Origin of the sequence: Lysinibacillus sp. VIII_CA (genome assembly GCF_049943995.1) — a bacterium.
GTDB classification, from domain to species: Bacteria; Bacillota; Bacilli; order Bacillales_A; family Planococcaceae; genus Lysinibacillus; species Lysinibacillus pinottii.
This window is the reverse complement of record NZ_JBNFXM010000012.1, coordinates 57,672-109,212: the sequence shown is the minus strand read 5'-3', so window position 1 is coordinate 109,212 and position 51,541 is coordinate 57,672. Positions and strand designations below refer to the sequence as shown.

Sequence of the window (51,541 nt, the reverse complement as noted above, 5' to 3'; positions counted from 1 at the left end):
GGAATTAAAACAAAGTGTGCTAAAAAACTAACTGATAAGAATAACAAACAATATACATGGATTGGCTGTAAAACTTTGTTCATTTTATCATTAACCCCCTCCTAACAATACTCCCCAAGTCCGAGGTTATCTAATCGAATGGGGTGTATTTTTATTATAGACACACGTAAACACCTTTATAGCTCTCGAATAAAATATTCACTCTCTTCTGAGGATTTATAATAAGTAAACTATGCTGCATTTCAGCTTTTACCCACAACCATTATTGTTATTATGTACAGCCAAACTACCGTACCTAATAAACCTCCAATTACTCTACTAATTTTCAAAGCATGTTAAAAAGCAATCAAAAGTAGATTTTGTTTTATTTTATATAACTGCTAATATTTAACTATATTGAAGCAGTGTGAAACAGTGAAAATGCTAATAAATTTTTAAGAAAAATTGCACCAAATTTAATAAAAGGGGGCTTTTTCAATTTGCTTAAGAAGAATATTATCATTTTAGAAAACAATCTTTATTTAAAAATGGGCTTAGTGAAAATTCTGGAGAATGACTATAATATTTATTCAGACATTAACTTATCAAAAAATCTTTATGCTTTAATGAGTCAATACAAACCAGATATTATCGTCATTAATAAGCTTAGTAAAAATAACTTAGAAGATGTCAAACGAATTCGATCCGAATATCCTACTACATATGTTGCTATTCTTACTTCAATTATTTTAGAGGAAGAAATGCACGAGGCTTTGTTAGCTGGTGTCTCAGGGTTTATTTTATATAATATAAAATTAATAGAATTAACAAAAGCAATAGACTTAATTTCTAAAGGTGAATACTATTTTGATAGCTCGTCAATGACAACTTTTATAAAAAGCTATTTAAAACTATTCGATTCGAAGAAAATAATAGCGCATCTTTTTACAAAGCGGGAATATGTCATTTTGCTAATGCTTGCAGAAGGTAAAGACGTACAAGAGATTAGTCAAAACCTTAATATTTCCAAAAAATCAATCAAAATGAACATTAATAAGATTTATAACAAATTATCAGTAAAGACTCGCCTACAAGCGATAGAAAAAGCTATTAAAAACAGGTGGATTCCTTATAATTTAGCTATATCTAATTTATATGTGATAAATTATAATCAAAAACAGACAATACTACATTGATAAAAATCCGAATATTTCTTATATTCGGATAATTTTGCGTTCATTGAAAACCCCTACCACGTAAGAGTTTCACGTATTTTCTCCCACTTTAACTGATTGTATCTACTTGGTGCTCCTGACAACAAAATGATTGACTGCCATAACAAAAGTGCTTCAATTACAAATAATTCTTTTTTCTTATATCTAATTATCAATTTGTGTATCATTTGAAACAAATATTGATTTTGAAGACATGTGAATAGATGTTATGGTAATGGTTAATTAATATAGGTATATTTAATTATTCCGAAAGAATTTAATAGCAATCTTTGCTCGCTTGGTTTTAAAAAAAGTGTAATAAACCATAATATTGTTACCGGTGTATCTATATTGGTAGAGAAATTCGTAAGAAATAGAGGTGAGAGTATGTATAATTTTTTAGATCGTTTCACTTTACAAAAGGTGCAACTGTTATATCATATCCATAATGAAAAACGATTCTTTTCTAGTCAGGAGCTAGCTAAAAAAATGGATTTATCTGAAAGAACCATCTTAAAAATAGTGACAGAACTCTCAAGTGATTTAGAAAAATTTGATGAAGCTATTTTTTTAAACGAACTGAAACAAAAGCAATTTAAATTGGACTATAAAGATTATTTTTCGATTAAAACAATCGAAAGATTTTACCTGCAAAATTCGTTAGCATATAAAATTTTCAATGATATTTTTTATAATAAATTAGTCGATTTTAATATGTTTATTATAGAAAATTTTACAAGTCAAGCTTCTATATATCGTCAAATAAATAAAATTAAACCTTTATTAAATGAATTTCAATTAAAATATACGTCTCAAGATTTCATTACACTTGAAGGATCTGAAAAACAATTTCGTTACTTTTACTATTTGTTCTATTGGAATTCATGTTGGGGAGAAACTTGGCCTTTTTTAGGAATATCTAGAGAGGAAATAGTAGAAATTATTAAGGACTATAATCGAGAATTTCAAATTTCCGTATTATACTTGCTAGCGATTTGCTTAATACGGGCTAAAATGGGTTTTGTCATAGAAGATGACGTGGCATATACAAGATATACTGAACATCATTATCAATTTGAAAAATTTTCACAAACATTTAGTGTTTTATTTAAAAAATTCACAAACCTGAATGATGAAGCAATAGAGAAAGAGATAAAGTTTTCATTTTCATTTCTAGAATCTCAGCATCGTTATGAGAAAAGTGAAAGTTCCATAAGTTTAATGATGAATTTTGGTCAATACCATAATCAAGAATTATTTGTACAAGCTACTTTGTATTGGATGGAGAAATTTAGGAAGTTCTTTTCAATTACTTTAGATATAGAGGAATATGGAGTACTGTTTGTAAACTTACTGAACCTTCATTATCATACATTGAATTTTTCTGGTCCTGCATTTTTATTTAAAGAGGACCTTTATAAAAAGAGATTTGATTGTCATGCTACTATACAAATTGAAATTATGAATCAATTTTACGACTATCTTTTAGAGAATGAAGAATTTTATAAGGTTTTTGAACGAAGAGAGCTTTTAATTGGTAGATATCATAGATTACTAAAGCAATCAATCGATGTTCTTAAAAGAAGCACCATAAAAATAAAAATATACTCCTTGATCCATGATGTTCATTATTTATTCGATAAGGTCAAACGCGTCTTTACGCATGTTGATTATTGTACAAAAGATGAAGAAGCCGAATTGATCATTACTGATCGCCTATACTTAAATATTGCTAAAGACAAAGAAGATATTTTTGTATGGGATTCTATACCTGGGAGAGAGGATTTTTTCAGGCTAGGTACAAGACTTCAAAAAATTTACTTTACTAAAGAACAACAGCCAGACCAATTACTTTTAAAAACATTATTAAGTCAAGTATAAAGTGTGGGGATTTCATTGATTTTGAGACAAGAAAACTGAAACGAGAATTATTTGATTATTTTGAATACTATTCTTAAAAATAGTAGAAAAACATAATGGTTATACATCTGACTGCTTCATTTTTATGAGTGCATACCATCTTGCTTTAGACAAAGAATCATCATTGTACTACCTTTAACCATTTTCAAATGAAGGGGTTAAAATACATAGTCTTTTTGGTTACCTTTCTGTATAAAGTAGTTTGGGTACTTGGGAAACGAATCGGTGATAAAGTAAGACCAAACGTTTTTGTTATTAAGTGAATAACCGTTAATTCATACAAATTTTCGTTTGCTATATTTCCAATCGAAGGGGGTAATTATGATGTTACGCAATCTTTCTACAATGAAAAAATTATTAGTTTTAATGTTAATATCCATTTTTACAGTTGGTATTATTCAAGTCGTTGGATACAATACGATGAAATCTTTAAAAAATAATATAGAGGATATATTTAAGGACCGCTTAGAACCAGGTATAGTTTTGACTGATTATAGGCTAAATAACCGTATTATTTTAACATACATGTATCGTTCCTTCCATTACACTGATGAAAAAACGATTAATGAAATTCATGCTGGGGTAAAGAAGGCTTTTGAGGAAAATGAAATGAATCTTCAATTACTTAATGACACCAGCTTAAAGTCAGATGAAGCAGAAATAATAAATGAACTGATTGATGAATATCCAAGTTTTAAAGAAACTATGGAAAAAGTATTCGAATTAAGTCTTGCCAATAAGAATGAGGAAGCATTAAATCTCTATTATTCTATTGCTGAGCCTGAGTATAATAGGATTTTATCAAAAGGTCGAGAGTTAACACAATTAAATAGAGACTATGCAAGCTCTTTGTATAAGGAAAGTGTAGAAGAAGTAAATAAAAATACTAGGTATACATTGATCATTTCAACGGTATTAAGCATACTGTATGTTGTGTTCGGTTTTATTGGTGTCCGTACATATATAACAGCTCCAATAGATAAAATAAAAACTGCTGTCCAACGGGCAGAAGCGGGAGAATTAAATTTTAGTGTAGACTATGATTCTAAGGATGAAATTGGCGTATTATCTGCATCACTTAATCGTATGATTACTAAATTAAGAGATTTAATAGGTCAGGTGAAGCAATCGTCTGAACATATGGCAGCGTTTTCTAATGAACTCACGGCAAGTACGGAACAAACAAGTAAAGCCAGTGAGCATATTGCAACTGTTACGTTAGATATTGCAAGTGGAACAGAGCATCAAGTTCGAACACTAATAGAAACAGAAGATATTGTTACGCAAATGGCCCAAGATGTCCAAACAATCGAAAGTAATTCAACTAGCGTATCAGAGGCAGCTATTCATGCAGAACAAATTTCGGTGGATGGAAATGAAATTATTAAAAACGCTGTTCAGCAAATGAACAAAATCCAAACGTCTATTGATAGTCTAAATAATGTGATTTTTGGTTTAGGAGATCGCTCATCAGAGATTGGGCAAATTGTAGAAGTTATTACAAGTATTGCTGAACAGACGAATTTATTAGCATTAAATGCAGCTATAGAAGCGGCAAGAGCAGGGGAAAATGGTAAAGGATTTGCTGTGGTTTCAGAAGAAGTTCGAAAATTAGCTGAAGAATCCTCTTTGTCTGCACGGAGAATTTCTGTATTAATTGATGGGATTCAAACGGAAACGAATAGAGCGGTAGATTCAATGCAATTCACAACAAATGAAGTGGTTATAGGTATAAACTGTGTAAACACGGCAGGAGAATCCTTTAAGAAAATTCAACATGCTACCAAGGAAGTTTCGGCTCAAGTTCAGGGGATTTCTACTTCAGTAGAGCATATGGCGATAGAAATGAGACATATGACTGATTCTATGAAGCAGATCAACGGAATCGCTCAAAGTTCTGCGGAGGGAACACAAAATATTTCGGCAGCTACTGAGGAACAGCTAGCTTCCATGGAAGAAATTACTGCATCTACTTTTACACTTTCTAAAATGGCAGAAGAATTACAAAATAAAACAAATACGTTTAAAGTTTGACGTGGCAGATTTTTTAAGAAGTACATAAGAGGAATTGAAGTTATTCTACAATTATTTCAGTTAAAGGATAATCGAAGTTCTTAGGCAAGGATAAAAGGATTTGATAAACAGCTAAGTAAAAGGATACGCTTGATGTTACACTTACTCCCTATAACCAGCCAGGTACTCTAGACATTTGCACAAATGAATAACCAGAAGCTCCTATTATAGGTGAGCTTCTGGTTTTTTTGTGTGAAATTATAGGAGTTAGATAGATTCCTTAGACGTCATCAATCTGGGCTATTCATAAGTAGGTACTAGCCTGATGTCAATGCCTTTTCTATCGCTTAATAACATAGCTGGGATAACCTAATTTCGTTACTCCCTTCATTCTTTTTTGCTGAACGGTCAAATTCAGATTCTCAAGGACATGTTGCAATAGTTTTAGAAGGTATAGCATATATTGAACTTTAATTCTCAAAATAGGAGTGGGGCAAGTGAACGATATCGAGCTATTGTTAAAAAAATTAAAGTACTTTGATAAAAAATTTAAGTTCATGATCCAGCAAAACAAAGATCATCTTCTAATTGATTATGATGAGCTATGTGAATTAATGGATGATTATTCTTCTTTTATAATCAATCGTGATAATGAAAAACAATGGAAACATATCAAACAATCGATAGAGATACTATCATTAATCGACAATTTAAGAAATAATTCTGCTGTTTGTGTCCAAATCCTAGAGAAACATTGGGCGGTATTACTAAGTCATGAAGAGAAAGAGATGACCGATTACTTTCGTAATATAGGAGCTTGTATTGGCAAGGAATTTGGAGGTTTTCAAGTTACCAGTCAATCGAAGGTACTTTTGATAGGTTCTGGGTCTTTTCCCATAACATTATTAATGGTTGCAGAACAAACAGGAGCAGACGTTTTTGGAATAGATATTGATGATGAGGCGATTCAGCTGAGCAAACATCTAGTAAATAAATTAGGAAGTCATTTATCCATTCAAATTGATAAGAAGACATTAGAGGAGCTAACAGTTATGCAGCAAATTAGTCATGTTATATTTAGTTCCACCGTAAGTAATAAATATGACATTTTAGACCAATTATATGATGTGACAAATAAAGATGTGCTGATTGCTATGCGTTATGGAAATGGACTAAAGTCTCTTTTTAACTACCCTAGGCAAAATGTAGACGAAAATAAATGGCATATAATAGAAGAAGTTATGCAACCTCAACATGTCTTTGATGTTGTTTTATATCAAAAGGTACAATGAATTTAATAGGTGAGGAGAAAGCTATGACTTATTTTAATCATGTATTACTGTTAGGAACAGGGCCTACAGTCATTCAATTAGCTGTGAATTTCAAAAATTTTTTCAAGAGTAAAATTGCTATTGCAGGTCGAGAATCTGTACGTTCCAATATTTTCTTTGAAGCAGTTGTTCAGCATCAGCTTGTACTTAAGGTGTCTGTACAAAATACACAACATCAGGCTGTTTCAGGAGTATGTAAGATTGATGCATGTTTTAAGGGGTATCATAAAATATCTGGAAAGTGGGATACTGTTGTCCTTTGTGTGACGACAGATTCTTATCTAGCTGTATTAGCACAAATTGATACAAAAGTATTGAAGGAGGTTAGTAGCTATATATTAATCTCACCTACATTTGGTTCTAGTCTTTTAATGGCTAATTTTCTAAAGAATCTTTGCCCTCATGCAGAGATCATTAGTTTTTCCACATATTATGGAGATACTAGATGGATAGGTGGAATTCCATCAAATGAAGTTTTGACAACAGGAGTGAAGAATACAATTTATATTGGCTCAACCTACTCAACGTCTTCTAGACTAGTTAAAATTACTGAATTATTTAAGGATTTGGGAATTCATTTGAAAAAATTAGCTTGTCCCCTTGAGGCAGAAACAAGGAATATTTCTTTGTACGTCCATCCTCCCTTATTTATGAATGATTTTGCATTAAAAGCAGTATTTGAGGAGGATAACGTAACAAAATATGTGTATAAGCTTTATCCTGAGGGGCCTATTACTTATACTATGATTAGGCATTTACTAACCTATTGGGGAGAAATGATGAAAATTACAAACCACTTCAATATTCAACCTCTCAATTTATTAAAGTTTATGGTAGATGATAATTATCCATTGCAGCCAGCAAGTATAAATAGACAGGAAATCGAGAATTTTAATAAACTTGAATCTATACATCAAGAATATTTGCTCTATATTCGTTATGCTTCTTTATTAATTGATCCATTTTCTATACCAAACAAAGAAGGAAAATACTTTGATTTTTCGGCAATCCCTTTTAAAGGAATGTATAAAAATCTTGATGGAGAATGGGATATTCCTAGAATGCCAAAAGAGGACTATTTTCGTATGAAAATCATACAAGGGATTGCGAGTGCCCTGAAATTGGAAAGCCCAACGCTTGATCATTTTGTCCAAACCTACGAAAAAAAACTACAGCAAGTTGTGGCTACATCTAGGAATAAAATATTTTCTGATGCCTTCCAAATAAAATCCTATTCACAAGAAATCGAGATGATTTGTAAGGATTTAATTTTAAGTGAAAAACAAAAGACAGGGAAGAAAATATGTAACAGGATTAATTAGTTATTAAGTTTTCAATCAGTCGTATCATTAAGCTGGCTTTAGCGGTCGTATGAAAACTAAGAATTAGCGGACTCTTCAAAAGTCTGAAGTTATTGCTAAATAAATGCGTAGTGCAAGCCACCAATTAGTAGATGGGTGGTTCTATTTTAAATTGACAATGATAATCATTATCGATAAGGTGGAGGTAGACGAGCATCGTCATCTCCACCTTTTCGCATGTTAGGCTAAATACGTTTGAATAATATTGCAGAATGGACTTCTGTAAAAAGATAGAGGAACAGACCTAAAATGTCTGTGTCTTTTAGCTACATCAGTAGCTTATTGAAGGGTATACGCTGTTTATGGTCAAAAGTTATTCAAGATGTACAGCTAGAATTTTACGATTACTGGTAAACAATTTTTGAAATGAGGTATGCAATTTGAACATCGATGTAAATCAGTTAGCAGAATATTTAGCACATATTCCATTTCAAGTAGAAGGAATATATCGATATGCTAGTAATTCAGGTGTGCCATACGCTGACTATACAGATGCTTTTCCTGGATTTGTTTTTCCACTTAATGGAAAAATACAATTTCATTTCAATGGCACACCTTATATCTTTTCTCCAGGAAAAATTGTGCATGGCGGTGCAAAAATGAAACTGGATCAAAAGAATTTTGATAATACGAATTGGGAATATATCCTTGTTCTCTATCGCATATGTAACTCAGAACCGCAGGAGGCAGGCTTTTCTCATCAACATTTTGAATTATCAACTGGACAATCTCCTCGTCTTATCGAATTAGTTATGCGTCTTTGGCATGTGTATAATCAGCGCGGAGGCATTTCTAGGTTTCAGACTGAAATGCTATTTCGTGATGTATTGAATGAGGCTTTATTATGTGTGGTTAATCGGCAAAATAGCTGTCAATCACATATTTTATTTGAGCAGGTATCTTCCTATATTCATGAACACTATTATCAAAGCCTTACAATTCCCTTGCTTGCAGAACAATATAACGTGAATCGAAATCGGCTATCTTATGTATTTAGAAAACATGCAGGGATGGGACCAGCAGAATATTTATTGAAATACCGTATAAACATGGCTCAAGAAATGCTCTTTAAAAGTGATGCTCCTGTACAACAAATTGCGCAGGCTGTTGGAATGGATGACCCCTTTTATTTTAGTAGAGTGTTTAAGAAACAATTTGGTATACCTCCTAAAGAGTTTCGTGAGAAGTTCATTAATAATCCATGCTAGTTTCAACAAGCATCCATTCAAATCTATCAATGCCTTTACTATACTAATGGCATATCAAAGATCATATGTTGGAGGAATTTAGGATGCAAAAGATGAAAGGATTGTGTTTCTCAATACTTTTATTAGCTGGAATACTAGGAGGCTGTAATGAAACACCAACTGAAAATAAAGGAATATCTACAAAAGAGACATCTACTTCAGCGATTCAGCAGGATACTACTGATTGGCCAAGAACCATTAAGGATGCCTTAGGTAAAGAAATAGTTATCGAGAAGAAACCTGAAAAAATAGCGTCGCTTTGGTATTTTTACCCAGAAATATTAGTTGCACTGGGTGAGCCGCCTACAGCTTCTACAGATAAAGAGTATCTATCTTCTTTAGCCTATTTAAATGGAAAACTAGATTCAACCGAAGAATTAGGAGATAAATTGTCTCCTAGTATTGAAAAAACTCTATCGACCGAGCCTGATTTTATTTTAGCAACAGAACATCATGAAAAACTGTATGAATCACTTGAAAAAATAGCGCCAGTCATTACTTTAAAATACCAGGATATTTATGAAGATTGGCAATATGGTCTCCGTACAGTAGCCGAGATTATTGGCAAAGAGGACGAAGCTGAAAAAGTAATTGAAAAAATGATGCAAGCAATTACAACTGGGCGTGAAGATTTAAAATCGATTGAAGGAGAGTCAGTAGCACTTATAGTGTCATGGGATGGAAAAACTTTTAATGTTTTGGGTGAAGATAACCCTGTTTATACACTTGCGTTTGATAAAGAAAAGGGGTTGGGACTTACACCAGATATCACATTTAATGGTAAGAGCAATCAGTTTTCTGCGTTCGAAGGAATTTCAACTATTCAAGCAGACCATATTTTCCTTATAGGGGATATAACCAAAAAAGAAACATTACTGAGTGAGTTAAATGAAAATAATGTTTGGAATAATATGAACGCGGTAAAGAAAGGAAATATTCATTTGATGGATACATCTGCTATTACTGGTGGCCCACTAGCTATGGAATACGCTTTGCAAAATATAACAAAAGCTCTAAAAAATTAAGTAGAACAAATAAAGGGAGAGAAGTATATGTATTATCAAGCTATTAATCTGAATGAGAGTGCAGCTCAAATAAATGAACTATGGGCACCAAAAGTTATTGGTGAAATACACGATTTCCAATTCAAGCTGGTTAAGATTGATGGAGATTTTATATGGCATGAGCATCAAGGAGCGGATAAAGTATTTATTGTCCTCCAAGGAGAGTTATTTATCGCTTTTCGCGATGGCCAGGTGAAAATTTCACAAGGGGAGATGGTTATAATTCCAGGTGGCCCTGCGCATAAGCCTTTTGCCGAAAAAGAATGCCATATTATGCTAGTGGAGCCTAAAGGCATAGTAAATACTGATAGTAAATAAAATAACAAAAATTCTAGAGCTGCATAGTCAGCTCTTTTTTATTGAACGAACGAGGCAAGCTAGAGATGGAGATAAATGTGTTAATAACAATATATCGACCTTCAGAAGAACTATTTTATAGGAGTAAAGTATCAAAAAAATAGAATGAATTTCGAGGAAAAAAATGTTGAAAAATACTTAAATTGTAATATACTTATTTGGTAGGGTCTCATACTATAGTATTTATAAATTTATTGGAGGTATTTTATGTCAGACAGAAGTTTCGTAGCAACATTATTACTTTGTTTCTTTTTAGGAAGTCTAGGTGTTCACCGTTTTTATGCTGGTAAAATCGGTACAGGAATTTTAATGTTTTTAACATTAGGTGGATTGGGTATTTGGACAATTATTGATTTAATTATGATAATCGTTGGTAAATTTACTGATAAGGACGGCAACATTATTAAATCGTAATAGAACATAATTAGTAAATTATTGAAATATAAAAACGATGGGCTTGTACATAGATTATTTTCAGCTTGTTGATTTTATTTATAGTAATGCGATAAAAGAAGGGAGACTTTTCTAAATGTCTACCCTTCTTATTTATTTAGTGGTTAACTAATTGAGCGGATCTTATTGTTTAAGTACTTTAAGCTAACAGTATACTGCAGCTACATTAAAATAATCACTTTTTTAGTAATAATAGCTATCATTCATCACCTCTACTACAACGCCTATTACAAATGAAATAATCGTGATAATGATTGATATAGCTATACCAAACAAAGCATATATTAAAGCTGATTTTGCTGCTTTAGGTTGTGTATCTTTCCATACAAAATAGATAATAATTCCAAGTATAGGGAAACAGCATAAACTGAGTACATTAATCCAAATGTTTGGTGTATCATTTTTTGCCGCAGTTACTTGACCGCTAAATTTTAATATGTTAACGCCACAGTGTAGACAAATTTCGGCATTCTCGTTAACGCTAGAACCACAATTGGGACAATACATATTAAAGACCTCCTGCATCTTAGAAAATGCCCATTTACCAACTTTTTTCTGCTGTTCAGCTAATTAGTATAGTATCGATAACGGTTGAACGTACATCCCTTATAGAGCATATTTAGCTAAAAAAGATTATGTTCACTACAATAAATACCTTACATATGTAATCACTCGATTTAGGAACTAAATAATCCTATAAGGAGCATGGCAATATAGAATAATATGATAAGTCCTAAGTTAATAAAGAAGAAAGTTAAAGCAGATTTAGCCGCAATTGGTTTTTCGTCTTTCCAAACAAAGAACAACACTAATCCAACAAGTGGCACACAGCAAAGTGTAAGTATGTTAACGGCCCAGTTGGGTTTGTCTTCACCACTTGCATTTTTTACGCGGACTCCACAGTGGATACAAATTTCTGCGTGCTCCGAAATTTGTTCGCCGCAATTTTTACAATACATAATAGGTCCTCCAGTATTTTATAGATTTCTTCCAACATATTGGCCAAGTAAAAAAAATTGGTAACCAATAGTATAGAAAAGATAAATAATGCCGATTCCACCAGGTAATCCAGTGAGGAACCGCCTATTATTATTACTTGTCCATTTACCAAATAATTGTCCTATACCATCGATAGCCATTGGTAAAATTAATAAGGCTATAATCCATAAATCAAATCTTCCTAAAAGTATGACTAATAGTATGGATAAGAGATAGCCTACTGCCATACCAGTACACCTTGCACATAGTGGGAATTTTTTCCCATTATAATGAAATGACCGGTCTGGTCTTTGATGGCAAAAGAAAACAACCTTCAAAAGAAAATTAATACTATTTTCCAAAATTGTAACTCCTTTATTATTCTAGCGTATAGTATATAACATAAATAGAATTTATGGAATATACTACATAATTTAGTTTTAAATATATAATTTTTTAAATATTGATTGAATGATAAATTAGTTGTTCGGAAAGATAGTTCAAAAGAGCGTTTGACAGAGGATAATAAAGTTTTTTTTGAGCTATTAAGAAGTCGACAGCTTCGGCAAAGATATATAGGCCATCTTTATATTATGGGGGGGTCAATAGTAATAAATAAGTGCGGTTTCCAAAGCTGATTGAGTAGTTGAAACTCATCAGCTTTTTTCAGTTAAAGTGATTATCGCATTGTGAAAAAGGTTGAGGAGAAAGGGGCAAATGTTTCAATTTCTTTAAAAGTGATAGAGCGTTTACCTTGTCTCTGGCTTATATAAGCGGAAAAATTTAATGTAACGGCAGGGGAAAAAGACAAAGAGCTGATATTACTTCTCTTATTCATATTGTTAAAGTTTACTATAGATTATTTTACATAGTATTTAGAATATTAATAATAAATTAGAATGTTTTTATTATTTTTCTGTTAAAATTACTATGTTAACCAATATTTTGGTAGTGTTAATTTTGACAATTACCTTGAATTCATTCATTGGATTAAACAATACCCTTATTAAATAGGAAAATGGGGAGGTATTACTCTAAGTATGAGTAAATGGAGGAAATCGAAGTATTTAAAAGCAATAACAGCAATGGCATTAACGGCTTCAACAGTAGTGGTGGTAGCACCGATTGCATCAGAAGCAAGTAGCTTTAAGGATGTCCATCGAACGCATCCATTTTATGACGACATTAAGCATTTACATGATCGTGGCATGATTAATGGGTTCCAAGATGGCACATTTAAACCTGAACAAAACGTAACACGTGGACAAGCTGCTAAAATTATTGCAAGTGTTTTAGGACTAGACACATCCAATGTTAGCAATCCCAATTTTAAAGATATTTCTACTACTCAGCCATATTTTGGAGCTATTGCGGCTTTAAAGCAAGAGGGGATTATTGATGGGTATGAAGATGGAACATTTCGTCAGGGTGATTATATTCAACGTAACCATGTAGCAAAGATTTTAGCGAACGCGTTTCATTTAAAAGCTTCGAATACAAATTCATTACCATTCACGGATGTGCGTGCTGAGTACAAAGAAGCGATTGCTGCTTTATATGAAAACAACGTAACGAATGGCAAGACAGCTACATTATTTGATGGTTCTTCAAATGTAACACGAGGGCAAATGGCTGCATTTATTAATCGTTCAGAAGTGGTTGGTCCTTCGATTTCTCACCCCTCTCAAAGTGTAACGTTTAAAGTTGAAGACTATACAGCGAATGAAATGACTATTAATGGTAAGACCTATCTTTTTAATGATTCAGTAAAGTCAATTTTTACCACTGAAAACAGAACCGCACTATTGGAGGCTGAAATTACAGCAACAATTAAAAATGGTGTGATGACAAAAGTAAATAATGTTGTTTTAAATAATGCAGGTTCAGTAGAGAAGGGAGTTGTATTCAATACAAATGCAACGCTTGATTCCATAACAATTAACGCAGATGGTGTGACAGTTAAAAATATATCGGTTACAGGAAAAGCGACTATTACCCCAACTGTTAAAACAAAAGTGGAATTTGATGGAGCCACAGTTACTGACGGAATTTTAGTAGATACCATGGATGGAGCTAATGCTTCTTTAGAAAATAAAATTGCAAATCAAAGTACACCTGTATTGAAAATTAAAAATTCGCATACTGGAAAAGTACATGTCAAACGAAATAATATTTCGATTGTGTCGAACACAGTCATTCCTGAAATTATTATGACAGCTGCTATATCCGCTATCAATATTGATGGAGCAGCAAATAAGGTAACAATAGATTCTACGGCAAAACTGAATATGACTGGAAATGTAAAGTTTGAACGACTTTTGCTTTCCACGCCCGCGGAATTAGCGTTAAATGCTGCTGGTGTAGTTAATTATTTAACGATTCTAAACCCTGATGCAAGAGTTTCAATCGGTTCAGATTTACTAATAAATAACTTATCGATCCCAACAGGTTCATCTGTAACAAAGATTATTACGAATTATGCCTCGGTGGCTAGCAAAATTAAGGCAATTATTGGAGGTTCTTCGCCGAGTACTGGGGCACCAAACACAGGTGGAGGAAATGTGGCCCCTGATCCAGTTATTCCCCCAGAAAAAGTGAATGAATTTAATGTTAAGAATGCTGAGGAATTAAAACAAGCATTAAAAAAAGCTAAAGCAGGAGACGTAATTAAATTAATAGCTCCAGTGTCTTCAGATGTAACATTAACAGATTTAGTCATGATTGATTTGAATGGTCATACCTTGATGGGGAATGTAACGATAACAGCTCCAACAGCTAAAGGGAGATATTCTTTAATGCCAACTGGTAGTACTGGTATTATTGCAGGTGATTTAATCATTGATGCACCAAATGTTAACATCAGTTTAGATGGGTTATCTGTTGAAGGAAACACAGTAATTGAGTAATTGACTAATAACTTTTCTGTAAATTCCTTTGCAAGATAGAGAAAAGGTTAAAAGATAAAAAATCTAAGGAGCTAAATGAATGAAGAAATATGAATTTAATGTCGTTTCCAAAATAGCGTTATCATTTTTACTTGTAATTTCTATGATTTTGCCCTACCTAACAGTTGTAAAGGCGGAAACGACAGAAGCTATTGGAGTGGGGGAAGCTGTCAACCAATTTGATCCCAATTCAGCTAGGAATAATGTTACTGTGGAAGGATATATAGTTGGGTTTGTTAAAGGTGAAACTTCGTATTCAGTGATAGCAGATAGCGACACAAATCTGGCTATTGCCGACACACCTGGTGAAACAGATGTCACGAAAATGCTGTATATTCAATTACCAACCTCCCCAAGCTCATATAGAGCCAACTTTGGTTTAAAAACAAACCCAAGTAATCTTGGGAAAAAAATTAAAATAACAGGGACACTAGATAAATATTTTGGTAGTCATGCAGGGCTAAAATCACCCACTTCAATTGAGTTCGTTGGAAGTGAACCAACAGAACCGACTAATCCTTCTGTCACAGAAGGGACAATTGCCGAAGCTCGTGCAGCTGTTGGAACAGACCGTATAGTTCAGATCCAAGGGACCGTTACAGCAACACCTGGTAGCTGGGGTGGCAAGGCCTTCTATGTACAGGATGAGTCTGCAGGGGTATATGTTTTCTCTAATTCAACTGAAGCAGGGAGCTTAGCTGTTGGAGATATTGTCAAAATCACAGGGAAAACGAGTTTATTTAGTGGAGAAGTTCAATTTAATTCGCCAACAATTGAACGCATTTCTTCAGGGACAGCACCAGCACCACAAATAGTTAATCTACCCATTGATGACAGTATACAAGGTAAGTTAATTACACTGGAAAATGTGAAGATTAAAGATTTAGCGTCATCTGGTACGTATGGAACATTTGAGTTTAAAGCAGTTGATGCAGAAAATAACGAGCTTTTAATTCGCCATGATAACCGTACGGGCTATCAGTTCTCTCAATTTGAAGCAGGTGGGTTCAATAACAATGATGTGATTACAGTGACAGGGATTGCTTCCATTTTTAACGGGGCATATCAGTTAAAAACGTTAAACGCGGAAAGCTTTCAATTAGTATTAAATTATGAGCCTACAGAAGTAACGAATGTGAAAGCTTTTCCAGCAACGGGTGAAGTTTTTGCAGGTACAAAGGTAACATTGTCTACAGATACACCAAATGCAACAATCTATTACACGTTAGATGGTTCCGAACCGTCAACAGCTAGTGAGGTTTATAATACAGCAGCGGGCATTGTTGTAAATGAAGCAATGACGATTAAAGCATTTGCTACAGCAACGGGTTTAAACGATAGTGGAATGACGACCTTTAATTTTACAATTAAAGATGCACCAACCCATATTTCGATTACGGAAGCACGTAATAAAGAAATAGGACAAGTGGTAACCGTATCAGGTATTGTAACAGCAAAATTAGAAACAGCGACTGCTCACATTCAAGATGAAGACGGCGCGGCGATAGCTATTTATCCTGTAGATAGTCTTACTGCAAAAGTCGGTGATCGGGTGTTGGTGCAAGGTAAAGTAGATGAATATAGTGGACTAAAGCAATTAACGAATATTTCGCTTGTTGGCATGCCTGTTCCTTCTACAATACCAGAGGCACATATTATTAAAAGTATTGAGGTTGGAGAAGACAATGAATCGAAATTAGTAACCATTAAAAATGTTGCTATTACTGGTTCAGGTCAAAACTTTACCGGAACTGATGATGCAGGCACATTTGCTATTTATGATAAAACAAGAGACTCTGGTTTAGTAAGTGGAAAAACGTATGGGGAAATTACAGGCATTGTTGGTCAATATACAAATCATCAACTCCTCCCGCTTCGCATTATTGAAGATGTAACAAAGGTTCAGGATATCAAAGCTTCTCACGTTGGTGGAATAACAGCTGGTACGAAGGTTACGCTTTCTACCATGACAGAAGGTGCAACGATCTATTACACATTGGACGGCTCTGCACCAACAACAGCTAGTACAAAGTATACAGGGGAAATTATTGTTAATCAGCCATTGACGATTAAAGCGATTGCAGTGAAAGAAGGTTTAACGAATAGTGCGATTGCTACATTTGTTTATGAGATGATTGATACTAACAATGCCACAATTAGCGATATTCAAGGGGCAAGCCACCTATCGCCATATGTCAATTTAGCAGTAAATGATGTAGAAGGAATTGTAACATTCGTTATTAATTCAAGTAGCTTCATTATGCAAGAAGGCGAGACAGCATTCGATGGCGTAAAATCGACAGCGATCAAGGTAAGTAAGTCGGCACATAATGTAGTAGTAGGGGACGTTATTAAAGTATCAGGAAATGTAACTGAAGCGGGTGGCAACTCTCGATTAAGAGATACGCAAATTTCAGCAACCAATATTACAAAAACAGGTAAAGCAGTAATTCCAGAGCCTCTTGTGATAGGAGAGGATCTATTCCCGCCAAATAAAATTATTGATAATGATGGCTTGGCAATTTTTGATCCACAAGAAGATGGCATCGATTTTTGGGAATCCATTGAGTATATGCGAGTATCGTTCCCAGAGGCGAGAGTGATTGGACCGATGTACAATAATGATTCACCAATTGTTGTACCAAGCACAACAAATAATACATTTAATGTGAATGGCGGTTTAAATATTGCAGCCGATGATTATAATCCGGAAAAAATTATGCTTGAAGGAGTAGCTGGAAAAAATTATGATTCAGGGGATCGCTTTAATGAACCGCTTATCGGATTTGTAGAAAACTTTACAGATGGCTATCGACTGAACACGAATAATGTTTTTCCTAATGTAACAAAGGCACATCTTCAACAAGAAGTGACGCATCTTCAACCAGTAGCGGACAAATTAAATGTCGCTTCTTATAATATCGAAAACTTTTCGAATAATCCTGCCAATACATCTAACGAAAAAGTAGACAGAATTGCAGCGACATTTGTAAATAATATGAAGTCACCAGATATTATTACATTAGTCGAAGTTCAAGATAACGATGGTCAAATTGATTCAGGAAATGCAGATGCATCTGAAAGCTACATGCGATTAATTCATGCGATAAAAGCTGCGGGTGGTCCTGCTTATGATTGGATTGATGTCATGCCAATTAACAATACAGTAGGCGGTGCACCAGGCGGTAATATTCGTGTTGGCTATCTATATAATCCGACACGTGTTTCATTAGTGTCAGGTATAAAAGGGTTAGGCAACCAAGCGAATACATGGACAGCAGATGGAAGCCTTGCTTTAAATCCTGGCTTTGTTGATCCATCAAAATTTGTAGATACACGAAAACCAATTGCAGCGGAATTTGAATTCCAAGATGAACGTGTAGTTATTATCGGAGCTCACTTAAATTCTAAAGGTGGGGATGGTTCACTTTGGGGACCAACACAGCCACCAGTTTTAGAATCAGTTAAGAAACGTATTCAACTTGCTCAGGCCATCAATGATTTTATCGATGAAGGACTTGCCATAAATCCGAATTTAAATTTCATAGTGGCAGGGGACATGAATGACTTTGAGTTCACACCAGCACTTGAAACATTGAAAGGAGATGTTTTAACGAATATGATAGATAAAGCCCCAGAGCAAGATCGTTTTACGTACTTCTTCCAAGGGAACAATCAAGTGTTGGATCATATTTTAGTTTCGAATCATCTTGCGGATGTTACGGAAATTGACCTAATTCATATGAATGCGAACTTTACAGAGGCACAAGGCAGAGCATCGGATCATGACCCTGTATTAGTTCAAATTGATTTGCAAGCAGGAAAAGAAGAAATACCAACACCAATAGTACCTGAAAATGTATATAGCTTTAATCACTACAAGACTGGTAAATTAATAGTGAATCGTCCAAGCATTTCATTAACGTTAGGGGAAAATACCATTATTAAAAATGGCATTGCAGTATTTAGCCAATATGCCGAATTCCATGGCGAAGGATTTGCAAACAAAACTGTAGTGATCAGTCCTAAAAAAGGCAATGCGATTATTGACTTTAAAGGTACGAAAATTGGTTCCATTATTATTGAAGGAAAAAATGTAAAAGAAATCCGTAATTTACCTGCTGGATCGACCATAACGTATACAAAAGGGGCATCGGCAGAGGAAATTGAATTTAAGTAATGATACTTGCAGGAACAATGTAAAGCATATGCTAATCATACTTTATTTTGATAATTAAACAGTACGGACAGTATTCATGAAGTACAGTAAAAAAATTAGCCATTCCAAACTTTTGGAGTGGCTTTTACTTTTACCTCATTCATAACTAGCCTATAGTAGATTCATTTCTGTGGACAAGAATTCTTTCAACGGCAGATATTTGATGGTCCTATGTATTTTAAATATGAAAACGAAAAAATTGACGAAAAAAAACTAAATAGATATTATAGATATGTTAAGTCTTTAATAGGGCGGTAAGACCCGACAAACTAAACGTTATTTTATGCTACGTAATCCTTAATGAGGTAGTTAAACATTAAGGGTTTAATGACTCATAATTGAAAAGGTATATAACTTTTGCGGTGTCTTTTGCCTTAATTACAGATATTAAAGGTCTATAATATATTTTGATGTGGAGGAAAAAAGGATGAATAAATACGATTGTGTAATTATAGGTGGTGGCCCTGCTGGTTTAAGTGCTGCCTTAACATTGGGAAGGGCGCGCAGAAAGATTGCTATATTTGATAATGGAACTAATCGAAATCGTGTAACTCAAGAGTCGCATGGTTTTTTAACAAGAGATGGGATAAAGCCACAAGAATTTAAGAATATAGCTAGTAAAGAAATAAAATCTTACCCATCTATATCTATGTTAGATCAAACAATTATCGAGATAACTAAAGATGATAAAAGCGGTTTATTTCTTGTCAAAACTTCGGAAAATAAATCATATATGTCTGCAAAAGTATTGTTAGCTACTGGAATACAAGAGGAGTTTCCCCTCCCGCAAATCAGACAATATTATGGTAAAAGCTTGTTTAGCTGTCCTTATTGCGATGGTTGGGAGCTGAGAGACAAGCCATTGGCTATCATAGCAGAAAAAGAGGAGCATATTAAACATATGACCAAATTGGTTTTTAATTGGTCACAGGATTTAATCGTTTTTACGAATGGTCATCAACTTTCCGATAACGTTCAAAGTGAATTTGAACGTAAAAAAATTAAACTGTATACAGAATGTGTAAAAAACTTGCATGGGGAAGATAGTAACTTAATTAGTATTGAATTAGAAACAGGTGAACATATTTTAAGAAGTGGTGGATTTGTCGTACCTAATTTTTATCGTCCAAATAAATTTGCTAAACAGCTAAATTGCCAAGTTGATGAAAATGGGACAATTATTACTGATGGTACTGGACGAACAACAGCGGCTGGAATATATGTTGCAGGTGAAACGGAAAAGGGGGGTGCCTCTTCTTTAATGATCGCTGCTGCGGAAGGTTTTAAGACAGCCTCTAGTATAAATTTGGATATAACAATAGATAGGTTTTAAGTAAAAGGTTAGCTGATGAGTATAGAAAATTCATCAGCTATTTTTGTAAATAAAGGATAAAGTTAATATACCTAGTTGAGCGGACAGAGAAAGAACTTGGATATGTTATACTATGAATACAGAATAACTGGCTAAAGGTACCTGATTATTATGAATAGTTGCAAAGGGACAAGTACAACGAAAAATCTGCAAAGATAGGATATATTGAGTATGATGAATGATTTACATCTTTCTCAAAGTGGGTTGACGATTATGTAGTTTTAGTCATAATTGCATCTTTACTATTATGGAAAGATGCCTTTTTTATGAATAAAATTTCAATTGGGCCTCCGTTATTAGGTAAATAAATGATCAGCATGTATCTTCCTATTTTTTTTATAGTTATATTTTTATATGATTATGTTTTAGCTCTTTCGTTTAAGGTTATGTGAGAAAATATGAATAGTCTCAAATTGATGAACTTTTATTTCGCGATTTACTTTTTATATAAAGGATGGTACACTTAAAACTATTGAAAAACAATATATTGTGTTCGTTTTGTATAGGTACTACTATATGTAGTTTAATAGGGAAGTTCGGTACTATTCCGACGCTGTCCCCGCAACTGTAAAGCTGACGATGATTGTAACCACTGTGCATTCGCATGGGAAGGAAATCAGAGATTGAAGCAAAGCCAGGAGACCTGCCTTTATAAAACAAATTTATCATTTCTTCGGGGATTAAGAGATGGGAACGTCAGTATTTTTAGTATGTTAACGTTTCCATGTAAGCTATCTCTTTAGAAGAGGTAGCTTTTTTATTTTATGAAAAGAGGGATTACTATGAAACTTTATACGAAAACAATCTGTCCAAAATGCCTTTGGGTAAAATCCGAATTACAACGAGCAGGACTTGAAGCAGAAATTGTTAATATTGATCACGATGAACAAGCTAAACAAACAATTATTGATGCAGGTTTTTTAAGTGTGCCTGTTTTAGAGGTGGATGAAACATTTATAGGGGATGTTCAGGAAATTGTTTCTCGTATTGAGATGATTACACTATGATCGTTTACGCTAGTCGTACAGGAAATGTCCGCAATGTAGTATCTAAACTAAGGGCAGAATCTATTGAACTCTCAGAGGAATTAAGCTTGAATAAGCCTTATCTTTTAATTACATACACAGATGGTTTAGGCGACATTCCAGCAAAAGTGCAACGTTTCTTAGATAAAAACAGAGATTTTTGTAAAGGAGTAGTTGCTAGTGGCAACAGTAACTTTGGACATCATGTATTTGGCGCAGCAGGAGAGAAAATTGCTACTACCTATCATGTACCATTAGTGAGGAAATTAGATTTGCGCGGCAATCAAACAGATTATGAAGCTATACAAACGTTTTATGAAACGAGGGTAATGGGATGAAAACTTATTTAAAGCTTAATAATGACGTACTGAATCGTTATAGTACAACGGGGCTACTAGAGTTAGAAAAGGATCGTGAGGCTACGCGCCGCTACTTTTTAGAATATGTCAACGTACGTTTACGTTACTTTATAGATATAGAGGAAAAAATCCGCTATTTAGTTGATGAAGGCTACTACGAAAAAGCTTTTATCGACATGTACGAGATGGATTTTATTAAAAAGTTGTACAAAAAAGCGTATGATTATAATTTCCGTTTCCCATCATTTATGAGTGCTAGCAAATTTTATGACAGCTACGCTATGAAAAGTCGTGATGGAGAAGAAATCTTAGAAAAATATGAGGACCGGATTGTCATTATTGCCTTGTACTTGGCACAGGGGAACACGGTACTAGCAGAACGTTCTGTAGAAGCGATGATGGAAGCCTATCAACCTGCAACGCCTACTGCATTAAATAGTGGGAAGAAAGCTCGTGGCGAATTAGTAAGTTGCTTTAAATTATCCATGGATGACTCCATGAATAGCATCGCTGAAAATATTGGTTATTGTTTAGAGCTATCACGTCTAGGTGGAGGGGTCGGGGTCAACTTAACGGATTTACGTCCTTTAGGTGATCCAATTAAAGAAATACTAAATCGTGCAAGTGGTGTGATTCCAGTGGCGAAACTATTAGAAAATTCTTTTAGTTATTCTAATCAGCTTGGTCAGCGTAATGGCTCAGGAGTTGTTTACCTTAATATTTTCCATGCAGATATAGAGAATTTTATTTCATCAAAAAAACCAAATGCTGATGATAAAATTCGCCTCGCAACACTATCAACAGGTATTATTATACCAAGTATTTTCTTCGAACTGATGAAGCGTGATAAAGATATAGTGTTATTTAGTCCATATGATATTTTTAAAGTATATGGTAAACGAATGTCGGAAATTTCAATTTCTGATATGTACTATGAACTACTAGATAATCCTAAAATCCGTAAAATTAAACGTTTGAATGCGCGTAGACTCTATACAGAGGTAAAAAAAGCTCAATTCGAATCCGGTTATCCCTTTGAAATTTTTGATGATAATGTTAATGACGTACATCCACTAAAAAATATCGGTCGCGTAAAAATGTCAAACTTATGTACTGAAATCTTGCAAGTTCAAGAAACTAGTGTTATCACAGATCAAGATCAACCTAACGAATATGGGTTAGATGTGTCGTGTAATTTAGGGTCAATTGATATCCACGCAGCGAGTAAAGTAAATGATTTTGAAGCATTAATCGATACAGCTATGCACTTATTAACAAATGTATCCCAAATGACGCACATCAAAAATGTTCCGTCGGTCGCAAAAGCCAATCAATTAATGCACTCAGTAGGTCTAGGGTGTATGAATCTCCATGGACATCTTGTTACGGAGGGAATTATGTATGGCTCGAAAGATTCTATTCATTTCATGGACCGCTTTATGGAAGCAATGAACTATTATTCTCTAAAATCATCGATGGAAATGGCTAAAGAAAAAGCAGAAACGTTCTATCGATTTGAAGATAGCGATTATGCTTCAGGTATCTATTTTGATCAATATGTAAATAAGACTGAAGAAGAGCTTTCACCTGCTGTATTAAAAGCACTCGGAAACATTCCAATCATTACTAGTAAAATGTGGGGATTATTAAAGCAAGATGTTATGCAATATGGCTTATTCCATTCATATCGTTTAGCTATAGCACCAACTGGTAGTATTTCGTACATTCGTAGCTGTACGGCCTCCATCTCTCCATGTACAGAACGTGTAGAGGTTCGTGATTATGCAGATAGTCGAACAATTTATCCAATGCCACATTTAACAAATGAAAACAGTCATCTATATGTAGAGGCCTATGATGTTGATCCTTATGATTTAATTGATTTATACGCAGCTTCTCAAAAACATGTTGACCAAGGTATTTCAATGACTCTTTATGTCACTGATAATTGGACAACAGAACAACTAGCTAAAGTATACATTTATGCATGGGTTAAAGGGATTAAGTCCGTTTACTATGTTCGTCAACGATTACAAAGCTTAGAGGAGTGTGTAGCATGTCAAATATAGTGTATGAGGCAGTCAACTGGAACAAAGCAACAAGTGAACTGGCCCAAATTTTTTGGGACCAGCAATGGAAGCAAATTTGGTTTCCCGAAGAAATTGCAGTGAGTAAAGATATTCAACAGTGGAAAAGTTTTGAGCATCAGGACACGTATAAAAAAGTGTTTGCAGGATTAACCTTGCTGGATACCGTTCAGACAAATATTGGGATGAATCGTGTTGCTGCTTATACAGATGATTTACAGGAAAAGGCTGTATTAACCGTTTTTGATGCATTTGAGGCAATACATGCTAAATCATATTCTTATATATTTACAACGCTTTGTACAAACGAGGAAATAGACGAGCTCTTTGAATGGGTAAAGAAAAATGAATATTTACAATATAAGGCAAATAAAATAGCGGATATTTATAATAGTATTGAAGAAGGGGACGCTGAGAGCTTATGGAAAGCGATGTTTTCATCCGTTATGCTTGAATCCTTCCTTTTCTATTCTGGCTTTTTCTACCCATTATACTTAGGTGGGCAAGGTTTTTTAAGAAACAGTGCTGAAATTATTTCCCTCATTTTGCGCGACGAATCCATTCATGGTGTTGCAGTAGGATTTTTTGCTCAAAATCTATATAAGCAATTTTCAAAAGAAAAGCAAGAAGCTTTACAATTATGGGGCTATGAATTACTGCTGGATTTATATCAGAATGAAATGAAATATACAGAGGACATTTATGCGGAGACAGGATTATCGCCTGAGGTAAAAGCCTATGTGCGTTATAATGCAAATAAAGCCTTAATGAATGTTGGTTTTGAAGCTATGTTTCCTGAAGAAGAAGTGAATCCAATCGTTATGAATGGAATTCGTAATGAGGGCTCCACATATGATTTCTTTTCACAAAAGGGGGCTACCTATGCTAAGGCAAAAGTAGCGCCAATTACAGATGACACATTTAATTTTAATCGTTAGGATGAAGAACAATGAATGTAGAAGTAAAAATCAAAAGAATGCATGAAGATGCAATGCTACCCATGCAAGCTAACCCTGGCGATGCTGGGATGGACCTCTATTCCATTGAAACTGTAGAGATACCTGCTGGTGGGACTAAATTAATTAAAACAGGAATTCAAATTGAATTACCAAAAGGAACGGAAGCACAAATTCGACCAAGAAGTGGACTAGCCTTAAAACATAGTATTACAGTGCTCAATAGCCCAGGAACAATCGATGAAGGCTATAGAGGGGAAATCGGTGTAATTTTAATTAATCATGGTCAAGATACGTTCTTCGTAGAAAAATCTATGCGAATTGCCCAGATGGTGATTCAATTTGTCCCTACTATTCAACTCTTGGAAGTTAATGAATTATCTCAAACGGTTCGTGGAACTTCGGGATTTGGAGCGAGTGGTACAAAATAAGATTAAGTTTTCAATAGGCGTTTGTAAGGATTGAGTTTGGTATGTACTGAACTCAATCCTTTTTATTTTTCCCTAGAATAATCTAATCAATTTATATTTAAACATAGGTTGTCACATTTGTGTAACGTAGGTTCAGTAGGATTTATATGAGGTGATAATATGGCAGAAGAGTTTGGCATTAACCGAATGGTTGCTGGAGCGGATCAATATATCAAGTATTTAATGGATATTTTTAATGATTATGGCTGTCATTGGGCATTTTATGCATTTCGTGAAGGTACGTGGGATGGTATAGATTTTGAATTAGGTAATAAACCTGTCGGGGAGGCATATTGGAATGCGAAGGCTAATAGAGAGCTACCCTATAGACAAGCAATAGAAGTAGATAATTCTATTTGGGAGGTCTTGAAAATAGATAGCAAGTAATATGGTTTGTTCGCTAAGATCAAATAAAAAGTATATGAGTAGTACAAACCATCGTTTGTACTACTTTTTCACATGACGTTCAGAGCTCTAAATCATGACATCTATTCAATCAATATATTGCTGCTGGAATTAGATAGTAAGCTGTATATCATCTAGTTCCGAAAATAATTACGTGCTAGTAGAGTGGCAGAATGATATTCAGCAGGCAATTCATCCTCAAAAAAAATAGCCTCTACGGGACAAACTAATTCACAAGCGCCACAATCGATACAGATATCAGGGTTAATGACATATTGTGTATCTGTATTTACAATGCAATTTACGGGACAGACATCTAAACAAACGGCTGCTTTTTCATCCCTACATAATTCTGTAATTACAAAGGCCATTATAAATCCTCCCCTAATTGATGTTTTAATTCTTCAGGCGAGTGCTTCCAATACTGTTCATTAAATTCAGATAAAAATTGGAAAAGTAGTTTTTTTGAATTGGGATCGACATGACTTAGGATAAATGTCCCTTTAAGTGCTTTATCTAAATAATTTACTTGCTCTGGCAACGATTTATAGCCAAGTTTAATGCGTCGTTCTTCCTTTGCTACCCGTACTTCACTTGCAGTACATCCCGCATAATAAGGTCCATTTTCCCCGACCTGAAGAGCTACCCAAACGATCCAATAACGATTATAATCGTCACTAGCATGAGCTAAATCTGGTGAAAAACGCACTTTTTTTTCAATAATACTTCGCCCATGTAAGGCTTCTAAGTCTATAAATACGTGTTTTTTTTCACAATCTATAATAATAGGCGTTACATTATTTAAATCAAGGGTACCTACGCCGTAACCCCCATCTCCATCGGTTGAATCATTACTTAAGATGGTAAAATGTATCTTTTCTTTCATAGAAAACACCCCCACATACTTTCTACAATATTTACATGTTCCGATTTCCAAACAATTTATAGTACAAAAAATAGCACACTTATTACGATAGCTTTAAAAAAGAATCTAATTGAACGTTTTAGTAGCAATTTTAAACTATGCGTAAGGGCTGCCTAGGATTTCTCCTTATACTTTTTAGATTAAAAAGTATAACTGAACTATACAGCTTATTATCCTTTGTTGTCTTCGGACTTACGTCTGAATTGTTATGATCTGGTAAATTAACTATATACAGTTATGGATATTTCGCTAAAAAATTTTGGAATTTCACGTAATTAAGGAACTTGAAAAATAGTCTATTAAGAGGATGATTTAGGATAAATGGAGCTCAACCATTCTCCTAGTCTGTTGAAAAAGTTTACTTGACTAAGGGGAGGTAGTGCCATCCACAGACATTCTGCTGCACGACAACATTCAATTCTTATACCATTTTTATGAAAAAACGCATCTTTCCTATATTTATTTTCATCCATCCCTTCAAAAAAACGATATATAATTTCAAGCTCACTCAATTAGCGAAACAATGATTTTAACAATTTATATTTTATTAGCATAGAATTTGGTCTGTTAATATTTTACATTTATATCGTTAGAAAAGCTATTAGCCCTACTATTATTTTAAAAAATAAATGGAATCTAAAAAAATAGAAAGTTAAAGTTTCCAGCAATAAATAACTGTTTTTTCTGCATCTTGTCTTCATTTCTCTATGAGTTTCTATTTATAGGTAATTATTTATGAAATAATTACCTATACGACCAATTTGGTATTAAAATTACCTTATTTTTAGCGTTTATTTATTGGTAATGTAGTTATATTATTGTCTTGTAAAGCAAATTTAAGATTGATTGGTATATTTCATCATGAAAATTTTTGAAGGCTGCTTTATCCATAACTATTAGTAATTATTATTTGAGAGAACGTATTATACATATTAATAAAATTTATTAGAGCGGTAATATTGTTCTCACAGAATAATATAATTTATTTGAATTCTGGAGGAATATACAAATGACGAAACATAACAAAGGTCGTAAATTTTTTGCAACTACTGCTACAGCAGCACTTGTAGCATCAGCAATCGTACCGGTAGCATCAGCTGCTGAATTTAATGATGCAGGTAGCATTTCATCATGGGCAAAAGAAGCAGTACAGTTTTTAACTGACAAAGGTTTCATCCAAGGTGACGAAAAAGGAAACTTCAACCCAGCTGGTACACTTACTCGTGCTGAAGCAGCTGAAATTTTATCAAAAGCATTAGACTTAAAAGCTACTGGAACAGAAGATTTTACAGATGTAAATGAAAATGACTGGTTCTATAATGCAGTGCTTGCCACTTCACCAGAATTATTTGATGGTATGGGTAATGGTAAATTTGAACCGAAAGCACAATTAACAAGAGAACAAGCTGCAAAAGTTATCGTACAAGGTTATCAATTAACTGGTAAAGCAGACCTTAGTCAATTCTCAGATGCTTCTAAAGCTTCTAAATGGGCTGTATCTTACTTAGAAACAGCTGTTGAAAATGGTGTAATTAATGGTAAAGGATCATTATTAGCACCACAGGATAAAATTAGCCGCGAAGAATTTGCTACTATGGTAAAGCGTACAATTGATGCAGTTCAAGAAGTAACACCAGCAGTAGAATCTGTAAAAGGGCTTAACGCAAAAGAATTTGAAGTGAAGTTCAACACAGCTGTTGATGCAAAAGATGCTGCTGTAACAGCGAAATACGCTATTGACGGGGTAGCTATTACGAACGCAAAAGTTTCTGAAGACGGAATGACTGTTATTTTAACAACTGATAAAGAAATTAAATTAACAAATGGCAAAGTAACTGTAAACCCAATCAAAACAAAAGCAGATGCAAAAGTTCTAACTGAAGAGTTTAATAAATTAATCACATTTGCTGATACAACTCCTGTTAGCGTAAATTCTGTTGAAGCAAAAGGCACAACAGCAGTAATCACTTTCGATGAGCTTGTACAAAACGAAGGAACAGTTAGCTTAAATGGTACTGAACTTGCTAAAGATCGTTATACTTTATCTGGAAAGACATTAACAATCAAAGGTTTAACTGCTGAACAGACTTATAAAGTAGACATCGTAGGAGCAACTGACTTTGCTAATAATATTGCAAATCCGATTGCAGTGAACTTCACGGTTCTAAAAGCAGACGTTGATAATTCAAAACCAACTGTTTCAACTGCTGTGAATGGTACAGAAATTACGTTTGATTTCTCAGAAGAATTAATGAAGCAAAATCTTGATGCAGATGCGGGCGCTACTGCTGAAGAATATGCAAAAGTAACGGTTGGTTCTACGGTTTACTACTTAAAAGATGCTGATATGAAAGATGCAGAAGATAAAACTGTATTTACTATTGATGCAAAAGCTGCATTAGGTACAGCTACATTCATTAATGCGGACGTTAAAGTAGAAGGACAAAAAGATTTAGCTGGCAATGCAGGAGATGCATTTGAGTTCAAGGCTATTCTATCTAAAGATTTAACGCCTGCTACACTTGTATCTGCTTCTACTAAAATGTTAGTAGCTGATGATGTAAATGCTACTACTGATGTAGATGCGCTATACCTTACTTTTAGCGAACCAGTAAAAGTAGATGGTAAATTAACTCTTAAAACTCAAAATGGTATTGCTTACACTACTGGAAAAGAAACAGCTGTAAAAGCAGATGCTGGTTATGATGTAGATGGTAACGGTAAAATTGAGGGTGCAGAGAAAAATACGGTGAAAGTGGACATTGATTTAGATAGTAATTCAACATATACATTTGAATTATCTGCTAAAGCAGTGGCTGACTTAGCTGGCAACGTAACTGCAGATACAATTACATTCAATGTGACAACTGGAACGTATGAAGCTACACCAGAAACTACTACAGATTCATTAGTACTTGGGACAACACCAGTTGTTGTAACAGATAACAATGTATTCACTGTTGAATATGCTGCTGATGTGACTGCAACAGCAACAAATGCTTCTAACTACACACTTGGAGGAAAAGAGCTACCTGCTGGCACTCAACTTCAATTTGTGGACGGCACTAAAAAAGTACGATTCACTTTACCAGAAGGTTCTATCACGGCAAATGGTAATTATGTACTTGAAGCTAAAAATGTAGTAGATACAAAAGGTAACACTCTTAAAAATGGAAAAGCTACTACTCTAGTGGCTCTTAAAGAAAATATTGTACCTGTAGCTTCTAAAGTAACAGTAGTAGATAGCAAAACATTTACAGTTGACTTCACTGAAAGTATTGCTGATCAAGCTACACCAACAGGTTTAACAGTAAAAATTGCTGGTTCAACTGTAGAAGTGGCTAAAGCTGCTGTAGCTAATGGTAAATTAACTGTGACAACAAAAGCTGACTATGCTTTAACTGATAGCATTGTAGTTGAATTTAAAGCTACAAACCTTGTTGATGCTAATAACAACAAAGTAAAAGACGGTTCAATTTCAAAATAATTAAGCCGATCATTGAAAAAAGCTCTGTGGAACAATTTCCACAGGGCTTTTTTGTTAGTCAATATAGTTTCTACTATTATAAGAGGCAACATTTATTTATAAGGAAATTCTTTTGGAATCTGTCCGAATGCAATCCAATGATATTTAAAATATTTCCCCACCAAAAATACCACAATCCACGTAATAAATAGAGCAACAATAAAACCTCCGACACTCCAAACATGAAATAAGAGACTATTACCGCTGACAGGAATTTGGCGATAAAGGAAGAGGAAAAAAGGATGTAGTAGATAAATGCCAAATGATAATGTACCAAGATTAATAAGGGCATTTACAAAGGCTTTATTCCCTATATTAAAAATCCAGAAAGAAAGCTGTAACAAGACGATACAGGCCGTTAAAGATTGTAGCTGAAAGACTAGTTCAAATACGATACTGTTGGCTAAATAGGTTGAAGATGAATAAACAAAGTAATATAGATAAATATTATAAATTGTAGAAAATAACCAAATAGCCCAAATGAAATAAATAGAAATCGGAAAGTTTTTTTGGGTTAGTTGGAACCACCGTTTATATTTTTCAAAATAAACCCCTAAAAATCCACCAGCCAAGAAATAAAGTATATAAGAGAATGAAATACTCCCTCTATAAGGATACTGCCAATACTCAGCATTTAATAGGATAAAAATCCATTGAAGAGCTAGTCCTGTCCAAAACAGAAGAGGGGATAGGGCAGGTTTTTTCTTTAAAATATATAAGAATAACGGGAACATTAGATAGAACTGCACCATAATAAATATATAATATAAATGAGTATATGCTTTTCCAATTAATAGTTTCTGAAGAAATTCAACACTAAAAAGGGCGTGCCATGCTAATGAAAAATCGCGCGTCACATAAAATTGCATAGCGGCAAAATAAAAGACAGAAAAAAAGAGATAGGGAATAAGTATTTGGGTCACTCTTTTTTTATAAAAACAAACAATCAGTTTTTTGGTGAAATCCTTTTGGATATAGTTGTAAAATAAAACAAACCCACTTAAAAAAATAAAAACAGGGACAGCAAATTTAGGAAAAATATTGAAGAAAACATAAATAGAGTAGAGTTTTGATTCGCTGGACAAAGCTGTAACAGGTGTACTAGTAGAATGGATAAGAAGTACAGCTAGTATAGCTAAGGCTCTAGTAATATTTAATTCATCAATATGTGCACGTTTCATATAATCATCTCCAAAAATAGTTGATAGTTTTTGAGTTCCCTGAATGTAATGCTCATATACATTAATGGTATGTTTAGAACCATGAATTTAGACAATTTTTTATCAGAATCGTCTAGTGGTACGGTCATGGCTTACTATAATGAATTTTTATGTCAGGCGGGTGTCAAACAATAAAAAAGCTACCATGCCTGATGCATAGTAGCTTGAAGTACTGAAAAAAGTATTTTAAAAGCCTTCCTACATTCATATGTAAGAAGGCTTTCGTTCGCACTTTATATAGGAGTATCTATTTATAATTTCACAAGAAATCGACCTCTTGCTTGACCTTTCAATAAAATAGGTAAAACATTTGGAAGTTGCTGTAATGTTACCTCTTCATAAATGAAGCCTTCAAGGTTAGCTGGTTTAAAATCAGTTGCTAAACGATCCCATATGTTCAATCGTACATCCATTGGACAATAAACAGAATCAATTCCAAGTAAATTTACACCTCTTAAAATAAAGGGGAAGACGCTTGTAGGAAGGTTTGTTCCTGCTGTTAACCCACTGCTAGCAACAGCACCGCCATACTGAATTTGACTTAATAAAGAGGCAAGTGGTTCTCCTCCAACAGAATCGACAGCTGCAGCCCATTTTTGTTTGCCTAATGCTCTAATCTTCCCATCAAATACCTCTTCACGAGCTACAATTGAAGTGGCCCCCAGGTTATTCAAGTATTCATGTTCTGAATCTTTCCCTGTACTTGCTTCTACTTGATAACCTAGTGTTGAGAGAATTGAGACAGCGAAACTACCTACACCACCAGTCGCCCCCGTAACAAGGATTTTTCCATTCTCAGGACTAATGCCATTTTCCTGTAATCTTTGAATCGACAAAGCAGCCGTAAATCCTGCTGTTCCTATAATCATTGCCTCTTTGAGAGAAAGACCGCTTGGACATGGAACAATCCATTTAGAAGGGATTCGAGCGTATTCACTAAATCCTCCAAAATGAGATACGCCAATTTCATAGCTTGTTGCAATTACCCTGTCACCCTCTTGAAAGCGAGAATCTTCAGAGGATACAACAATCCCAGCTAAATCAATCCCAGGTACGAAAGGATAGGAAGTAACGATTTTACCATCCTGTATAGCTGCCAGACTGTCTTTATAATTAATGCCAGAGTAGCTTACTTTAATTAATACCTCACCATTCGGAAGATCATTTAAAGTAAGATCATTAACTTTCACTGTAAAATTTTCATCTTGATTGACGACCAACGCTTTAAAGTTTTCTAATGTCATCGTAAACATCCTCCTACAATCTAATTCCATTAAACAGTATCAAAATTATTCTGACCGGTCAACATAAAATTGGAAAATGCACTCTGTTCATGTATAATGACTTGTATCAAGTCATTGGAGGCTTCTATGAAAAAGAAAGAGGAAGAACGAAAAAAACAGATAATGAAAGCAGCCTTTGATGCTGTTTCAAAATTAGGCTACGATAATGTCACATTACAAGATATAGCCAATCATGCAAATGTTTCGAAAGGGGTAGTCCACTATTACTTTACGAGCAAGCAAAACATATTATTAGAATTACTGGAATCCACAACAAACAAAATCTATAGTTTTGAAATAAAAGAAATCGCCAAATACGAGACAGCAATTGAAAAACTTCACGCCTATTTAAATGCTGTTTTTGTATCCCCTCAAGATAATAAAAAATTTTACAGAGTGTATTTAGATTTTTTAGCCCAAGCGAATGGAAATGAAGCGTATAAGAAAATAAACTTAAAATTTTATGAGAATTGCTGGGGAATCGGACAAGAAATTATTAAGTTGGGACAACATGAGGGTGTGTTTTGTCAGGATATGGATTCCCTCGCAAGTGCAAAAATGATGAGGGCGATGATTGATGGTTCTTTGATACAATGGTTAACCGATGATTTAAAAGAACAACATCAATATTATAAAGAAATATGTTTGAATAGTATTTTAAAATTATTAAAAACGTAGAAATTTTAAAGCCTTACAGCTATGATGTAAGGCTTCAGACTGTAGACAAACTCAATGAAATAAAGTAAAGCCGTTGATTTCCACTACGGGCGGACGCTTTCCGCGGGCGGGGTCGAGCTGCTTCCCTCGCTTCACTCAGTCCAGGATCTCGACTTTCCCGCTTTTCCCGCTGGAGTCACCGCCCTTCGTTCCCATCAACTTCTACATAAAGTACCCCATCTACATAGGTAAATTTTTGGGGTGATAATACATCGAAACCTTTGAATGGTGCTAAGTGTCAAGCCTTTCCCAATGTACAGAAAGTAAGAATCACAAAAAATTCATTCAACGCCATATTGGGGAACTGTATGTGGAGGAAGCAGAACATTTACGCCATTCCTATGACATCAAACAAATTTATGCAAGCGTAAAGAAACGATTGAGCATGTCTTTGCCGATACAAAGGAAAAGCATGGTATACGATGGACAACCTAGAGGTCTGAAAAATTGTCCATGCAGGCCTATACTTACTCTCTTGCTACCATGAATTTAAAGAAACTAGCCGTGGCAGGCGGCTTCAAAGAGTTCTTATACTTGAAGAGTCTGTTTTATTGGATATCAAATTATCATTTTTAAACATAATGAAAGAGAAAAAATGACAAAAGGAATCGAGTGTGAACTTCTCAATTCCTTTTGTCGACAGACTGAAGCCTTACAGCTATGATGTAAGGCTTTTTTTCTGTCCAAAAATGAAAAGGTAAATCTACTTAATAGAATTTTTAGTAGTAAAAAATGGTCCTGATATAACCAAATGAGGATATATTTTCAATATTATACCTTTAAATTGTATTAAAATCTTAAATTACCATTTAAATTTTCGGAAAAAACGATAAAAAAAGAATAGTTTTACTGTTTCGATATTGAAATTTCTGACAATAAAAGATGTGAAATTGTAAAATACTGTTTTTGTATTCATTGGTTTGCTGTTTATGCAGTCATTTATGCATGATAAAATCTATGTTTTCAATAATCCAAACTGTATAAAAATTAAAAATAATGTCGAGTTGAGTCAATTTTTCATTTTCTTTATACTGTGAAAGTAATTATTGGAGAGGAGAAATTATTATGCGCAAAGAAGTTACTATTATTGGGGTGCCAATGGATTTGGGTCAAACAAGAAGAGGAGTTGATATGGGGCCAAGTGCCATACGATATGCTGGGCTAACAGATCGACTTGAGGGTCTTGGATATTCCATTCAAGACGAAGGGGATTTGACTATCGAACTTGTTAATAAAGAAGTAGAAATAGAAGCAACAACTAACTTAAAAAATTTAAAAACGGTAGCAGATGCTAATGACAAGCTTGGTCAAAAAGTAGATCAAGTTATTTCCTCAAAACGCTTTCCTTTAGTTCTAGGAGGAGATCATAGTATTGCCATTGGTACATTAGCAGGTGTTTCCAAACATTATGAGAATCTAGGTGTTATTTGGTACGATGCCCATGGTGATTTAAATACTGGTGAAACTTCACCTTCAGGTAATATTCATGGAATGTCTTTGGCAGTAAGCTTAGGACTTGGTCATCCGGCACTTACAAATATTGGTGGTTATGCGCCGAAAGTTAAGCCTGAAAATGTTGTTATTATTGGGGCACGTGATTTAGATCCGGGTGAGAAGCAACTAATTAAGGAAATTGGTATAAAGGTCTATACGATGTATAAAATCGATCGTTTAGGCATGACGACCGTAATGGCTGAAACGATTGAATATTTAAAGGAGCGCACTGATGGTGTCCATTTATCGTTAGATTTAGATGGCCTTGATCCTAATGATGCTCCGGGTGTAGGAACGCCAGTGGCAGGTGGTATTAGCTACCGTGAAAGTCATCTAGCTATGGAAATGCTATCAGAATCAAATATTATTACTTCTGCAGAGTTTGTAGAGACAAACCCGGTATTAGATAAATATAATAAAACAGCTATCGCTGCCGTAGCTTTAATCAGCTCACTCTTTGGCGATACATTACTTTAAGCAAACGATAGGGAAGTTGCAAGAGCGATAAGGAAGAACTTTTTAATAAAATTAGGTCGCCACAACCGAACATTAGAAAATTGCTCTCCCTAATGGTAGTTTACAATAGAACGAATTAATGCTCTAGACTAAACGGGAACTTTTATTTGTCAGAAAATTGACTGTTCACAAAATAGATTAAATTTTAAAAATCAAATCTATTGATATTTCTAATAGTTATCTTTTTGCACCTACAAAAGTAAGTGCTTACAAGATAGTAGCATAAGGGGTTTTTTTATGGCATCAGAACAATATGAATTAAAAAGAAGTATGAAAGCTAGACACTTGTTTATGATCTCACTTGGAGGCTGTATAGGAACAGGGTTTTTCCTTGGATCAGGCTTTACCATTAATCAAGCCGGCCCAACAGGTGCTATTCTTTCGTATTTAGTAGGCGGGTTAGTGATGTATCTAACGATGCTTTGTTTAGGTGAATTATCAGTAGCTATGCCAGTATCTGGTTCATTTCAAACATACACGACGAAATTTATTGGTCCTGCTACAGGCTTTGCTGTTGGCTGGCTTTATTGGCTGGGGTGGGCGGTAACGGTTGCCCTTGAATTTTTAGGGGCTGGACAACTTATGCAAAGATGGTTTCCTGAATCACCCGTATGGATGTGGTGTTTAATTTTCGGGGCCTTGCTCTTTTTATTAAATGGTTTATCAGCAAAGGCATTTGGTGAAGCAGAGTTTGTTTTTTCTAGCATTAAAATTTTAGCTATCATTATGTTCCTAGGAGTTGGGGGAGCAGCGATGTTTGGCTTGATCGATATGAAGGATGGAACGAATGCCCCATTCCTTACTCATTTTTATGAGGGTGGACTATTTCCAAATGGTGTAACAGCATTGCTTATAACGATGATCACTGTGAATTTTTCATTCCAAGGGACAGAGTTAATTGGTATTGCTGCAGGTGAAAGTGAAAATCCAGAAAAAACGATTCCTAAATCTATTAAACAAACCGTATGGCGTACGCTTTTCTTCTTTGTTCTATCCGTTGTTGTGCTTGCAGGTATGATTCCTATGGATAAAGCTGGAGTTGTTGAAAGCCCATTTGTAGTTGTATTGGATAGTATAGGTATACCTTATGCGGCTGACATCATGAACTTCGTTATTTTAACAGCGTTATTATCGGTTGCTAACTCGGGTCTATATGCAGCAACGCGTATGTTATTCTCTCTTTCCGTTGAAAAAATGGCTAGCCCAGCTTTAGGGAAGGTGAATAAGAGAGGGATTCCTATGAACGCATTATTAATAACACTTGCTGTAGCTGGATTATCACTTCTGTCTAGTGTTTTCGCTGCAAAAACTGTTTTTGTTTGGCTTTTATCGCTTGCAGGTTTAGGCGCTCAAATAGGCTGGATTGCCATTACAGCATCACAAATCGCTTTTAGACGTTCCTATGTACGACAAGGTGGAAAAGTGGAGGATTTGAAATTCAAAGCTCCACTTTATCCCATTATTCCAATTATCGGTTTAGTCGCAAACTGTATTGTTATGGCAAGTTTGGCATTTGATCCATCGCAACGATTAGCACTTTATTGTGGTGGAGCATTCTTTATCGGCTGTTACGTCGTTTATTACGTAAAAGTGAAGAAGACTAAGGTGATGAAAATAAGCCAACAAGAAGTACAGTTAAAATTAGATCAAAAAATGTATCTTTAACTATGGGAGTAGCTGCTAAGACGGCTACTCTTTTCTATTTTCCCTTCTAAATTCCACAAATTTAGAAAATGAAGGACGTATTTCATAAAAAATTGTTCCTATAAAAAGCGGGGGAAATTTATTGATTATCGATAAAAAAATATTGAAATAAGATAATTAATCGTATATTCTTCATACAAGAAGAATTTAGTTTTGCAAGCTAAGTTCCTCAAACTTTGTATCATTACTGAGGTGGATGAATGATGAAGAATTTTTTGAAAGACTTAGGGTACTTTACGTACCATCAATCATTATCTTGTATTTTTCCTGTAGTTATATTTATGACTCTCGCGCTCTCAAAAGTAATTCATATACCAGGCGTTGCAAGATACGATTTCATTTTAATAATCTGTCTAGTGACACAATACTTGATGTATAAATTTGGTCTAGAATCGAAAGATGAAATAAAAGTAATCTGTCTGTTTCATATTATTGGGCTTGTTCTTGAACTTTATAAAGTGAATGTTAATTCTTGGTCTTATCCAGAAGAGGCTTGGTCAAAAATTGGAGGTGTGCCATTATATAGTGGCTTTATGTATGCGAGTGTAGCCAGTTATATTTGCCAAGCGTGGCGCAGGTTTGATTTAAAGATTGTCAATTGGCCAAAAAGTTATATAGCTATTCCACTGGGGGCCATGATTTACTTGAATTTTTTCACACATCATTTTATGTATGATTTGAGATGGCTGTTAATGGCTTTACTGTTCATTGTGTTTTACCGTACAGTTGTCAAATTTAAAGTACGAAATAACATCTATCAAATGCCAATTGTCGTGTCATTCTTTTTAATTGGATTTTTCATTTGGATTGCGGAAAATATCGCTACATTTTTTGGTGCATGGTCATACCCCAATCAAGAGGTAGCTTGGACGATCGTTCATTTTGGGAAGATTAGTTCTTGGTTTTTACTTGTCGTTATTAGCATTATGATAGTGGCACAGCTCAAATTATTTTATCGAGACTCGGAAGAGTAAAAGAGAAAAATAAAATCTTCCCTAATTCGATAGTTTGAAGTTGTACCCACCGGTTTTCATCAAACTGTGCCTTTTTTACGTGTCCTTCCTGCTGTAGACTCCTCTGTAGAAGAGAATTGGGGGTTGAAAAATGGAAACGGACATTCGAATGCATCTAAAAGTATGTACAGATGACAGCCATATCAAGCAATTTTTAGAAGACGGACAAACTGCTTTTCTTGGATTAGTGGATGAACATATGCCTTATGTTATTCCATTAAATTATGTCTTTAAAGATGGATATTTTTATTTTCATGGAGCGAATGAGGGGAGAAAAATAAATATTATCGAGAACAATCCAAATGCATGCATTACTGTATGCGAATCATTTGGAACAATGGTAGATCCCATTCCTGCTGAAACGGATACGGCATATATGAGTGTTGTGGCGAATGGTCAAATAGAAATAGTAACAGATTTGAATGAATCAACGGCTGCCATGCAGGCAATGCTTGATAAATATGTACCGAGCTATTACCTTACTCATTTATCGAAAACACATATCGAAAAGTATCAGTCTTCTTTAGGGAGTAAAACATTGGTACTGAAGGTGAAACCTATTACTATAACAGCCAAAGAAAATAAATTAAATGAACAAATGAAATTTTATCCAGGGAGAATAGTAACGCAAGATATGTCTCGAAAAACTTCTTCTACTGCCATTGATTCATCCAATTAATACACTTAAAAGATGAAATTGAAGCGAAGCGAGGGGAGCCGCTCCTTCCCGTGGAAATGAACGACTTTACTTATTTCGATATACAAAAAGATTTGGAAATATGTTATTTCCGAATCTTTTTTATTTGGTTTCCAAAATAAACTATTCTTATTTATAGATATAGCTATAAGTAAATGCTATAATGCCTGTGAAAAATCATGGGAAATAAGAGGATAGAAAGAGGGGCTGTTCGTTTGAACATTTTAGTAGTCGACGATGAAAAAGAAATTGCAGATTTAATTGAGCTTTATTTAAAAAATGAAAATTATAATGTATTTAAATATTATTCAGCTCAAGAGGCATTAGCTTGTATTGAGCGTGAAGGTTTAGATTTAGCTATTTTAGATATTATGATGCCAGAGATTGATGGCTTTACCATTTTGCAAAAAATACGTGAAACCTATAATTTCCCTGTGATTATGCTAACGGCGAAGGAAGAAGAAATTGATAAAATAAATGGATTTTCTTTAGGAGCAGATGATTATATTACGAAGCCTTTTCGACCATTAGAGCTGGTCGCTCGCGTTAAAGCACAGTTGCGAAGATTTACGTTATACAATCAAAGTTCCAAGCCACATGAGGATACGATTGATTTTGCAGGTTTAATGATTAATAAAAATACAAGACAAGTCTTGTTAAATGAAAGACAATTATCCCTTACACCTACAGAGTTTTCTATATTGTGGTATTTAAGCTCGAATAGAGGGAAGGTTATTAGCTCAGAAGAGTTATTTCAGGAAATTTGGGGAGAGAAGTATTTCAATAGTAATAATACGGTTATGGTTCATATACGGCATTTGCGCGAGAAAATGAGAGATTCTGTAGAGAACCCAAAATTTATTAAAACGGTTTGGGGAGTGGGGTATACCATTGAAAAATGAGTTTGGAAGACTGAAGAGGAAAATGATTTTACAAATTATCTTTATTCTTGTCGTGGCCATTTTATTTGGTCTTATTATCAACTTCGCCCTCATCGATGGTGTTTTGCAAGCGCCTTTTGCTAATGCTTTTATGTCCTTCTGTGAAAATGTTTTACAATTAGATTATTATGCAGCCCGACAAGCTTATTTTGTATTATTCCAACAAAATAAACCCCTTTGGCTAACGATTGGATTCATTTTATTACTTCTAGTTATTTTTTATATGGCCCTATCTCGTTTTACTCGCTATTTTCATCAAATTAGTTCTAGTATTTCCATGCTTTCTGACGAGTCAGAACAGGAGATCCGTCTTCCCGCAGAGCTAGATTTTTTAGAGAAAAAATTAAATGATGTAAAAAATAAATTAGAAAAACGAGCGAGGGATGCGCAAGAGGCGGAGCAACGGAAGAATGACCTCGTTGTTTATTTAGCACACGATATTAAAACTCCTTTGACTTCGATGATTGGCTACTTAAGCCTTTTAGACGAGGCTAAGGACATGCCTATAGAGCAAAAAGAAAAATATGTAACGATTACGCTCGAAAAATCTTATCGGCTTGAGCATTTAATTAACGAGTTTTTTGAAATCACTCGATTTAATTTACAATCCATTATTTTAGAGAAAGAATCAATACCTTTAAACTATATGTTGATGCAAGTCGCCGATGAATTTTATCCATTGTTAGCACCTAGAGGCCAAAAGGCAATCGTCCATATAGATGGAGAGATTACGATATATGCAGATGGAAATAAATTAGCAAGAGTATTTAATAATATTTTAAAAAATGCAATTGCTTATAGTGATCCAAATAGTACAATTGAAATTAGTGCTAAAAATGAAAATAATGAGACATTTATTTCGTTTTCAAATACAGGGAAGACTATCCCTTCTGAAAAACTAAAGATGATATTTGAAAAGTTTTATCGTTTAGACAATGCGAGATCAACACAAACAGGGGGGGCAGGACTAGGGTTAGCTATTTCAAATGAAATTGTACAAGCCCATGGAGGAACCATTACAGCTACTTCAAGTAACGAAAAAACTATATTTACTGTCATGCTTCCGAGTAATTCTTAAGAAACCTTAAGAATTCACTAATAGTTAATTAAAATAAAGCTCCTCTTTTTATGTTTGAATAAAGACATAATGAGAAGGAGTTGTTTTTATATGTTCAAGAGAAAAGGAATTTTTACTATACTATTCATGTTCGTCATGCTGTTTGTTTATTTTATATGGGCCAAAGAAACGCCTGTAAGCTTACAAGTTAACACGCAGTCGTTCGACACGCCAACAAAGAGCGGCGATATGATGAATGTTAATTTATATAGCTCTAATGCTATTTTAGTGAATTTGGATGACAATAAAGTTTTGATAGATAAAAATAGCGAGGAAGTTATTTACCCTGCGTCATTAACAAAAATGATGACGGTTTTAGTTGCTATCGAGCAGATTCCTAATTTACAGGAAGAAATTGTTTTAGGGAACAATATATTTAATAATTTATACGAAGCGAATGCATCACTTGCTGGTTTTCTCCCAAATGAAAAGCTAACGCTAGAGGATTTATTATATGGTTCTATGCTGCCATCAGGGGCAGAGGCTTCCATCGGTTTAGCTGAATATATTGCTGGTTCGGAAAGAAAATTTGTAAATCTAATGAATGAAAAGGCCCAACAGTTAGGCATGAAAAATACTCATTTTATGAATACTACTGGATTGCATCATTCAGATCATTATACGACTGTTAAAGATATGTCTTTACTGTTGCAATATGCATTAACAAATGATGAGTTTCGTCAAGTTTATACAGCCGAAAGATATTCTATCAAACCTACAAATCGTCATCCAGAGGGGATAACTTTTACAAATAAAATGTTTCAAAATATGACAACAAGAGCATTACCAGGCGGAGAAATTTTAGGTGGAAAAACAGGTTATACTGACGACGCGGGTTTATGCTTAGCAAGTTTAGCTACAATAAATGGACAAGAATACATCCTAGTAACAGTGGGAGCGGAAGGAAATTCCCGAACAGAACAATATAATATAACAGATGCATTTTCCGTGTATAGTCAATTATAAATTAGTGTAGAAGATTAACCTTTAGAGAATCGTCATAAATCAACCAATGCTGAATTAATAGAAAATTACTAATTGTTTTATTTTTCATCCTTCAAAAAATGCTTTATAGTAAATGTATTCAAACATGTTTGCTACTAAGGAGGATACAATGGGGAGATTAGTGCATTTTGAAATTCATGTAAGTGACATGGAGAGAGCAAAGAATTTCTATGGGAACGTTTTTGGTTGGTCATTTCAAGATTGGAGTGACTACGCAGGGATGCCCTATTTTGGGGCAGTAACAGGTGGTGAGGATGAGCATGGCATTGATGGCGCTTTAATGCAACGTCAAGGTCCTCCTCCGGAGCCAAACCAAGCTATGAATGGATTCGCCTGTACGATGGGTGTAGAAAGTTATGATGTAACAGAAGCAAGTATTCTTGAAAATGGTGGTCAAGTAGCCATGCCCAAGTATGCATTACCCGGTATGGCATGGCAGGGTTACTATATGGATACGGAAGGGAATGTATTTGGTATTCATCAGCCAGATAAAAATGCAAAATAAGCAAACTGATGTAGCATTTGCCTAGTAAGTAGGGAAAAGTGCTTGAAGGGTCATAAAAACTCAGAGCAAACCGACTTCATCAAAACTAACCCCCTATGCAAACAACTAGTAAGACTTATGTTCTTTTACGGACATAGGTCTTTTTTTAATTGGTGGTAACGCATCGTCAGAAGGGATGAAAGTGGTTAAATTTTCAAATTGATAATGTTTTATTTTGGTAAATTTGGTATCTTTAATAAAGGAGTTTGAATTGCTACATAGTGATCAAGGAGTAAATGGAATGAAAAGAAGAAAACGAATGTTATTATCAGTGGCATCCCTCTTGTTATTAAGTTCTTGTAATAGTGAGATGGAGGAGGTCACGAAGGATGAGAAAAAGTATATATCGTCTATTCAAAAAAAGGAAACGTATGAAATTCAACAACCTGCTAAATTTAATATTGCTAGAGGCTCCATTATTAAGAATATGAATAATGCATTAAATATGAATGAAATAGAAAGAGGTTTAATGGAATTATCAGTCAATCATTTTTCCACAGAGAAGTTCTATATGCAGGAAGGTCAATATTTAAGTGGTAAAACAATTAGCCAATGGCTAAGTAGAAAAACCAATGAAGATGTGGGTTTAAACCCCGCTATCGAACATCAAACCGATAATGTATTAGAGGATGAAAAGAGGTATCCCTTAATCCTTTCTCATGTATTGGAACAAGATTTTATTAATAAAGAAACTAATAAAATAGAGGGAATGTCAATCGCCATATCGTTAAATGAATATTATGATATACGAGTAACTGATGATGAAGGTTTAATTTACACTGGGCAAGTGAAGGTAGACCAAAATAATGATGAAATTGATGATGTCAAAATCTTTGGTAAAAAAGTAGCTGAAAAGATAGTTAAAGATATTAGGGGAAATGTAAAAATACCGAATGTTCCTATTTACCTTACGTTATTTCAGGAATCGAATATAAATGATATTATTCCAGGGGTATTTTTAGCAGAAACGTTTATTCCTCATGGGGAAGCTACCATTACAAAATGGACTGAAATAGATAAGAAATTTTATATATTCCCTTCGGAAGCGTTATATACTTTAGACCAGAATATGTATACAAAACTATTGCTTTTCAAAGAGGATATTCAGAAAGGATTTAAACATTTAAACCTAAAAATATTTGGCAAGCTACAATATGAAAAAGGCAAATTAACAGATATTCAAATAGAGGTGAACGCTCCACTTATAAATGAACCAGAGCTGATTGGTCTATTACAGCTCATAAGTACCAATTTAAATAGGATATTAATCGATTATATTCCCATTACAGTTCGGATCATTGATCAGCAACAAGATGTAGGAATTGTCCTTTGGGACCCTCTTGAAAAACAAATTTTTGCAAAGCCTATTTAACCTTCTCGACATCGTAAATGTTTATTTTAGGCTAGCTGTTAATAAAGAGGTCAAACTTTTCATGGATGATAATACCTATATTATCCTTTATAGTAAGTGTTTAAAATAATAAAGTACAGGTGCCCATATAACTGAGGCACCTCTTTTTTTATGGCAAATGGCATTGCAATCTTTAAAATGAATGGGTATGATGAAAATGATAATCATTTTCATTTAAAAGGAGTGAAGTATCCATGAAAAGACATCTCATTATTGGTATGCATCTAGCTGTGCATGACAAGGATGGTGAGAAAGGTGCATTGATTGATGAGCATATTGCATTTGCGAAGCGTGCGGAGGCGGCTAAATTAGATTTTCTATTTAAGGCAGATTATTTAATGGCTCATCCAGAATTAATGGCTAAAACAAAAGGTACAGTTGGGTTAGACCCTAGCTTTTTATTGGCAACAGTGGCCAGAGAAACGAAGCAAATAGGATTAGTAACGACCATTTCTACATCCTTTACACCACCCTATTTGATTGCCCGTCAATTACAATCCTTGAATTGGATTAGTGGTGGGCGTGTAGGGTGGAATATTGTGACTTCCATTGATGGTGCTTATAATTTTAGTAACGAGCCTATGCCTTCCTCAGAGGAGCGCTATGCTAAAGCGGCTGAATGTACTAAGATTGTGAAGCAGCTATGGCATAGTCATCCATATGAAATGTTAGAAACAGATGGTGATATAGAGAAAATAAAAGAACTCATGAAGCCTATCAATCATGAGGGAGAGTTTTTCCATATAAAGGGGCCGTTAAATATACCGATGCATCCGGCGGGAGAAATTCCATTATTTCAAGCAGGAGCATCAGACGTGGGGCGACAATTTGCAGCAACCGTATCCAATGCCATTTTTGCGGCGACACCAACTATGGAGGTTGGTATTGAAATGCGCAATGATTTACGGAAACGTGCTGTTAACGTGGGACGTACAGCAGATGATATACGGTTATTACCAGGACTCTATTTCTTTATTGGAGATACATATGAAGAAGCATTAGACATGTACCATCATGCACACGCACATTTAACTCTGGAGCGTCGTTACAATGCTTTAGAGTCAGTCATTGGTTTGAATGTTCGACATATGGCACTACATGATCCTGTAACAGTGGATATGTTACCACACGAGAATCAAAAAGTACGCAGTCGAACACATGCTAATCTTGTTCGTCGTTACATCATGGAAAATGAACCATCTGTTGAAGTACTGCTTGCTCGTTCAGAAGTAATTGGTTCAGCACATCTTGTAGCAATCGGCACACCACAGCATATTGTCGATCAAATCGTTACTTTTTATGAGGAGGGGGCATTGGATGGCTTTATTGCTGTTCCAGGTGGTCCTGCGAAATCTTTGGATTTATTCTTTAGCGATGTTATCCCTATGTTAGTAGAGCATGGGTTATTCCGAGCTGAATATGAAGGGAGCACATTACGTTCCCATTTAGGCTTAAACATGCAATTATCTAATAAATAAACGTAAAAGGGCAAACAAATCGTTTTGCCCTTTTATTGCTAGAAGCTCATCCGAATATTAATAGGATAAAGATAGGGTGATTCGGGTTGTTCAATTGCTACCCAATTATCAATATGGATGACAGGTAAGCTTGCCCCCTCATAAGTTGTTTGACCAATTGTGCCGACTACTTCGAGCCATGTATCTTCTGTGAGCGTAGGTGCCTCAGAGAATTCTGTCAGAAACCCTACGATACTTGCATCAGCGACACAATGGGTAATCAGAAATCTTGAAATAACTAGCTGCTGCTCTGTAAAGCTTTCCTCTTTTAAAACAAAGCCCTTTATTTGAATTTTCTTCCCTAAATAATTAGACAAATTCTGATTGATTTCTTCATAGTAAATGGTATAGTTCTCATCGGTCATTTTCAGTATAGGTTGTTGGGAGAGACGTTGCTTTAATTGTTCATATTGTTTTTTCGTCATCTCCTGTTTTTCCTCCAGAAGTCGGGGATCAGCATCATGCTCATCGTAAATATTATCATCGATTATTTCATTTGAGGTTAGGTAATTCTCTATTTTAGATGATTGATTTTGCTGGGTAATCATAAAAGCACCACCCTTTTTATCAGCGATGGCAGCATCTAAAATTTTTGCTGGCACGAAGAAGCCTGTCATAATGGGTGTCATGAGAATAAGATAGGCTAGCCACTTTTTTCGAGTAAAGGGCGAGTGACCGTGGGGGTGATTAGAGCAGCAAGCCTGTCCAATCGGTTCACATGAATGGGTAGCCTTTGACAAAGAAATAACTCTTGTTAGTTGAACAAGAAAGAGTAGAAAAAATAACATAGCGGCTGTTTGACTAAGGCCTTCATATTTAGGGTTGATGAATTTTGTTAGCTCTTCGGTCCAATGCAGATTGGCTATCATAGCCGAAAATGCTAGTAGCAGTAAGGCTCTTAGTGCTTGTTGCACGTGAAATTTCATAGTTTACCTCCTTAGAGATACGCTGAAAGAATCCATATACTAATGTAGACAACTGTAGCCACTAAGGCGATGAACGACAAGACAAATTTCAAGCGAAATACGCTCATCAACATAATGGTATTTTTCAAGTCAATCATGGGGCCGAAAATAAGAAATGCAAGAATAGATGGTGTAGAGAAAACTGCACTAAACGATGCGCCAATAAAGGCATCGGCCTCCGAACAAAGGGATAGAATGAATGCTAAGCCCATCATGACCAAAATAGAAGAGGATACTCCATCTCCAATTTCGACGAGTGTTTTAGTAGATACATAGGTTTGCACAAAGGCAGCTAAAAATGCCCCGATCATTAAGTATTTGCCCATATCAAAAAATTCATCAATGGCATGTTTGAACATATTCATTAGTTTTGTGACGAAGGATGTTTGTTGATTAGTAGTTGTCAATGAATAGGGCTGTAAGGAACGTTTAAATTGTGAGCCTTTAAAAAACAAGCTGATGAGTAATGCGACTACAATGGCAATGACAAAGCCAATGAGCATTCGAAGGCTAGCTATTCTTAAATCATTGCCAAATGCCATATAGGTAGAAAGAATAACGACGGGATTAATGAGCGGACCCGTTAACATAAATCCCATAGCTGCATGAATAGGTACACCTTTGGCAATCAACCTTCTAACAATCGGAACAATTCCACATTCACAGGCTGGAAATAAGGCTCCTACAAGACAGCTCATAACAACGGCCAACAGAGGGTTTCGAGGAATCCATCTTTGGATATGTTCCTCTGTAATAAAAATTTGAATAAAGCCAGCAATGAGTATCCCAATTAAGACAAATGGCAATGCCTCAATTAAAATACTTAAAAAAATGGTATTCAAAATGAGTAAAGAGGAGCTTAGATCGTTCAGTACAGAGATGTTCAACAAGAGTAGTGTTAGAATGCCTAGGAATAAAATGAAGAGGAACCAAAAATTCAATGCATATTTAGAGAAAGAGAGACGTTCCACAAATACCTCCTTAAAGTGTAATGATTACGTTTTAATACAAGGTATGTGATAAAAGTTTCTGGTAGTACTTTCAAAAAGAAAGAGAAAATAAAAGCTAGTTCCCACCAACTTATTACTTTCTCTCCTCTATCGATTTATTGATGAGCATATTTAGTTCTATATTGCTTAGGGGTGATACCCGTAAATTTCTTAAAAACTTTAATAAAATAGCTTTGGTCTGTGAAATTAAGTAAAGAGCCAATATCTAAAATTGGATAGTTTGTAAATGTTAAAAGCTTTTTCGCCTCATCGATTCTTTGTTGCTGAATATATTCAGTAAAGGAAATCCCAACTTCCTTTTTAAATAAAGAAGAAAGATAATTAGGGCTTAAATGGCAAATAGCTGAAAGTTGATCGAGAGTTATATCCCCATATAATTGATTTTCAATAAAATGGACACAAGTAGTAATGGGTGCTGAAAATTTCCTTGTACTAGCTTGTGCCACTCGGCTAGTATAGTCGTAAATAGCTTCCTCCATTAACGAAAGAATGTCGATTAAATTATTTTGATCCTCTAGTTTTTGAATATAAAAATCACTTAATGTAAAGGCTGTTTCTTCGTTTAACCCACCTTCAATCGCTGCACGACAAATTAGGGCAATCCCAGTAATCATCAAATATTGTACACTTTTTAAATTATTGCGTTTTGAAAGTACTCCTAGTTCCGCTTGTTCAACAATGGAATAATTCAAGACTTCTGTTAATTTCTCCATACGCCCATTTTTCACATTGTCTAACAATATTTTTTCGTAGTAAAGATTTGTATGAACGATATCATTTCTTCTGGCATACGAAAGCTCAAGCGCTGTATGTCCCTCATGACGAATGAGGGGCTTTAGCTCTTGATTATAATGAATAACCGCTGTTTTATTTAATTTTCGCTGATAGATGGAATAATAAACAAATAAACTAATAGCTAAGTATTCCTGATAATGAAGAGTAGGAATAGGCTCATGCTCATAATCAGTGATTTCCTCCATTTGTGGTGAAAGAGAGGGTCCGACAATTAAGGCTCCTAAATATTGTTCGTTTATCGTGAGGTTGATAAAGAAAAAATTAACATTAGCGATCGTGAAAAAAATCGGGTAGTCGGTTGAAGACGTATGGTAAGGATATGTTTTCAATTGTTCCTTTATAGAACAATAGGATGAATGACATTCCGCTGATGCATATTCAAAAATTATTTCTCCCGATGCATGAATATAAGAAACAGGAAGATGATGTATTTCATAAATTAATTGACTTATGTATTGAAGGTCGATAATGGATATTTTCACGTTCTACACACCTCAGTCCTTAATGGTGCTATCAAAATGAAAGCAGTTTCAATTTTTATGAATAGACAATGGGAAAGTACTATTTTGTGTAAAATAATACAATAAAAATGGGGAAAGTAGCAATAAAATAGACCATGTATTCAACATACTAGGGAGGAATGGAAGATGGAACTTTTAAATAAAATTGCAGTTGTAACGGGTGCAGGGAGCGGTATTGGAAGAGCAAGCAGTTTAAAGCTTGCTAGCAACGGTGCAAAAGTCGTGATTGTTGATTTCAACAAGGAAACGGGAGAAGAGACATTAAACTTGATGAAAGAGCAAGGCGGAGAAGGAATCTTCGTTCAGGCCGATGTTTCGAACAGTGAAGATGTAGAGAAATATGTGAATGCTGCTGTTGAAACATATGGTCGTATTGATGTGTTTTTCAATAATGCAGGCGTGATTCAGAAAATCTCCCCATTAACAGAGATTACTGATCATGAATATGATCGTATTATGGCAATCAACGTAAAAGGTGTTTTTCTTGGCTTAAAACATGTGATTAAAGTTATGGAAGGACAAGGTAGCGGCTCGATTATAAATACGGCTTCAACAGCGGGCGTTCGTAGCGAGCATAGTATGGCCATTTATTCTGCAAGTAAGCATGCGGTTGTAGGTTTAACGAAATCTGCTTCATTAGAATATGTGAAAAAAGGTATTCGTATCAATGCGATTTGTCCTGGCGGAGTAGAAACAGCGTTAACAAACAGTGTCACTGCTATGTTTGAAACAGGTGGCTATATTCCAGAGGAAATTCCAAATATGAGAATGGGACGCTACGCTAAACCAGAAGAGTTAGCAGAAATGGTTGTTTTCCTAGCTTCAGACAAAGCAAGCTATATGACAGGCTCTATCGTAGTGGTTGATGGCGGCTTAACATTGTAAAATGAAGAAATCCAGTGCACGACTAGCCACTGGATTTTTTCATGTTTGATTGGGGCTATAAAGTGAATTTTTTTAGCTCATTCATTAATGTATCCGTCATTTTTTGAAGGTCGACGATTTTTGTATTTATTTTCTGGAAGGATACTAGTTGTTCCTGCGTGGATGCTGAAATTTCCTCTGTACCCGCCGCTGTTTCTTCTGTAATCGCAGAGATATTTTCAATCGTCCCATTCACTTGCTGGCTCATTTCATTTGTTTGCATCATTTCCTTAGTAAGATGCTGTAAATCTTGATGGATATCAGTGATATGATTAGTAATGGCTGCAAATGAATGTTCCGTTTCTAGCATTGATTGTGCTTGCTCATTTGAAAGCTCATGCCCTCTTTCAGCCGTAACTAGAATGTGGTCGATACCATCTTTAATATGAGTCACCATCGAAGAAATTAAATTTGTGGCATTTTCAGTTTCCGAAGAAAGCTTTTTAACCTCATCGGCTACAACGGCAAATCCTTTTCCTGCTTCGCCAGCACGGGCTGCTTCAATAGCCGCATTTAAAGCTAATAAATTTGTTTGACTGGCAATGGTATGAACAGCATTAGCTGCTCCTTCAATTTCTGTTGTAAATTGTGAAAATTGAGTAACTGCATTCTTTATTGCTAGTGAAGCGCCTTGAATATCTTTTGCAATGGTAGATTGTTTTTCCAATGTATATTTCCCATTTTGAACTGCATCCAATGCCTGTTTACCATGTATAGCTGATTGCTCCGTTGTGTGAGCAACGGATTTAAATTGATCCGACATATTATTCATGAGCATCGCGACCGATTGTATATCTTCTGACATCGTGTAACTACCCTTTGCTAATTCGTCAGTAGATACGGCTACTTGATTGCTACCTTCGTTAATATTTTGCATATGTCTTGTTACATCCTGTGTAAATAAACTAACATCCTTGCCTATTTGATCAATGGACAACACGGTGCTCCTTAAATTCGTCATCATTTGTGAAAAACTTTCCGTCAATCGATCAATCTCATAACGGCTATTTGATTGATAGGAAAGGGTGGAGGTATCTATTGTAAGGTCCCCAGTAGCTGCGCTCTGTGCACATTCTACAATTTGGTTGATAGGTTTGGTAATTCTTTTAGCAGCTACATAGGAATAAATAATCGTTGCTAAGATTAATAGGATACTGCCTATGATAGCTGTTGTAATAATAAAACCAATTTTTTGCTTTGTTACTTGTATCATCTCTTGATACCATTCATTTGTTTCTTTTTTTAACAAATACATATCATTTAAAATGCCTTTAATTCGAAGAGATTGCTTTTTAATTTCTGAACGATTGTCATCTTGGAAACCCGATTTTGTAGCTTTTTCAAGCTCTGCAAATTTATTCGATATTTTATTGATTAATTTTTGATGTTCAGGAATTTTTGTCAGAGATGCTAATGCATCTAAATTGACTTTTGTTTCTTGTAATATAGCAAGCGCTTCGTTTTTATTGGCTTCACTATCTAAATAGGTGTAGTTGTTTAATGATTGGCTAGCAACTACGAAGCTTTGTTCAAGCTCTTTCACTGAGAGTAATAGTGCGGTATCGTCTTGTGCTGTTGTTTGAATGGAAAATGTTTGAACAATAATAAAACCAATCATCCCCATTGCCAGCAAGATGGGGATCAACGTGTTCATAAATAATTTCTTTCGTAGTGTCACTGGCTATCCCTCTTTTCTGCAGAAACTTTTATCGAGCCTGCAACAATCGCTTCACGGGCTTTTTCAATAGCGACTTGTTGCTCAGACGTTAATGTAATCACACGGATATCAGCTAGTCCAACACCTTGCTCGGCTAGCCCTAGAGCCAAGGATTTTTCAGTTAATTTACCTTCGTCCACCAATGTTTTTGCGAGTTGAAAAACAGCATGGTCAACATTCTTTAACATAGAAGTGACGACTGTTTTTTCAGCAATATAAAATTG

The 51,541-nt window shown here is 34.8% G+C and carries 43 protein-coding genes, 1 pseudogene and 1 riboswitch (1 of these 45 running past the window's edge); of the genes and pseudogenes, 32 read left to right on the top strand and 12 right to left on the bottom strand.

The genetic code is table 11. From position 1 onward, the window contains the following. Positions 1-479 precede the first annotated feature (479 nt). The 9 genes from ACP3VS_RS16235 (at position 480) to ACP3VS_RS16195 (ending at position 10,900) form a co-directional block, all read left to right on the top strand. Complete coding sequence (locus tag ACP3VS_RS16235) at positions 480-1,175, top strand: DNA-binding response regulator (RefSeq protein ID WP_426389237.1); 696 nt, start codon at positions 480-482, stop codon at positions 1,173-1,175. A 405-nt stretch (positions 1,176-1,580) separates the two neighbouring features. After that, positions 1,581-3,074, top strand: a complete 1,494-nt coding sequence (locus ACP3VS_RS16230) for a helix-turn-helix domain-containing protein (RefSeq protein ID WP_426389235.1) — start codon at positions 1,581-1,583, stop codon at positions 3,072-3,074. 360 nt (positions 3,075-3,434) lie between these two features. Then, on the top strand, positions 3,435-5,147 hold the full coding sequence (locus ACP3VS_RS16225; protein WP_080695179.1) for a methyl-accepting chemotaxis protein: 1,713 nt from the start codon (positions 3,435-3,437) through the stop codon (positions 5,145-5,147). A 476-nt stretch (positions 5,148-5,623) separates the two neighbouring features. Further along, positions 5,624-6,418, top strand: a complete 795-nt coding sequence (locus ACP3VS_RS16220; protein ID WP_031417826.1) for a nicotianamine synthase family protein — start codon at positions 5,624-5,626, stop codon at positions 6,416-6,418. A 23-nt stretch (positions 6,419-6,441) separates the two neighbouring features. Beyond that, positions 6,442-7,779 (top strand): opine metallophore biosynthesis dehydrogenase, encoded by a 1,338-nt coding sequence (locus ACP3VS_RS16215; RefSeq protein WP_198696108.1) that lies wholly within the window; start codon positions 6,442-6,444, stop codon positions 7,777-7,779. A gap of 419 nt (positions 7,780-8,198) precedes the next feature. Then, positions 8,199-9,026, top strand: a complete 828-nt coding sequence (locus ACP3VS_RS16210) for a helix-turn-helix transcriptional regulator (protein WP_012293524.1) — start codon at positions 8,199-8,201, stop codon at positions 9,024-9,026. Positions 9,027-9,109: 83 nt separating this feature from the next. Further along, positions 9,110-10,090 (top strand): ABC transporter substrate-binding protein, encoded by a 981-nt coding sequence (locus ACP3VS_RS16205; protein WP_012293525.1) that lies wholly within the window; start codon positions 9,110-9,112, stop codon positions 10,088-10,090. Positions 10,091-10,117: 27 nt separating this feature from the next. Further along, the gene (locus tag ACP3VS_RS16200; protein ID WP_012293526.1) at positions 10,118-10,447 is read left to right on the top strand and encodes a cupin domain-containing protein; all 330 of its coding nucleotides are present in this window, start codon (positions 10,118-10,120) and stop codon (positions 10,445-10,447) included. A 246-nt stretch (positions 10,448-10,693) separates the two neighbouring features. Then, the gene (locus tag ACP3VS_RS16195) at positions 10,694-10,900 is read left to right on the top strand and encodes a TM2 domain-containing protein (RefSeq protein ID WP_012293527.1); all 207 of its coding nucleotides are present in this window, start codon (positions 10,694-10,696) and stop codon (positions 10,898-10,900) included. A 222-nt stretch (positions 10,901-11,122) separates the two neighbouring features. Here the strand turns inward: ACP3VS_RS16195 and ACP3VS_RS16190 are convergent, their stop codons facing one another. From ACP3VS_RS16190 to ACP3VS_RS16180, 3 genes are all read right to left on the bottom strand, one after another. Further along, positions 11,123-11,446, bottom strand: a complete 324-nt coding sequence (locus tag ACP3VS_RS16190) for a zinc-ribbon domain-containing protein (RefSeq protein WP_036169807.1) — start codon at positions 11,444-11,446, stop codon at positions 11,123-11,125. 170 nt (positions 11,447-11,616) lie between these two features. Beyond that, a complete protein-coding gene (locus ACP3VS_RS16185) occupies positions 11,617-11,898 on the bottom strand; it encodes a zinc-ribbon domain-containing protein (protein ID WP_031417829.1) in 282 nt (93 codons plus the stop codon). An 18-nt stretch (positions 11,899-11,916) separates the two neighbouring features. Beyond that, the gene (locus ACP3VS_RS16180) at positions 11,917-12,255 is read right to left on the bottom strand and encodes a DUF2085 domain-containing protein (RefSeq protein ID WP_063389796.1); all 339 of its coding nucleotides are present in this window, start codon (positions 12,253-12,255) and stop codon (positions 11,917-11,919) included. 702 nt (positions 12,256-12,957) lie between these two features. On the opposite strand from ACP3VS_RS16180, the gene ACP3VS_RS16175 reads away from it, so the two are divergent. From ACP3VS_RS16175 to ACP3VS_RS16135, 9 genes are all read left to right on the top strand, one after another. Beyond that, positions 12,958-14,823, top strand: coding sequence for an S-layer homology domain-containing protein (locus ACP3VS_RS16175; RefSeq protein WP_426389232.1), 1,866 nt, complete (start codon positions 12,958-12,960; stop codon positions 14,821-14,823). A gap of 79 nt (positions 14,824-14,902) precedes the next feature. Then, positions 14,903-19,042 (top strand): chitobiase/beta-hexosaminidase C-terminal domain-containing protein, encoded by a 4,140-nt coding sequence (locus ACP3VS_RS16170; RefSeq protein WP_198696111.1) that lies wholly within the window; start codon positions 14,903-14,905, stop codon positions 19,040-19,042. 466 nt (positions 19,043-19,508) lie between these two features. Continuing rightward, positions 19,509-20,414, top strand: coding sequence for an NAD(P)/FAD-dependent oxidoreductase (locus ACP3VS_RS16165; protein WP_325881247.1), 906 nt, complete (start codon positions 19,509-19,511; stop codon positions 20,412-20,414). Positions 20,415-20,940: 526 nt separating this feature from the next. After that, positions 20,941-21,118, top strand: a riboswitch (cobalamin riboswitch). A 117-nt stretch (positions 21,119-21,235) separates the two neighbouring features. Continuing rightward, positions 21,236-21,460: a glutaredoxin family protein gene (locus ACP3VS_RS16160; protein WP_031417836.1), complete on the top strand. Its 225-nt coding sequence runs from the start codon at positions 21,236-21,238 to the stop codon at positions 21,458-21,460. After that, positions 21,457-21,816 (top strand): class Ib ribonucleoside-diphosphate reductase assembly flavoprotein NrdI, encoded by a 360-nt coding sequence (nrdI, locus tag ACP3VS_RS16155; RefSeq protein ID WP_012293534.1) that lies wholly within the window; start codon positions 21,457-21,459, stop codon positions 21,814-21,816. Before ACP3VS_RS16160 ends, nrdI begins: the two co-directional genes overlap by 4 nt. Next, on the top strand, positions 21,813-23,906 hold the full coding sequence (gene nrdE / locus ACP3VS_RS16150; protein ID WP_426389229.1) for a class 1b ribonucleoside-diphosphate reductase subunit alpha: 2,094 nt from the start codon (positions 21,813-21,815) through the stop codon (positions 23,904-23,906). The genes nrdI and nrdE overlap by 4 nt, the downstream gene beginning before the upstream one ends. Then, positions 23,894-24,862: a class 1b ribonucleoside-diphosphate reductase subunit beta gene (gene nrdF, locus ACP3VS_RS16145; protein WP_031417839.1), complete on the top strand. Its 969-nt coding sequence runs from the start codon at positions 23,894-23,896 to the stop codon at positions 24,860-24,862. Before nrdE ends, nrdF begins: the two co-directional genes overlap by 13 nt. Positions 24,863-24,873: 11 nt before the next feature. Further along, complete coding sequence (gene dut, locus ACP3VS_RS16140; RefSeq protein WP_012293537.1) at positions 24,874-25,311, top strand: dUTP diphosphatase; 438 nt, start codon at positions 24,874-24,876, stop codon at positions 25,309-25,311. Between the two features lie 159 nt (positions 25,312-25,470). After that, entirely contained in the window at positions 25,471-25,737 is a 267-nt protein-coding gene (locus ACP3VS_RS16135) for a hypothetical protein (RefSeq protein ID WP_031417841.1), read from the top strand. 152 nt (positions 25,738-25,889) lie between these two features. Here ACP3VS_RS16135 and ACP3VS_RS16130 read toward each other — a convergent pair whose 3' ends face one another. Both ACP3VS_RS16130 and ACP3VS_RS16125 read right to left on the bottom strand, forming a co-directional pair. Then, positions 25,890-26,126, bottom strand: coding sequence for an indolepyruvate ferredoxin oxidoreductase subunit alpha (locus ACP3VS_RS16130; RefSeq protein WP_036165899.1), 237 nt, complete (start codon positions 26,124-26,126; stop codon positions 25,890-25,892). After that, positions 26,126-26,641: a YwhD family protein gene (locus ACP3VS_RS16125; protein WP_036215124.1), complete on the bottom strand. Its 516-nt coding sequence runs from the start codon at positions 26,639-26,641 to the stop codon at positions 26,126-26,128. The genes ACP3VS_RS16130 and ACP3VS_RS16125 overlap by 1 nt, the downstream gene beginning before the upstream one ends. Before the next feature lie 1,048 nt (positions 26,642-27,689). Between ACP3VS_RS16125 and ACP3VS_RS16120 the strand changes: the two genes are divergently transcribed. Next, on the top strand, positions 27,690-30,167 hold the full coding sequence (locus ACP3VS_RS16120) for an S-layer homology domain-containing protein (RefSeq protein WP_426389226.1): 2,478 nt from the start codon (positions 27,690-27,692) through the stop codon (positions 30,165-30,167). Between the two features lie 92 nt (positions 30,168-30,259). Here ACP3VS_RS16120 and ACP3VS_RS16115 read toward each other — a convergent pair whose 3' ends face one another. Continuing rightward, complete coding sequence (locus ACP3VS_RS16115; RefSeq protein WP_426389224.1) at positions 30,260-31,387, bottom strand: acyltransferase; 1,128 nt, start codon at positions 31,385-31,387, stop codon at positions 30,260-30,262. 290 nt (positions 31,388-31,677) lie between these two features. Further along, positions 31,678-32,670 carry an NADPH:quinone oxidoreductase family protein gene (locus tag ACP3VS_RS16110; protein WP_426389222.1) on the bottom strand — a complete coding sequence of 331 codons (993 nt, stop codon included), beginning with the start codon at positions 32,668-32,670 and terminating at the stop codon, positions 31,678-31,680. Positions 32,671-32,796: 126 nt separating this feature from the next. On the opposite strand from ACP3VS_RS16110, the gene ACP3VS_RS16105 reads away from it, so the two are divergent. From ACP3VS_RS16105 to ACP3VS_RS16050, 12 genes and pseudogenes are all read left to right on the top strand, one after another. Further along, entirely contained in the window at positions 32,797-33,387 is a 591-nt protein-coding gene (locus tag ACP3VS_RS16105) for a TetR/AcrR family transcriptional regulator (protein ID WP_099805123.1), read from the top strand. A 251-nt stretch (positions 33,388-33,638) separates the two neighbouring features. Continuing rightward, positions 33,639-34,002 (top strand): annotated as a pseudogene (locus ACP3VS_RS16100) (transposase); the annotation flags it as partial. A gap of 489 nt (positions 34,003-34,491) precedes the next feature. Then, entirely contained in the window at positions 34,492-35,397 is a 906-nt protein-coding gene (gene rocF, locus ACP3VS_RS16095; protein ID WP_426389217.1) for an arginase, read from the top strand. 276 nt (positions 35,398-35,673) lie between these two features. Then, positions 35,674-37,101, top strand: coding sequence for an amino acid permease (locus ACP3VS_RS16090; protein ID WP_031417916.1), 1,428 nt, complete (start codon positions 35,674-35,676; stop codon positions 37,099-37,101). 239 nt (positions 37,102-37,340) lie between these two features. Continuing rightward, positions 37,341-38,114 (top strand): DUF817 domain-containing protein, encoded by a 774-nt coding sequence (locus tag ACP3VS_RS16085; protein WP_197223745.1) that lies wholly within the window; start codon positions 37,341-37,343, stop codon positions 38,112-38,114. A 130-nt stretch (positions 38,115-38,244) separates the two neighbouring features. Further along, positions 38,245-38,832, top strand: a complete 588-nt coding sequence (locus ACP3VS_RS16080) for a pyridoxamine 5'-phosphate oxidase family protein (protein ID WP_012293548.1) — start codon at positions 38,245-38,247, stop codon at positions 38,830-38,832. A 197-nt stretch (positions 38,833-39,029) separates the two neighbouring features. Then, positions 39,030-39,752: a VanR-ABDEGLN family response regulator transcription factor gene (gene vanR / locus ACP3VS_RS16075; protein ID WP_012293549.1), complete on the top strand. Its 723-nt coding sequence runs from the start codon at positions 39,030-39,032 to the stop codon at positions 39,750-39,752. A 22-nt stretch (positions 39,753-39,774) separates the two neighbouring features. Further along, positions 39,775-40,869, top strand: a complete 1,095-nt coding sequence (locus tag ACP3VS_RS16070; RefSeq protein ID WP_051889605.1) for a sensor histidine kinase — start codon at positions 39,775-39,777, stop codon at positions 40,867-40,869. A 90-nt stretch (positions 40,870-40,959) separates the two neighbouring features. Beyond that, on the top strand, positions 40,960-41,874 hold the full coding sequence (locus ACP3VS_RS16065; protein WP_031417922.1) for a D-alanyl-D-alanine carboxypeptidase family protein: 915 nt from the start codon (positions 40,960-40,962) through the stop codon (positions 41,872-41,874). 148 nt (positions 41,875-42,022) lie between these two features. Beyond that, on the top strand, positions 42,023-42,418 hold the full coding sequence (locus tag ACP3VS_RS16060; protein WP_036161101.1) for a VOC family protein: 396 nt from the start codon (positions 42,023-42,025) through the stop codon (positions 42,416-42,418). Between the two features lie 280 nt (positions 42,419-42,698). Continuing rightward, a complete protein-coding gene (locus tag ACP3VS_RS16055; protein ID WP_426389215.1) occupies positions 42,699-43,829 on the top strand; it encodes a CamS family sex pheromone protein in 1,131 nt (376 codons plus the stop codon). Between the two features lie 233 nt (positions 43,830-44,062). After that, positions 44,063-45,346 (top strand): NtaA/DmoA family FMN-dependent monooxygenase, encoded by a 1,284-nt coding sequence (locus tag ACP3VS_RS16050; RefSeq protein ID WP_426389213.1) that lies wholly within the window; start codon positions 44,063-44,065, stop codon positions 45,344-45,346. Between the two features lie 38 nt (positions 45,347-45,384). Here ACP3VS_RS16050 and ACP3VS_RS16045 read toward each other — a convergent pair whose 3' ends face one another. The 3 genes from ACP3VS_RS16045 to ACP3VS_RS16035 form a co-directional block, all read right to left on the bottom strand. Next, complete coding sequence (locus tag ACP3VS_RS16045) at positions 45,385-46,311, bottom strand: TIGR03943 family putative permease subunit (RefSeq protein ID WP_426389211.1); 927 nt, start codon at positions 46,309-46,311, stop codon at positions 45,385-45,387. Positions 46,312-46,322: 11 nt separating this feature from the next. Then, complete coding sequence (locus ACP3VS_RS16040) at positions 46,323-47,321, bottom strand: permease (RefSeq protein WP_426389210.1); 999 nt, start codon at positions 47,319-47,321, stop codon at positions 46,323-46,325. A gap of 134 nt (positions 47,322-47,455) precedes the next feature. Then, complete coding sequence (locus ACP3VS_RS16035) at positions 47,456-48,637, bottom strand: AraC family transcriptional regulator (protein ID WP_426389208.1); 1,182 nt, start codon at positions 48,635-48,637, stop codon at positions 47,456-47,458. Between the two features lie 165 nt (positions 48,638-48,802). Here ACP3VS_RS16035 and ACP3VS_RS16030 point away from each other — a divergent pair, with 165 nt between their 5' ends. Beyond that, entirely contained in the window at positions 48,803-49,561 is a 759-nt protein-coding gene (locus tag ACP3VS_RS16030; RefSeq protein WP_012293557.1) for an SDR family NAD(P)-dependent oxidoreductase, read from the top strand. A gap of 55 nt (positions 49,562-49,616) precedes the next feature. Here the strand turns inward: ACP3VS_RS16030 and ACP3VS_RS16025 are convergent, their stop codons facing one another. Together ACP3VS_RS16025 and ACP3VS_RS16020 are read right to left on the bottom strand one after the other, a co-directional pair. Continuing rightward, a complete protein-coding gene (locus ACP3VS_RS16025) occupies positions 49,617-51,278 on the bottom strand; it encodes a methyl-accepting chemotaxis protein (protein WP_426389206.1) in 1,662 nt (553 codons plus the stop codon). Beyond that, on the bottom strand, positions 51,275-51,541 hold the end of the coding sequence (locus ACP3VS_RS16020) for a BMP family lipoprotein (RefSeq protein WP_036215168.1). It continues 720 nt past the right edge of the window; 267 of the gene's 987 nt are visible here — the last part of the coding sequence; its start codon lies beyond the right edge, outside the window — the gene reads right to left on this strand; it ends in the stop codon at positions 51,275-51,277. Before ACP3VS_RS16020 ends, ACP3VS_RS16025 begins: the two co-directional genes overlap by 4 nt.

What these genes read in the sequence shown, in the direction of transcription:
- ACP3VS_RS16230 (WP_426389235.1), top strand. Translation starts at nt 1,581, where the DNA reads ATGTATAATTTTTTAGATCGTTTCACTTTACAAAAGGTGCAACTGTTA.
- ACP3VS_RS16225 (WP_080695179.1), top strand. Translation starts at nt 3,435, where the DNA reads ATGATGTTACGCAATCTTTCTACAATGAAAAAATTATTAGTTTTAATG.
- ACP3VS_RS16215 (WP_198696108.1), top strand. Translation starts at nt 6,442, where the DNA reads ATGACTTATTTTAATCATGTATTACTGTTAGGAACAGGGCCTACAGTC.
- ACP3VS_RS16205 (WP_012293525.1), top strand. Translation starts at nt 9,110, where the DNA reads ATGCAAAAGATGAAAGGATTGTGTTTCTCAATACTTTTATTAGCTGGA.
- ACP3VS_RS16200 (WP_012293526.1), top strand. Translation starts at nt 10,118, where the DNA reads ATGTATTATCAAGCTATTAATCTGAATGAGAGTGCAGCTCAAATAAAT.
- ACP3VS_RS16195 (WP_012293527.1), top strand. Translation starts at nt 10,694, where the DNA reads ATGTCAGACAGAAGTTTCGTAGCAACATTATTACTTTGTTTCTTTTTA.
- ACP3VS_RS16190 (WP_036169807.1), bottom strand. Translation starts at nt 11,446, where the DNA reads ATGTATTGTCCCAATTGTGGTTCTAGCGTTAACGAGAATGCCGAAATT.
- ACP3VS_RS16185 (WP_031417829.1), bottom strand. Translation starts at nt 11,898, where the DNA reads ATGTATTGTAAAAATTGCGGCGAACAAATTTCGGAGCACGCAGAAATT.
- ACP3VS_RS16175 (WP_426389232.1), top strand. Translation starts at nt 12,958, where the DNA reads ATGAGTAAATGGAGGAAATCGAAGTATTTAAAAGCAATAACAGCAATG.
- ACP3VS_RS16170 (WP_198696111.1), top strand. Translation starts at nt 14,903, where the DNA reads ATGAAGAAATATGAATTTAATGTCGTTTCCAAAATAGCGTTATCATTT.
- ACP3VS_RS16165 (WP_325881247.1), top strand. Translation starts at nt 19,509, where the DNA reads ATGAATAAATACGATTGTGTAATTATAGGTGGTGGCCCTGCTGGTTTA.
- ACP3VS_RS16160 (WP_031417836.1), top strand. Translation starts at nt 21,236, where the DNA reads ATGAAACTTTATACGAAAACAATCTGTCCAAAATGCCTTTGGGTAAAA.
- nrdI (WP_012293534.1), top strand. Translation starts at nt 21,457, where the DNA reads ATGATCGTTTACGCTAGTCGTACAGGAAATGTCCGCAATGTAGTATCT.
- nrdE (WP_426389229.1), top strand. Translation starts at nt 21,813, where the DNA reads ATGAAAACTTATTTAAAGCTTAATAATGACGTACTGAATCGTTATAGT.
- nrdF (WP_031417839.1), top strand. Translation starts at nt 23,894, where the DNA reads ATGTCAAATATAGTGTATGAGGCAGTCAACTGGAACAAAGCAACAAGT.
- dut (WP_012293537.1), top strand. Translation starts at nt 24,874, where the DNA reads ATGAATGTAGAAGTAAAAATCAAAAGAATGCATGAAGATGCAATGCTA.
- ACP3VS_RS16135 (WP_031417841.1), top strand. Translation starts at nt 25,471, where the DNA reads ATGGCAGAAGAGTTTGGCATTAACCGAATGGTTGCTGGAGCGGATCAA.
- ACP3VS_RS16130 (WP_036165899.1), bottom strand. Translation starts at nt 26,126, where the DNA reads ATGGCCTTTGTAATTACAGAATTATGTAGGGATGAAAAAGCAGCCGTT.
- ACP3VS_RS16125 (WP_036215124.1), bottom strand. Translation starts at nt 26,641, where the DNA reads ATGAAAGAAAAGATACATTTTACCATCTTAAGTAATGATTCAACCGAT.
- ACP3VS_RS16120 (WP_426389226.1), top strand. Translation starts at nt 27,690, where the DNA reads ATGACGAAACATAACAAAGGTCGTAAATTTTTTGCAACTACTGCTACA.
- ACP3VS_RS16115 (WP_426389224.1), bottom strand. Translation starts at nt 31,387, where the DNA reads ATGAAACGTGCACATATTGATGAATTAAATATTACTAGAGCCTTAGCT.
- ACP3VS_RS16110 (WP_426389222.1), bottom strand. Translation starts at nt 32,670, where the DNA reads ATGACATTAGAAAACTTTAAAGCGTTGGTCGTCAATCAAGATGAAAAT.
- ACP3VS_RS16105 (WP_099805123.1), top strand. Translation starts at nt 32,797, where the DNA reads ATGAAAAAGAAAGAGGAAGAACGAAAAAAACAGATAATGAAAGCAGCC.
- rocF (WP_426389217.1), top strand. Translation starts at nt 34,492, where the DNA reads ATGCGCAAAGAAGTTACTATTATTGGGGTGCCAATGGATTTGGGTCAA.
- ACP3VS_RS16090 (WP_031417916.1), top strand. Translation starts at nt 35,674, where the DNA reads ATGGCATCAGAACAATATGAATTAAAAAGAAGTATGAAAGCTAGACAC.
- ACP3VS_RS16085 (WP_197223745.1), top strand. Translation starts at nt 37,341, where the DNA reads ATGATGAAGAATTTTTTGAAAGACTTAGGGTACTTTACGTACCATCAA.
- ACP3VS_RS16080 (WP_012293548.1), top strand. Translation starts at nt 38,245, where the DNA reads ATGGAAACGGACATTCGAATGCATCTAAAAGTATGTACAGATGACAGC.
- vanR (WP_012293549.1), top strand. Translation starts at nt 39,030, where the DNA reads ATGGGAAATAAGAGGATAGAAAGAGGGGCTGTTCGTTTGAACATTTTA.
- ACP3VS_RS16070 (WP_051889605.1), top strand. Translation starts at nt 39,775, where the DNA reads ATGATTTTACAAATTATCTTTATTCTTGTCGTGGCCATTTTATTTGGT.
- ACP3VS_RS16065 (WP_031417922.1), top strand. Translation starts at nt 40,960, where the DNA reads ATGTTCAAGAGAAAAGGAATTTTTACTATACTATTCATGTTCGTCATG.
- ACP3VS_RS16060 (WP_036161101.1), top strand. Translation starts at nt 42,023, where the DNA reads ATGGGGAGATTAGTGCATTTTGAAATTCATGTAAGTGACATGGAGAGA.
- ACP3VS_RS16055 (WP_426389215.1), top strand. Translation starts at nt 42,699, where the DNA reads ATGAAAAGAAGAAAACGAATGTTATTATCAGTGGCATCCCTCTTGTTA.
- ACP3VS_RS16050 (WP_426389213.1), top strand. Translation starts at nt 44,063, where the DNA reads ATGAAAAGACATCTCATTATTGGTATGCATCTAGCTGTGCATGACAAG.
- ACP3VS_RS16045 (WP_426389211.1), bottom strand. Translation starts at nt 46,311, where the DNA reads ATGAAATTTCACGTGCAACAAGCACTAAGAGCCTTACTGCTACTAGCA.
- ACP3VS_RS16030 (WP_012293557.1), top strand. Translation starts at nt 48,803, where the DNA reads ATGGAACTTTTAAATAAAATTGCAGTTGTAACGGGTGCAGGGAGCGGT.